43 protein-coding genes, 1 pseudogene and 2 riboswitches (2 of these 46 only partly in view) are annotated in these 57,671 nt (G+C 43.3%); of the genes and pseudogenes, 29 read left to right on the forward strand and 15 right to left on the reverse strand.

All coding sequences use genetic code 11. From position 1 onward, the window contains the following. The 7 genes from LX73_RS01295 to LX73_RS01325 all read left to right on the forward strand — a co-directional run. Positions 1–859, forward strand: the 3' portion of a protein-coding gene (locus tag LX73_RS01295; protein ID WP_246138142.1) for a M48 family metalloprotease. 635 nt of this gene lie to the left of the window's left edge; 859 of the gene's 1,494 nt are visible here — the last part of the coding sequence; the start codon falls outside the window, past its left edge; the stop codon is at positions 857–859. Positions 860–984: 125 nt separating this feature from the next. Continuing rightward, complete coding sequence (gene purB / locus LX73_RS01300) at positions 985–2,283, forward strand: adenylosuccinate lyase (RefSeq protein ID WP_148897658.1); 1,299 nt, start codon at positions 985–987, stop codon at positions 2,281–2,283. An 87-nt stretch (positions 2,284–2,370) separates the two neighbouring features. Then, positions 2,371–3,423 carry a LuxE/PaaK family acyltransferase gene (locus tag LX73_RS01305; protein WP_246138143.1) on the forward strand — a complete coding sequence of 351 codons (1,053 nt, stop codon included), beginning with the start codon at positions 2,371–2,373 and terminating at the stop codon, positions 3,421–3,423. 36 nt (positions 3,424–3,459) lie between these two features. Further along, positions 3,460–4,533, forward strand: a complete 1,074-nt coding sequence (locus LX73_RS01310; protein WP_148897659.1) for an acyl-CoA reductase — start codon at positions 3,460–3,462, stop codon at positions 4,531–4,533. Positions 4,534–4,666: 133 nt separating this feature from the next. Further along, positions 4,667–7,102 carry a phosphoenolpyruvate synthase gene (ppsA, locus tag LX73_RS01315; RefSeq protein ID WP_148897660.1) on the forward strand — a complete coding sequence of 812 codons (2,436 nt, stop codon included), beginning with the start codon at positions 4,667–4,669 and terminating at the stop codon, positions 7,100–7,102. A 290-nt stretch (positions 7,103–7,392) separates the two neighbouring features. Then, entirely contained in the window at positions 7,393–9,978 is a 2,586-nt protein-coding gene (gene leuS, locus LX73_RS01320) for a leucine--tRNA ligase (protein WP_148897661.1), read from the forward strand. A gap of 132 nt (positions 9,979–10,110) precedes the next feature. Then, positions 10,111–11,061 (forward strand): sodium:calcium antiporter, encoded by a 951-nt coding sequence (locus LX73_RS01325; RefSeq protein WP_148897662.1) that lies wholly within the window; start codon positions 10,111–10,113, stop codon positions 11,059–11,061. 41 nt (positions 11,062–11,102) lie between these two features. Here the strand turns inward: LX73_RS01325 and LX73_RS01330 are convergent, their stop codons facing one another. The 6 genes from LX73_RS01330 to LX73_RS01355 form a co-directional block, all read right to left on the reverse strand. Beyond that, complete coding sequence (locus LX73_RS01330) at positions 11,103–12,557, reverse strand: GH3 family acyl-acid amido synthetase (protein ID WP_170245548.1); 1,455 nt, start codon at positions 12,555–12,557, stop codon at positions 11,103–11,105. A 92-nt stretch (positions 12,558–12,649) separates the two neighbouring features. Next, on the reverse strand, positions 12,650–13,813 hold the full coding sequence (locus LX73_RS01335; RefSeq protein ID WP_148897664.1) for a citrate/2-methylcitrate synthase: 1,164 nt from the start codon (positions 13,811–13,813) through the stop codon (positions 12,650–12,652). A 179-nt stretch (positions 13,814–13,992) separates the two neighbouring features. Beyond that, on the reverse strand, positions 13,993–14,772 hold the full coding sequence (mazG, locus tag LX73_RS01340; RefSeq protein ID WP_148897665.1) for a nucleoside triphosphate pyrophosphohydrolase: 780 nt from the start codon (positions 14,770–14,772) through the stop codon (positions 13,993–13,995). 82 nt (positions 14,773–14,854) lie between these two features. Beyond that, positions 14,855–16,120 carry an asparagine synthetase B gene (locus LX73_RS01345; protein ID WP_148897666.1) on the reverse strand — a complete coding sequence of 422 codons (1,266 nt, stop codon included), beginning with the start codon at positions 16,118–16,120 and terminating at the stop codon, positions 14,855–14,857. Positions 16,121–16,124: 4 nt separating this feature from the next. Further along, positions 16,125–18,011 (reverse strand): tetratricopeptide repeat protein, encoded by a 1,887-nt coding sequence (locus tag LX73_RS01350; protein WP_148897667.1) that lies wholly within the window; start codon positions 18,009–18,011, stop codon positions 16,125–16,127. Further along, positions 18,011–18,622 (reverse strand): Maf family protein, encoded by a 612-nt coding sequence (locus LX73_RS01355; protein WP_148897668.1) that lies wholly within the window; start codon positions 18,620–18,622, stop codon positions 18,011–18,013. The genes LX73_RS01350 and LX73_RS01355 overlap by 1 nt, the downstream gene beginning before the upstream one ends. 113 nt (positions 18,623–18,735) lie before the next feature. Here LX73_RS01355 and LX73_RS01360 point away from each other — a divergent pair, with 113 nt between their 5' ends. The 6 genes from LX73_RS01360 (at position 18,736) to LX73_RS01385 (ending at position 26,488) form a co-directional block, all read left to right on the forward strand. Beyond that, positions 18,736–18,987: a hypothetical protein gene (locus tag LX73_RS01360; protein WP_211359335.1), complete on the forward strand. Its 252-nt coding sequence runs from the start codon at positions 18,736–18,738 to the stop codon at positions 18,985–18,987. Between the two features lie 10 nt (positions 18,988–18,997). Beyond that, entirely contained in the window at positions 18,998–19,801 is an 804-nt protein-coding gene (locus LX73_RS01365) for a DUF92 domain-containing protein (protein WP_148897669.1), read from the forward strand. After that, positions 19,798–21,108 carry a dicarboxylate/amino acid:cation symporter gene (locus LX73_RS01370; RefSeq protein WP_148897670.1) on the forward strand — a complete coding sequence of 437 codons (1,311 nt, stop codon included), beginning with the start codon at positions 19,798–19,800 and terminating at the stop codon, positions 21,106–21,108. Before LX73_RS01365 ends, LX73_RS01370 begins: the two co-directional genes overlap by 4 nt. A gap of 200 nt (positions 21,109–21,308) precedes the next feature. Continuing rightward, entirely contained in the window at positions 21,309–22,220 is a 912-nt protein-coding gene (locus LX73_RS01375) for a tetratricopeptide repeat protein (RefSeq protein WP_148897671.1), read from the forward strand. Positions 22,221–22,314: 94 nt separating this feature from the next. Continuing rightward, entirely contained in the window at positions 22,315–25,353 is a 3,039-nt protein-coding gene (locus tag LX73_RS01380; protein WP_148897672.1) for a lamin tail domain-containing protein, read from the forward strand. Positions 25,354–25,669: 316 nt separating this feature from the next. Then, on the forward strand, positions 25,670–26,488 hold the full coding sequence (locus tag LX73_RS01385; RefSeq protein WP_148897673.1) for an aldo/keto reductase: 819 nt from the start codon (positions 25,670–25,672) through the stop codon (positions 26,486–26,488). A gap of 154 nt (positions 26,489–26,642) precedes the next feature. Here the strand turns inward: LX73_RS01385 and LX73_RS01390 are convergent, their stop codons facing one another. The 4 genes from LX73_RS01390 to LX73_RS01405 form a co-directional block, all read right to left on the reverse strand. Further along, entirely contained in the window at positions 26,643–27,359 is a 717-nt protein-coding gene (locus LX73_RS01390; RefSeq protein ID WP_148897674.1) for an acyl-[acyl-carrier-protein] thioesterase, read from the reverse strand. Positions 27,360–27,581: 222 nt separating this feature from the next. Further along, positions 27,582–30,614, reverse strand: coding sequence for an efflux RND transporter permease subunit (locus LX73_RS01395; protein ID WP_148897675.1), 3,033 nt, complete (start codon positions 30,612–30,614; stop codon positions 27,582–27,584). Between the two features lie 28 nt (positions 30,615–30,642). Further along, positions 30,643–33,921, reverse strand: a complete 3,279-nt coding sequence (locus LX73_RS01400) for an efflux RND transporter permease subunit (RefSeq protein ID WP_148897676.1) — start codon at positions 33,919–33,921, stop codon at positions 30,643–30,645. Positions 33,922–33,942: 21 nt separating this feature from the next. Continuing rightward, positions 33,943–34,998, reverse strand: a complete 1,056-nt coding sequence (locus LX73_RS01405; RefSeq protein WP_148897677.1) for an efflux RND transporter periplasmic adaptor subunit — start codon at positions 34,996–34,998, stop codon at positions 33,943–33,945. Between the two features lie 514 nt (positions 34,999–35,512). Continuing rightward, positions 35,513–35,752: riboswitch (cobalamin riboswitch) on the forward strand. A gap of 26 nt (positions 35,753–35,778) precedes the next feature. Between LX73_RS01405 and LX73_RS01410 the strand changes: the two genes are divergently transcribed. From LX73_RS01410 to LX73_RS01435, 6 genes are all read left to right on the forward strand, one after another. Then, positions 35,779–36,966 (forward strand): ABC transporter substrate-binding protein, encoded by a 1,188-nt coding sequence (locus LX73_RS01410; RefSeq protein ID WP_170245549.1) that lies wholly within the window; start codon positions 35,779–35,781, stop codon positions 36,964–36,966. 19 nt (positions 36,967–36,985) lie between these two features. After that, positions 36,986–38,050, forward strand: a complete 1,065-nt coding sequence (locus tag LX73_RS01415) for an iron ABC transporter permease (protein ID WP_148897679.1) — start codon at positions 36,986–36,988, stop codon at positions 38,048–38,050. Further along, on the forward strand, positions 38,050–39,069 hold the full coding sequence (locus LX73_RS01420; RefSeq protein WP_148897680.1) for an ABC transporter ATP-binding protein: 1,020 nt from the start codon (positions 38,050–38,052) through the stop codon (positions 39,067–39,069). Before LX73_RS01415 ends, LX73_RS01420 begins: the two co-directional genes overlap by 1 nt. A gap of 49 nt (positions 39,070–39,118) precedes the next feature. Further along, positions 39,119–39,328, forward strand: a riboswitch (cobalamin riboswitch). A gap of 34 nt (positions 39,329–39,362) precedes the next feature. Then, positions 39,363–41,303 (forward strand): TonB-dependent receptor plug domain-containing protein, encoded by a 1,941-nt coding sequence (locus LX73_RS01425; RefSeq protein ID WP_148897681.1) that lies wholly within the window; start codon positions 39,363–39,365, stop codon positions 41,301–41,303. 10 nt (positions 41,304–41,313) lie between these two features. Beyond that, on the forward strand, positions 41,314–42,378 hold the full coding sequence (locus LX73_RS01430; protein ID WP_148897682.1) for a YncE family protein: 1,065 nt from the start codon (positions 41,314–41,316) through the stop codon (positions 42,376–42,378). A 373-nt stretch (positions 42,379–42,751) separates the two neighbouring features. Beyond that, entirely contained in the window at positions 42,752–46,363 is a 3,612-nt protein-coding gene (locus LX73_RS01435; RefSeq protein ID WP_148897683.1) for a vitamin B12-dependent ribonucleotide reductase, read from the forward strand. 358 nt (positions 46,364–46,721) lie between these two features. On the opposite strand, the gene LX73_RS01440 is transcribed toward LX73_RS01435, so the two are convergent. The 5 genes from LX73_RS01440 to LX73_RS01460 form a co-directional block, all read right to left on the reverse strand. Continuing rightward, on the reverse strand, positions 46,722–47,555 hold the full coding sequence (locus tag LX73_RS01440; protein WP_148897684.1) for a 1,4-dihydroxy-2-naphthoyl-CoA synthase: 834 nt from the start codon (positions 47,553–47,555) through the stop codon (positions 46,722–46,724). A gap of 22 nt (positions 47,556–47,577) precedes the next feature. After that, positions 47,578–48,390 (reverse strand): alpha/beta fold hydrolase, encoded by an 813-nt coding sequence (locus LX73_RS01445; protein WP_211359336.1) that lies wholly within the window; start codon positions 48,388–48,390, stop codon positions 47,578–47,580. Then, a complete protein-coding gene (gene menD / locus LX73_RS01450; RefSeq protein WP_148897686.1) occupies positions 48,387–50,087 on the reverse strand; it encodes a 2-succinyl-5-enolpyruvyl-6-hydroxy-3-cyclohexene-1-carboxylic-acid synthase in 1,701 nt (566 codons plus the stop codon). Before menD ends, LX73_RS01445 begins: the two co-directional genes overlap by 4 nt. Continuing rightward, on the reverse strand, positions 50,080–51,534 hold the full coding sequence (locus LX73_RS01455) for an isochorismate synthase (RefSeq protein WP_148897687.1): 1,455 nt from the start codon (positions 51,532–51,534) through the stop codon (positions 50,080–50,082). The genes menD and LX73_RS01455 overlap by 8 nt, the downstream gene beginning before the upstream one ends. Positions 51,535–51,686: 152 nt before the next feature. Continuing rightward, positions 51,687–51,941, reverse strand: coding sequence for a DUF4290 domain-containing protein (locus LX73_RS01460; RefSeq protein ID WP_148897688.1), 255 nt, complete (start codon positions 51,939–51,941; stop codon positions 51,687–51,689). 186 nt (positions 51,942–52,127) lie between these two features. Here LX73_RS01460 and LX73_RS01465 point away from each other — a divergent pair. The 10 genes and pseudogenes from LX73_RS01465 to atpH form a co-directional block, all read left to right on the forward strand. Then, positions 52,128–53,108 (forward strand): annotated as a pseudogene (locus LX73_RS01465) (PLP-dependent cysteine synthase family protein); the annotation flags it as partial. A 44-nt stretch (positions 53,109–53,152) separates the two neighbouring features. Continuing rightward, positions 53,153–53,473, forward strand: a complete 321-nt coding sequence (locus tag LX73_RS01470) for a DUF3467 domain-containing protein (protein WP_148897690.1) — start codon at positions 53,153–53,155, stop codon at positions 53,471–53,473. A gap of 11 nt (positions 53,474–53,484) precedes the next feature. Continuing rightward, positions 53,485–54,342, forward strand: a complete 858-nt coding sequence (locus LX73_RS01475) for a M23 family metallopeptidase (protein ID WP_148897691.1) — start codon at positions 53,485–53,487, stop codon at positions 54,340–54,342. Between the two features lie 6 nt (positions 54,343–54,348). Further along, positions 54,349–54,834: a bactofilin family protein gene (locus tag LX73_RS01480; RefSeq protein ID WP_148897692.1), complete on the forward strand. Its 486-nt coding sequence runs from the start codon at positions 54,349–54,351 to the stop codon at positions 54,832–54,834. Positions 54,835–54,845: 11 nt separating this feature from the next. Next, positions 54,846–55,058 (forward strand): AtpZ/AtpI family protein, encoded by a 213-nt coding sequence (locus LX73_RS01485; RefSeq protein ID WP_148897693.1) that lies wholly within the window; start codon positions 54,846–54,848, stop codon positions 55,056–55,058. A 4-nt stretch (positions 55,059–55,062) separates the two neighbouring features. Further along, the gene (locus tag LX73_RS01490; RefSeq protein WP_148897694.1) at positions 55,063–55,452 is read left to right on the forward strand and encodes a hypothetical protein; all 390 of its coding nucleotides are present in this window, start codon (positions 55,063–55,065) and stop codon (positions 55,450–55,452) included. Positions 55,453–55,458: 6 nt separating this feature from the next. Further along, the gene (gene atpB / locus LX73_RS01495) at positions 55,459–56,493 is read left to right on the forward strand and encodes a F0F1 ATP synthase subunit A (protein ID WP_148897695.1); all 1,035 of its coding nucleotides are present in this window, start codon (positions 55,459–55,461) and stop codon (positions 56,491–56,493) included. A gap of 54 nt (positions 56,494–56,547) precedes the next feature. Continuing rightward, entirely contained in the window at positions 56,548–56,769 is a 222-nt protein-coding gene (gene atpE / locus LX73_RS01500) for an ATP synthase F0 subunit C (RefSeq protein ID WP_148897696.1), read from the forward strand. 18 nt (positions 56,770–56,787) lie between these two features. Beyond that, positions 56,788–57,303 carry a F0F1 ATP synthase subunit B gene (atpF, locus tag LX73_RS01505; RefSeq protein ID WP_148897697.1) on the forward strand — a complete coding sequence of 172 codons (516 nt, stop codon included), beginning with the start codon at positions 56,788–56,790 and terminating at the stop codon, positions 57,301–57,303. Between the two features lie 5 nt (positions 57,304–57,308). Beyond that, a protein-coding gene (atpH, locus tag LX73_RS01510) for an ATP synthase F1 subunit delta (RefSeq protein ID WP_148897698.1) crosses the window boundary here: on the forward strand, positions 57,309–57,671 show its 5' portion. It continues 186 nt past the right edge of the window; only the first 363 of its 549 coding nucleotides appear in the window; the start codon lies at positions 57,309–57,311; the stop codon falls past the right edge of the window.

Consider the following 57,671-nt stretch of genomic DNA (forward strand, 5'->3'; position numbering starts at 1 on the left):
CGCGATGAAAAATTATGAAGCAGCCAATGGGGCGGGATTTTTTAGTGCGCTAAAACGTATTTCTGCACAATCGGGACAAAGTATTCCCGACTGGCAATCTTCGCACCCCGATCCTGCTGAACGAGCAAATACCATCCCTGATCTTGCCCGGGAATGGCGTGAGAAAGGATATAAGCAAAATATTGAGAACACTGATGAATTTATGAATACCATTGATGGGATGATTTATGGGAATAATCCGCGTAACGGATTTTCTGATGATAACATGTTTTATCATCCCGATCTTGCTTTTCAGTTTAGTGTTCCGTCCAACTGGAAGGTACAAAATCAGCCTTCGCAAGTAGCTGTTTTTAATGAACAGCAAGATGCTGTAACGGTGATGAAAATCGACGACAAAAGCAGTACACCCAAGGCATCGGTATCCAATGTTATTAACCAAGAGGAGTTTCGTATGCAGTCACAGAACGAAGTGCGGCATAACGGACTCAATGGATTTGAAGCAACAGCTACCGCCATGACTAAAGACAGTACCCAGTATAAATTTTATTTGTATGCTGTGTCGTATAATAGCGATATTTATCAGTTTACCTCGTATAGTGTGGCGGATAAATTTTCGAACTATAGCAGGTACTTTCGCCAGACTAGTAATTCTTTTGCTGAGCTTAACGACCAGCAAATTCTTGATATCAAACCGACACGCTTAGAAGTACGAAAGACTGACCGTTCAGCTCCATTTTCGTCTTTTTTACCTTCAAATTTTCCGATGGATATTACTGCAGAAGATGTGGCCATTCTTAATCAAGTACAGCTGGATGAGACCATTGAGGCCGGTAGCTGGATTAAAATTCCGAGACAGTAATTTGATGAAGTGAGGGGGCGAGCAATAAAATCAGAACATTTTCACTCATTTACTTCTTACTTTTACAGAAATATGCAATATCTTTGGGCAAATCTTCCATTTAATAAAATTATAAAAATTATTTCATGATTGAGCGATATTCCCGCAAAGAGATGGCCGATATTTGGTCACTGGAGAATCAATTTCAGGCTTGGCTTGAGGTAGAACTGGCCGCCTGCAATGCCTGGAGTAAACTGGGTAAAATTCCTAAAGAAGATGTCGAAAAATTATACAAGAAGGCTAATTTCGATGTTGATCGTATCAAAGAGATTGAAAAGCAGACACGTCACGATGTTGTAGCCTTTACACGTTCAGTTTCGGAGTCGCTCGGTGAAGAAAAGAAGTGGGTACATTATGGATTAACCTCTACTGATGTAGTGGATACAGCCAACGGCTATCGTCTGAAGCAGGCCAATAAAATTCTGCGAAAAGAAATCCAGCATATTATAGACGTCTTGGCTGAAAAAGCAAAGAAGCACAAGTTTACAGTGATGATGGGACGTACTCACGGTGTGCATGCCGAGCCTACTACTTTTGGACTAAAGTGTGCGCTATGGTATGCTGAGATGAAGCGTAATCAAGAACGTTTTGAGAAAGCGGCTGACGCTGTTGAGTTTGGCAAAATGAGTGGTTCGGTTGGAACCTTTGCCAATATACCACCGGAAGTAGAGTCCTCCGTTTGTGAAGAGCTGGGACTAACACCTGCGCCTATATCTACGCAAACTCTCCAGCGCGACCGCCATGCTGATTACCTTTCCACGTTGGCGCTGATAGGCTCCACGATGGAAAAAATGGCCGTTGAAATTCGACACTTGCAGCGTAGCGAGGTTCGCGAAGCAGAGGAATTTTTCCGTGAGGGACAAAAAGGATCCTCCTCGATGCCGCATAAGCGAAATCCGGTAAGCTCGGAAAATATTTCGGGCTGCTCGCGGTTGTTACGTGGCTACATGATGTCGGCTTACGAAAATATTCCGCTATGGCATGAACGCGATATTTCGCATTCATCGGTAGAACGGGTGATCCTGCCAGATGCTACTATCTTGTTAGATTATATGCTGAATCGCTTTTCGGGAGTTGTCGAAAAGCTGACGATCTACGAGGATAATATGGAAGAGAATATTTTTAAAACATATGGACTCACCTTTTCACAAAGGTTACTGCACATGCTTATTGACGAAGGAGGGATGTCCCGTGAAAAAGCATATGATACTGTCCAACCGTTGGCTATGCAGTCCTGGAATGAAAAGAAAATGTTCCGTGACCTTGTTGAAGCAGACGAAACGGTACAGGAATACTTGACTAAAGAAAATATTGATGAAGCCTTTGATCTGGATCACCATACGAGAAACGTCGAGCAGATTTTTGAACGCGTAGGATTAGAATAAAAGTAGAACACAGCATATTCAGTTACGAATTAACACCAATGGAGCGTTCCCCGTATATTCGTAGGAATCAGCTTTATCAGTGTTCTTATGGTTAGCGAAACAATGACAAATTGGTCCAATTTTATATTTTCTGATGATATTGTTTTCGAAGAAAAAGTCTACCGGCTCTTTAAATACCAGCTCGAGTATAATCCGGTTTATCAGCGATATTATGAGGCATTAGGTCAATTTCCGGATAAAGATTTATGTCATCCTGAATATTGTGCTGATTTTAACTCAATATCTCAGAATGACATCACAAAGATACCGCTTTTACCCATTAAGGCTTTTAAAGATACCATCGTTACTACGCAGCCCGATCAAGAAGCTGACCTGACTTTCAAAAGTAGTGGTACTTCTGGTATGCAGCGTAGTGTACACAAAGTGGTTGATGAAGAGCTATATAAGCAATCGCTCCTAGAGGGATTTAAGCAATTTTATGGCTTAGATAATACTGTCATTTGGGGCTATACGCCCGGTTATGCTGATAATTCGCACTCTTCATTGATTTATATGATTCAGCAGCTTATAAATGAGGATGACAGCGGGCTCAGTTGTTTTTTGCCGCTGGATGAGCCACTGGATAAAGATGCTGTTGAAAAGGTGAGGGAAAGTGGCAGGCAACTGATTCTCTTTGGAGCTGCTTTTGGACTGCTTGATCTGTTAGAAACCAACAAAGTCACGCTGCCGTCTAACAGTATTGTTATTGAGACCGGGGGTATGAAAACACACCGGCGCGAAATATCCAGAAAGCAGATGCATCAGAAACTGTCAGAAGGATTTGGGTTAGATGATAGCCGTATCCACTCGGAATATGGAATGGCCGAGCTGCTTAGTCAGGCATACACTACCGGCGGGCAATGGTTTCACACCGTACCCTGGATGCAGGTGCAGATCCGAAATCCCGAAAATCCTGCCGAAGTGCTGCCCCCACATAAAGAGGGACTTATCGGAATTATTGACTTGGCCAATGTATATAGCTGCCCGTTCTTATTGACGGGTGATAAAGGGTTGAGGGATAGAAAGGGACGATTCAAAGTGATGGGACGGTGGAATCCCAAAGACTTACGGGGTTGTAACTTTTTAATTTACGAGGATTAAGAAAATCCGTAGAGTTTAAAGCGAAAAGATTAGTTGATGGAGGAGCTTAAATTACGAATAAATACGCTGCTGAAGGCCACAGAAAACTGGCTTAATGGTGATAATCATTATCTGATGGATGCCATCGATCGCACGGTACGAGAAGGATACTTCAGTTTTGAGGATACGCAATATGCTATTCGAGCAATTAAGGAAGGTATCACAAAAAGCAGGATAGAGGAGTGGTGTGAACGGGCGGAGATCAATGATGGGACAGATGCATCCGGACAAAATGTATTATGTTTGCATGCGGGTAACCTGCCGCTTGTGGGGTTTCAGGATGCTTTTGCAACGCTCCTGAGCGGTGCGCGATATACGGGAAAAATTTCGAAGAAAGATCCATATTTGTTGCCTACCTTTTTAAATGAGGTAAAGAAGACAGAGTTGTGGACGGATATGGATGTGCAGTGGACCCACCGCCTTGATGATTTTGAGGGTATGCGTCACGATGCGATCTTATTTGCAGGGTCAGAATCATCAGTGCCGAGTGTTAAAAAGGCCATTGAAGAATATAATCTTGCCAAACAGGATGGGCGGTATCTTATCCGTACGGCTCATTTTTCGATAGCCTATCTGGATCAAAAAGATGATCAGACAATGCAGGATCTGGCAGAAGCAATATTAAGATATGGAGGTAAGGGATGTCGTTCTGCAGCTATTGTAGTTTCTCCTTATGGATTGGATGAGATGAAGTCTGATCTGGTCGATTTCGCCCGCTCATTTTGGCAAGAAAATCCGCAGCATCTAGAGCCTTCGCCAAAATTGAGGCAGCAGTATGCCTATAACGAAGCGGTGGGACGGACGCAGTGCTGGTTTGACTATTTTTTAGTGCAAGAGGATGGGCTGGAACTGGATCAGGACTTTGTGTGCTACTGGGTGCAGGGTGACGAGCAGACCGTGGCTGATTTGGCCGAGATGTATGGTCAGCAGTTACAAAGTATTTATGTGACACAATCTGATAATAAAATTCCGGACTGGCAAGAGCGTACAGAATTACTTGCTAATGCTCAGCAGCCGCCCATCCATTGGCAACCGGACAGCGTTGATACTCTGGCGTGGTTAAAAGATTAGAAGTTAATAATGTGATTGTTAAAAATATGCTATTATCGCATATTTGAGACTTCTGGAAAGTCGAGGCTGATGCTATTCATCTTTGGCAATTCTAAGATAGAAGACACAATAATTTAAGCTAGATTTTTTTGTCATGACTCAACAGAAAATGATTCTGGATCTCTCAGAGATCAGTTTGGATATGGTAGGAGAAGTCGGTGGAAAAAATGCTTCACTCGGTGAAATGATCGGAAATTTATCGGATCGTGGTATTAACGTGCCTGACGGTTTTGCGGTTACAGTGCATGCCTATGATCGCTACATGGAAGCCAACGATCTCACTGAGCGAATTCAGTCATTAATTGATGATCTGAACGTGGATGATCTCGTCCAGTTGCGGAAAACAGGTACTGAAATCCGGCAAATAATTATGGACGGGAATTTCCCCGACGACCTGTTGCAGACGATTGAAGATCGTTATGAAGAACTTTCGCTAGAATATGGCAAGGAGGCTACGGATGTAGCAGTTCGTTCGTCGGCTACCACCGAAGATTTACCTGATGCCTCTTTTGCCGGTCAGCAGGATTCTTTCCTTAATGTCCGCGGACATAATAATGTCATAAACTCTATTAAGGCATGTTTTGCATCACTCTTTACCGATCGTGCCATATCTTATCGGGAGTCGGCAGGGTTTAATCACATGGAGGCCAAACTTTCAGTGGCGGTCCAAAAAATGGCACGCTCTGATCTGGGCGCCTCCGGCGTTTCTTTTTCTATTGATCCTGAGAGTGGCTTCGACAATGCGGTAATTATTAATGGTACATTTGGATTAGGGGAACTGTTGGTGCAGGGAGAAATATCGCCCGACGAATTTATTGTGTTTAAACCTACCTTGGCCGAAGGAAAAGATGCCATTATTGAGAAAAAGCTGGGTAACAAAACACACAAGCTGGCTTATGGACATAAACCTAATGAGCTTACGAAGAAACTGAGCCTTGAAGAATCACAGCAAAAATCATTTTGTCTGACGGATGAGCAAGCCCTGCAGCTTGCCCGTTGGGTAGTCGAAATAGAGGAGTACTATTCTGAGCGAAATGGTCGCTGGACTCCTGTAGATGTGGAATGGGCTTATGATGGTCTTTCGGAAGAATTGTTCATTGTTCAGGCTAGGCCAGAGACCGTTCACGCGAATCAAAGTCCAGATACCCTAAAAGAATTTAATATAGCGGATGACAATCGCCACGAGCGTCTTATCTTCGAAGGTATTGCCGTGGGAGACCGTATTGGGCTGGGTAAGGTTAATCTGATCCACACCCTGGACGGACGCGACGGCTCTGCTGATGAAGCTGATTTTGAAGAAGGACAAGTACTTGTTACCGAGATGACGGATCCCGACTGGGAGCCACTAATGAAAAAAGCATCAGCTATTATCACTAACAAGGGAGGACGCACTTGCCACGCTGCTATTGTGGCACGTGAACTGGGCATTCCCGCCATTGTGGGCTCCGAACAGGCTACACATATTCTTAGTGACGAGCAAGAAGTTACTGTTTCATGTGCAGAGGGGAGTACCGGTAAAATTTATGAGGGACTCGTACAATATGAGGAAGTTGACCATCAGATTTCACAGTTGCCTCAAACAGAGACGCCCATCATGCTGAATGTAGCTTCCCCAGATATGGCCTTTAAATTTAGCAAGGTGCCTAATTCTGGTGTAGGATTGGCACGCGAAGAGTTTATCATCAATAATTATATTCACGCGCACCCGCTGGCCCTGTTGCATCACCGAGAAATTGGCGACGAAGAGCTGACGGAGCAGATTAATGAGATTACCTATGCTTATGATGATGAAGCTGATTTCTTTATTAAAAAACTATCGTATGGTATTGCCCATATTGGTGCAGCTTTTTATCCCAACCGGGTAATTGTGCGCTTTTCAGATTTTAAATCCAATGAATATAGAAATCTCGTCGGCGGAAAATACTACGAGCCGGAAGAAGAAAACCCTATGATAGGTTGGCGGGGTGCTTCGCGCTACTACTCGGATAAATACAAAGAGGCCTTTGGTCTTGAGTGCGAAGCTATTAAGCGTGTACGCGATGTGTATGGGCTGACGAACGTTACTGTGATGATCCCATTTTGTCGTACAGTCGAAGAGCTACAGAAGGTACTGGCAACTATGGAAGAGTTTGGTCTTAAACGTGGCGAGAATGGGTTGGAAGTGTATCTGATGGCCGAAACGCCCTCAAATATTATGTTGGCTGATCAATTTGCCAAATACATTGACGGATTTTCGATAGGATCCAATGATCTTACGCAGCTTACACTCGGTCTCGATCGGGATTCGTCGCTCGTTTCACACATATATGATGAGCGCAATGATGCAGTTAAACGAATGATTTTATTGTTACTGGAAAAAGCAAAGGCCGCAGGCGTCAAAGTGGGAATCTGTGGTCAGGGGCCATCTGACTTTCCCGATTTTGCCGAGTTCTTGGTAGCCAACGGCATTGATACTATTTCTGTTACTCCGGATTCTATGTTTAAAACGCTACATTCTATTAGTGAGCTGGAAGCATCGATGAAAGAATAATTATGGGAATGTCTGCGATCGTTAGTATTTAGTCTCAGTTCTCCTCAATAGGCGATACTGGCAGTCATAAGTTTTTTGCTGGGGGTGATTTATATTTCAGATTTGTTTCAATCCCATTACAATCATCCTACAAACGACCCTAAATTTTACTTATCTTTGGCAACTTAAATAGAACGCAGATAATGAGGAATAAGCTGATGGTCGCAGAAAAAATCTTCTGTGAAGTTTTTTTCAGTTTCATTCGTGTTCTATTATCAGAGTTAACAATAACTAAGTTTAGCAGTAACTGAATGAGCTCGTATAATCCCGATAAAATAGAATCAAAATGGCAGCAGTACTGGCAAAACAATAAGACATTTAAAACGCCGGAAAATCACGACAAGCCCAAATATTACGCCCTCGATATGTTTCCGTATCCCAGCGGTTCGGGGCTGCATGTGGGGCATCCGGAAGGATACACAGCTACTGATATTCTGGCTCGCTACAAACGGATGAATGGGTTTAATGTGCTACATCCCATCGGATGGGACGCCTTTGGACTGCCGGCAGAAAATTATGCCGTTAAAACGGGTACACATCCGCGGGAGACAACCAAAGAAAATATTAATCGATTTCGGGAACAGCTACAGTCGCTGGGCTTCAGTTACGACTGGGATCGCGAAGTTAATACTACCGATCCGGATTATTATAAATGGACACAATGGATCTTTCTCAAACTCTATGACAAAGGATTGGCCTACGAAGATGACGTACCCGTAAACTGGTGTCCCGAGCTCGGCACCGTATTGGCCAACGAAGAAGTGATCGACGGCAAAAGCGAAGTAGGAGGACATCCTGTCGTCAAGAAGCCGATGCGTCAGTGGGTATTGAAGATTACTGAATATGCGGATCGCCTTCTCGAAGGGCTTGAGGACCTCGATTGGCCCGAATCTACCAAGAAAATGCAGCGAGACTGGATTGGAAAGTCCATTGGGGCTGATATCGATTTTGAGGTTGCTGGTTATGACCAAGATGTCCGCGTTTTTACCACGCGTCCCGATACTATTTTCGGAGCTACCTATATGGTGCTGGCGCCCGAGCACGATCTTGTGGATACCATCACAACTGAAGATCAGAAAGAAGCCGTAGAGGAGTATCAGGAAGAAGCAGCACGAAAGTCTGATCTCGAGCGTACTGAACTCAGTGATGAAAAGAGTGGGGTATTTACCGGCGCCTATGCTATTAATCCGGTGAATGGCAAAGAAATTCCCATTTGGGTTGCGGATTATGTGTTGGCAACCTACGGTACGGGGGCGATTATGGCAGTGCCGGGGCAGGACGAGCGCGACTGGGAGTTTGCCGAAAAGTTTGACCTGGATATTATCCGTACGGTGCAGCCACCCGAAGATTTTGAGGGCAAGGCCTATACCGGCGAAGGGCAGGTGATAAACAGTGATTTTTTGAATGAATTGAATATAGAAGAAGCCAAAGAAACTATTATCGATTGGCTGGAAGAACATGATGCCGGTAAGGAAGCGGTTAATTACAAGCTCCGGGACTGGTTGTTTTCTCGTCAGCGGTATTGGGGCGAACCGTTCCCGATTATTCATGTGGATGGTGAACCCAAGCCACTGAGCGAAGATGATTTACCGCTCACACTACCTGAAATGGATGATTTTGAACCCACTGATGATGGAAGTCCGCCATTAGCTAAAGCAACTGATTGGGTGAAGACGACTGATCCTGAAACAGGAAAGGAAGCTCGTCGTGAAACCAATACTATGCCGCAGTGGGCGGGCTCGTGCTGGTATTACCTGCGTTATTGTAGTCCTAATTTTGAGAATGGACCCGTGGATCCCGAAGAAGATGATTACTGGATGCCGGTGGATATGTACGTAGGCGGGGCCGAGCACAGCGTGTTGCACCTGTTATATGCACGATTTTGGCATAAGGTGTTGTACGATTGTGGCGTAGTTTCTACGAAAGAGCCCTTCCAGCGACTGGTACACCAAGGCATGATCTTAGGTGAGATGGAATATACCGGCTATAAAAAAGACGGGGAATGGATTTCATCAGACAAAGTTGATGATACTGATGGTTTGAGCCGGCAGAAACTGTCTAAGGATCAGGTAGAAAAGCAGGATGATTATTTTGTGTTACAGGGTACCGATATTCGCGTGGATGCCAAGGCACATAAGATGTCTAAGTCGCGTGGAAATGTCGTAAATCCGGATGATATTATTGATGAGTATGGCGCTGATTCCATGCGCTTGTACGAAATGTTTATGGGACCCTTAGAACAGGTGAAACCGTGGAGTACTGATGATGTAGATGGCGTATATCGCTTTTTAGGACGTGTTTGGCGGCTTATTGTAGATAAAGAAAGTGGTGAACTTAATAATTCTGTGACTGAGGCGGAGCCAACCAGCGAGCAGTTAAAAACACTGCATGAGTGCATCAAAAAGGTGACGAATGATGTAGAAGGGCTCGATTTTAACACTGCCATTTCGGCTATGATGATTTTCGTGAATGAAGCAAACAAATGGGAGGAACATCCCAAAGTAGTTCTCAACGACTTTGTGAAATTGCTGTCGCCTTTTGCTCCGCATATTGCGGAAGAACTTTGGCAAAGGCTGGGTCATGATGATAGTATTGCCTATGCCGATTGGCCGGAGTTTAACGAAGAATTTTTGATTTCTGACACTCAGTTGTATCCCATACAAGTGAATGGTAAAGTGCGAGGAGAAATTCATGTCCCGCGGGACAAAGCTACTGATAAGGAGCATGTTCTTGCCGAGGCCAAATCCGAAGAAAACGTACAAAAGTATCTGGAAAAAGGGGAGTTGGTAAAAGAAATCTTTGTACCCGAACGCATTGTAAATCTTGTGGTTAAATAAATAATCATTAAACAATGTCATTCTGAATCTCCCAAAATTAGAGCCTTGTTCAAGTGTTAGAGGGTACTTTATTTTCCTCTTTAATGCAGAATTGCTTTTTTCAAGAAAATAAACTGTAACAATTTTTTGCCCATGGTGTATTCCATATTAATTTTATTCATCGGGTTGCTGCTTGTAGTTTATTTTTCCGAAAAGCTGGTTGAATCAACAGTTGGCACTTCTATGGGGTTTGGTATATCCGCTTTTCTCATCAGCGTGATATTTATTGGGTTTGATCCCGAGAATTTGGGTCTGGGTGCTGTGGCATCATACCATGATGTTACCGGTATTGCGATTGGTACTATTATCGGTTCTGCAATGGTTGCTATTGCACTGGCGCTGGGTATTACAGCTATTATTGTGCCGCTAAAATTTGATGAAGTTCCTGCGCAGATTCCCATTGTACAAGTAGGGGCGGTCATTTTATTCGGGATTCTCAGCTTTGATGGAATGGTATCACGCATCGACGGTGCACTATTGCTGGCGGCCTACGGTGGTATTGTTTGGTATCTGATTGATCTCAGTAAAAGAGGATTAGATATCAGGGCAGCAGGAGAAGTAGCTGAGGAGCTGGAAGAGGGTAGGGGATTTAGCCGTTGGCAGGCACTGGCACTATTGGTTGTATCGCTGGTCGCCATCCTGATTGGCAGTGAGATGATTATATCCTCATCTAAGGAAATAATGGCAGGTCTGGGGATTTCGGATACGGTGTTTGGGATTACGATTTTGGCCCTGTTAGTAAGTATAGAAGAACTGGCCCGCGAGCTGCCGGCAGCTTTAAAGGGACGTCCCGATATAACAGTGGGCAATGTAGTAGGATCAGTACTGGCTTTTTTTCTTTTCAATACCGGGATCATTGCTCTTGTCAATCCCATCCCCATTAGTGCAGAAGTGTTTAACTTTTACCTGCCCATAAGTTTAGCTGCGGTATTGTTTATTACTTCACTGATGATTCGCAAATCTATTCCACGGTGGGCGGGTGCACTGTTAGTATTAACCTACATAGGATTTTTTAGCTGGGGATTTTGGGATATGATACTTTGATTTTTTACCACACTCTTTTAATCGTTCGCGGTTGAAATTTTTTAAAGCATATCCTTACTAGATACAATTTCTTGAAAGAAATTGATGTCTTCTTTATTATCTAGGATAGATGGCAATTTTCCCTGAGCATTGAGCTTGCCGTTTTGCTTTAGCCACTGATTGATCTGCTGTTGAGATATTTGATGCACTTCCGGCATATCTAGTGCATCACTTTCTCTGCGGATGGCATAGTGCCGATTCATCGATTGTAGCTTCTTATCAATGTGTTTAGCCAATTGTGTCAGTCTCTTCGAAGCGTTGTTGCCCTTTACCTGTACAAACCATTGGTGTTTAGGGATTGACTGTGCATCAACTAACAATGAACCTACAGTAAAAGTACCTGCCTCGATATTGAGATGAGACGAGGCTTGTTGCAGGGCGCGATCTAATTCATAGGCGTGTATCGCTTCCCCATAATCATCAAGAATGCTGCTTACTCGGCCCATTACCTGAATACGTGGAGGATTTGTTTGAGTGAAGCGGATAATATCATTCAATGGGTAGCGCCACAATCCGGCACTGGTGGTAACGAGCATAGCATAAGGCGTGTCGATTTCAACTTGCCAAAGGGGTACTGCCTTTTGAATAAAGGCTGAATCTTCATCGGGTAGTGGATTAGGAATAAACTCATAGAAGATGTTATTGTCGATGACCAGCTTCATGTCAGAGCGTTGCAGATCATCGGTAAAAGCAAAATAACCCTCTGAAGCACCGTATGTTTCAATAAAATCGACGTCGGTATCTCCAATTAAAAGCTGCAGCTGATTGTGATAGTGAGCCAGTTTAACGCCTCCACAAACAAGCAGCTGTAAGTTTGGCCAGACCTGCCGGATATCTTGAGCTCCGGTTTGTTCAAGTACCCGCTGAAAGATGGTTAGTATCCAGCTTGGTGCGGCCGTTATGACCCTAAGATCACTGTTTATAGATTTTTGTACGGCATAATCAATCTTTTTGTCGAAGGAGAGGCCAATTAATTCATCAACAGAAATAAGCTGAAACGCCGAAAGCCACCACGGTGTTTTTCGGGCAGTGAAGGAGCTTATCTCTCCGATTTCCATATCTCCCTTTTGTTCATTATTGCCCGGCAGGCTCAGATGTTTACCCCAGAGATTAAAAATATTGGGTCGCTGTTTGAGATAGCTTTGCACCACATTCCGCATAAACTGTTGATCTGCGTCCAGCCGTTTGTTAGTGAGGGGTAGATGTTTACCGGCTCCAGAAGTACCCGCAGAGACAGCAAATTTATTGACAGCGCCGGGCCAGAGCAGGTCTTTGGCGCCTTTCTTAAGTCGGGTAATCTGGTCAGTGATATTATTATACGAAGAGATAGGTACTTCCCGACGAAACTCCTCGTACTGCTTTAGCTGTTCAAAGTTGTGGTTTTTGCCGAACTCAGTTACAGCGGCGTCATGTATAAGTTTAAGGAGTTCATTCTCTTGTTTGGTACGAATACTCAATGGCAAGTAATATTAGAATCAAAAGTTATGACCCAAATATAAAAAAGCCCCGAAATAATTCGGGGCTTGGACAAAAATGAATAACAAAAATATTATCGTTCCTCAAGAGGTACCCAATCGCGGTGTTTGTCACCAATAAACAGGGCACGGGGACGAACAAGGCGGTTATTTTCAGCCTGTTCAATGTAGTGGCCCGTCCATCCGGAAACGCGACTCATTGAGAATATACAGGTAAATAAATCAGGTTTAATACCCATGGAGTAATAAACAGTAGCCGAGAAGAAATCTACATTGGGATCAATATCCTTCTCATCTTTCATAGTTCTTAAGATAGCCTCTGACCATTTATTGAGCTCTTTATGGCCTGTTTCTTCGGAAAGCTTTTTGGACATGCTGCGCAAGATACGTGCCCGTGGGTCCATGGTTTTATATACCCGGTGACCAAATCCCATAACTTTTTCTTTGCGTTCCAGCCGTCCTTTGACGTATTCAACAGGGTCAGCATCTTTCTCATCAATATCCAGCAGCATATTCATAACCTGCTGATTGGCTCCGCCATGTAACGGACCTTTGAGAGCGCCGATAGCTCCAGTAACGGAAGAATACATATCAGATTCAGTAGAGCAAATCGCGCGGTTGGTGAAGGTAGAGGCATTCATGCCGTGCTCTGCGTGTAAGATCAGGCAAAGATCCATGGTTTTTTCAGCCTGCTCTCCGGGTTCCTCATCATTGAGCATATATAAAAAGTTGTAAGCTGTACTTTTTTCATCAAGAGGCTCAACAATATTTTTATCATTACGGCTACGATCAAAGGCGGCAATGATAGTAGGCATTTTTGCAGTGATGGAAATGGCTTTATTAATGCGAAACTCCTCACTGCTATCTGCTTGTACTTCATGAAAATCACCAAGCATAGAAATAGCCGTTCTGAGAACAGCCATGGGTTCGGCATTTTTGGAGGTGCTTTTTAAGTAGGTAAGTACCGGTTCTGGCAGTGAACGGCTATTCTGCAGTTTTGTATTAAGCTCATCCAGTTCTGATTGGTTAGGCAGCCGATCATTCCAGAGTAAAAAACATACCTCCTCGAAGCTGGCTTTTTCAGCCAGTGTATCAATGTCGTATCCGGCATAGATTAGTTCGCCCTTTTGTCCGTCGATAAAACTTTTATTGGTAGTAAAGGCTACAATGCCAGCGAGTCCCTTGTTGATATGTGGATATTCATCTAAGTTAATATCTGTATTTACATTCTCAGCCATTCTGTACTCCGAAATTTAGATTGGATAAAACAATTCATGGGTTTAAATATAATCTATAGCGATAAAAAAATCAGCTTTTGATTTAAAGTTATTTCCCTTTCACTGATTGTGAAACTATGTAACGTAGATTAGGTTAACAGCGTTTACTTTAATTAAAAAAAGTTCTGTTGTGTTGTTGATTATTTGGAGTGATTTTTGGCAGTATTCCAGTGGTCGTCCATCTCTTCGAGGGTAGCGTCAGAAATGCTTTTCCCTTGGTCATTAAGCTGTTCTTCAATAAATTGGAATCGCTGAATAAATTTTCTATTAGTTTGGCGTAGGCTGTCTTCGGCATTTAGGTCAAAAAAGCGTCCCGCATTAACCAGTGAAAAAAGTAGGTCTCCAAATTCTTTTTGGGTTTGCTTTTGATCTCCTTCTTCAAGGGCATCGCGGAGTTCTTGCAGTTCTTCTTCCAGCTTATCCCATACTTGGTTAAACTCAGGCCAATCAAAACCTACATTAGCGGCTTTTTCCTGCATCCGCTGGGCGCGAATAAGGCCAGGCAGTTGCTTGGGAATACCGTCAAGAATCGACTCTTTCCCTTCCTTAAGTTTGATATTTTCCCAGTTTTCTGCCACCTGTTCTTCGTCTTCGGCTTCTTTATCACCAAATACATGCGGGTGTCGCCGGATCAATTTTTCCTGGATAGAATAGATAACATCATCAATTGTGAAAGTGTCCGACTCATCAGCCATCCGGCTGTGGAAGACCACGTGCAGTAGTACATCACCGAGCTCTTTTTTGAGGTCATTAAAATCGCCGGTGTCAATAGCCTCAACGGCCTCATATGCTTCTTCAATCAGATTATCCTTAATACTTTCGTGAGTTTGTTTGCGATCCCATGGACATTCTTTGCGCAGGATCTGTACTATATCAACTAGATCTTTAAATTCTTTTGTCGGTGTTCTGCTCTTAGCCATATTGAATTAAAGATGAAAATTAGGAATTGAGAGTTTTGCTCACTGTTTATTTTAGACTGTTATTGCTAACTGAGAATCACTTTTAAGTTTTTCGTTTTTTCTTTTTTGCAGCAGGAAAGAGAATGTTGTTAAGGATAAGCCGATATCCGGGACTGCTGGGATGGAGACTTAAATCCGTAGGAGGGTCATTAACGCGATGTGTATAGTCCTCGGGATCATGACCGGCGTAAAAGGTAAAAGTACCGCGCCCGTAGTTGCCGTGGACATATTTGACCATATCACGACCCGGACTTTCACCCAGAATAACAACCGACTCTTTAACTTTGTCCTTTTGAAAAGCAGTAGTCTGACCGTAGAATCCGCGAATGCTGCTTACGTGATTTTGGGTAAGCATTGTCGGTACCGGATCCCACTTAGCCGAGAATTCAAAGAGCGTAAAAAAGTCTAGCGATCGGTCCACTTTATCAAGTTGTATTGGTACATCAATATTTGCGTGTTCATATTCCGATGGATTTTTACTGATGGTAAAGTCTGTGAATGCCAGGGTATTATCAAAGTTGAGCTTTTGCTGAGCATTTGGATCCATCGGGTCGCCGTCAAAGGGTTGGGGAGCGATATCTACATCTTGTGCAGCAAGGGCTATATCGAAGGTATCGGTGCCCGAACACATTGAGAACATAAAGCCGCCGTTGGAAATATATTTTTTGATGTTAGCTGCCACAGCTTTCTTTTCATTGCTCACCTTTTGATATCCTAGTTCATGGGCCAGTGATTTTGCTTGTTTTACTTGATTAATATACCACGGCTGATTGCGCGATGATCCCCAGAACTTGCCGTATTGACCGGTAAAATCCTCGTGATGCAGATGCAGCCAGTCGTACTTTGAGAGTTCACCATTAAGTACCTCCGGATCCCAAACTTTGTTATATTCTATCCCGGCATAGTTGAGAACCAGTGTGACTGCATCATCCCAGGGCATAGCCTGCTTAGGAGTATAGACGGCAATTTTAGGTGCTTTATCTAAATTAATGACCGAAGTATTAGCATCCTGCTGTTGGACATCTGCAATAATATCAGCTGCCTGTGAAGCTGATATCGCCTTTGCTTTCACGTTTTTGAGTCGGCACTTTCGCATCAGCTCATCAGAATATGCCGTCATAAAGCTACCTCCTTGGTAGTTTAATAGCCATTTCGATGAGTTACCGTCCTGTAAATTATTAAAGATGATGCCGTATGCCTTCAAATGGTCGGTTTGGGAGGCATTCATTGGAATAAGCAGTTGCTTTTGAGCTACTGCACCAGTGCTAAGTATCAAAGAGAGAAAAAGTAACGTAAGAGTGCGAAACATTATATCAGGTTTGAATATTTTGCAATTCGTTAATTCGCTGGCGTACAAAAGAAGCGTAAAATCCATCGGGATAATTCAGGATAATATCTTCATAAATATTGATTACTGCATCCACTGACTGTGGTAGTTGGGAGGAATCATTTTTTGGTACTTCCGGAGATATTGATTCAGTATTGACAAACTGATCTGCAATGCGTGCCTTTTCCCAAAGCAATCGTTCATGAAGAGGAGAAGCCGCTCCGCGCTGCTTAAGATACGAGGTTAGCTCCTTATAAATAGCTGTGACATTATTACCATTTTTGTGTTTACTCCAAATTAGTAAAGCATTATCGGCCAGTGGATTTGGGGTCTCAGTGTGAAATACCTCCTGAAGTTTATTTTTGCCAAGCTGATCTTTGCCCTGCGAAAAATATTCCACGGCCTTGGCAAGAGGCGCCAGTTGTTGACCGGTGCTGTCAGCTTGCAGTCCATCTTGTATCCACATGCGAAGCTGCACGGCATCATTTGCAAAATAGGAAGTATGTTGGCGTTCCAGGGCGTTAAGCTGAATTTTAGCAAATTCATAATCCCCGGAATAAAAATCAGCTAGTGCGGTATAATAACGACTTTTTTCAGCCAGGGCACCAGTTTCTGTTTCTTTGGTACTTTGGGTAAAAGCAATGCGTGCCCGCGTGTGTTCATTGTTATAAAGATGCAGGCGTCCTTTTATAAAATATATTTGAGCCTGTACCTTTTTACTGGACTGTTTACGCAATTCTTTGAGATATTTCGAAGCTTCTTTTGGCTGATGGAAGACATCTAAAGCCATCTCGGAGAGGGCGATTAAGACCTCATTAAGTTGACGATAATTAGGATTCTGTTGCCTAATTTGCAGGAGTTTTTCTCGTGCTTTCTGATAGAGCTCATCTTTTTTAGGAGAGAGTGAAAGATTATAGTTTTCCAGATAGCTAGCCCATCTCCGATAAACTGAAGCAAGTTCTTCCATACACTGGTACTTCAGAGAGCTATTATTATTTTCGATATAATATGAATAGGCACGTTCAGCCAGTGTAAACTCATTAGCCGCTAGCAGTCTGTCGGCTAGGTTGTATAAAATGTATGTTGTTTGGTCAGATTGTGATTCAACATTCTGCGCCGTCACCAGTGCTCGCTGATACAGCTTGCGTTCCATGAGTAGCCAAACTTCAAGCTGTTGCAAATTTATGGATTGTGGATGGGCAGGAGAGAGGTCATCCAGGAAATCAGAAATTTCGAGGATAGCCACATCATAAACTTGATTATCGCGGAACCGTAAAAGTTGCCGTTGAACATAAGAAACCGATCGATTATTCGATTTTACGAGCTGCAGGTATTCATTTATTGCTTTGGAATATTCGCCTGCTTGTAAATATGTATCGGCAAGCTGGGCAGATATAGATGAGGATGCAGAAAACTCCCGCCGAATCTTTTGATATACTGCTATTGCTTTTTGATGTTCCTGCCGGTCACTCATGGTGTTGGCCAAGCGTAACAGGGTTTGTTGCCGGTCAGTTTGTTGTTGCAATTCATTCCAGATGGCAAATGCTTGCTTGCGGTCGCCGCTGATGTGATAAATTTCTCCCAATCGTATGAGGACACGCGGACTTTCGTTAGCCTCTTGAGTTATGGTAATAGCTTTTTCATAGTCCTTAAGCTGGATGAGACATTCCGTAGCTTTTTGCAGGTAAGTATAAACAGAGGGTTTTTCTTGATGTAAGCGATAAAATATTTTATAGGCCTGTTGATATTCTTGCTGGTTAAGTAATTGCTCAGCTTTTGAATAGGCGTTCCCTGTTTGGGCAGCAGCTGACAGGGGTATTGACAGCGCTACAAAACCGATAATCAAATATGTAGTAAATGGTCGTAGGTTCATTAGGAATCTACTTCTAAGTTGGGAAGTACCCCAGGTGCAAATGACTTCATTTCAGTATAAAAGCTGTGGAGCGGAAATCCTACCACATTGTAATAGCTACCGCTAATTTTCTTTACGAATAATGCGCCAAAATCATCTTGGATTCCATATCCTCCTGCTTTGTCCAGGGGAGCACCGCTCGAAACGTAGCTATCTAGGTATGCAGAATCGATATTTCCAAATGTGACGTCGGTAATTTCGGCAAATGTGGTAGTATTTGTGATGTTATTGTTTGTTCCCGTTTGGCAGAGCGCAACGCCGGTAATAACTTGGTGAGTGTTATTACTCAGTCGGTTTAGCATGGCTGTCGCCTCGTCAGCATCTTCCGGTTTTTCCAGAATAGCATCCTCAAAGACTACAACGGTATCAGCCCCGATTATCAGTGATTCTTTAAATGAGGGAGCTACATCTTTAGCTTTGCGCATAGAAAGTAATCGAACGACATCTCGTCCGGAAAGACCGGAAGAGTATGCTTCACCTACCGAGCTTGGATGGACCTGAAACTCTAGGTTGATATGTTCAAGTAGCTGTTTACGGCGTGGACTGCCCGAAGCAAGAATAATATATTGCACTGTTAATTCTGGATGGTTGCTTTACATTAATAAATTTGATTGTTTCAATGGTATGAAGAAATCTGCAAAAAATTCATTATAATAAAGAGAAATTACTAAAAATATATTCGCATATGGCATCAAAAAAACATCGTAGTAGTGGCAAGAATAGGACAATGATTTTTAGTGCCTGGAATTATAAAATGTTGGCATTGGGTATGTTTTTGGTGCTTGCTGGCTTTTTGGCCATGTATGCTGAAAATGAGGTCGAAGGTATAATCTCATTATATATTTCACCCATCGTAATTATGGCAGGATATATCTCTGTAATTATCGCCATCCTTAAACACGACGACGGTTCATCGGCGGCCCAATCAGAATCTTAATTCTTTTCGCGTGGACCGTAAGCTGAATGCACTTTTTATTTTTCTGCTGATTGTATTATTTATTTCTGTAGCCTCTGTTTCTCAGCAGTGGAACATTATACTGGGTATAGGACTGGCTATTGTTGTCACATTTCCATCATTTATAGGCGGTAAATTGACTCTCGATGGTATGTTTGCTGCCATCGTGGTTGGTGTATTTGTGTTTGGTTTTGGGGGATGGGCAGCTGCCGTGCTCTTATTATTGTTTTTTCTAAGCAGTGCAATTTTGTCTGGTCATTCAGATGTTGAAGCTTTAAAAGGGTCAAGCCGCCGCAATGGGTTACAGGTCTGGGCAAACGGATTATGGGTAGTGTTGTTCTTTGTGTTTTTCGCGATTTTTGAATCACCTGTGTTAGTGGTTGGGGCCATAGGTGCTCTTGCAGCTGCAGCCGCTGATACTTGGGGTACTGAAATAGGAGCTATGTTGGCCCGTACAACATACTGCATTACGAATTTTAAAGAAGTAAAGCCCGGTACTGATGGCGGGGTCAGCGTTCCCGGAACGGCAGCATCACTGGTGGGCAGCGCCCTTATTGCATTTGCCTCGCTATTTATCTTTTCATTTTCACAGCCGGTAGCAATTTGCATATTTTCTGCCGGATTTTTAGGCTCTGTACTTGATTCTTATTTTGGAGCGATTTTTCAACGGAATAACGGCACAGTACCACTCCCTTTTACAGAACGGTCATTTTCTTTTGACAATAATGCTGTCAATGTCATTTCCACCGGAATGGGAGCCATGCTGGCTATAACACTTAAACTGATATTTGTATGAAGAAGTGGTATCAAAAGTTACACTGGCAAATTCTTATTGGTTTAGTTCTGGGGCTCATTTGGGGGCTGGTTGCAAGCGTGGCCGGTTTTACCTCATTTACAGTTGATTACGTTAAGCCCATAGGTACTATTTTTATTAATCTGCTTAAGCTTATTGCTGTACCACTGGTGCTTGCTTCGCTGATTGTAGGGGTAACCAGCCTGAATGATATGGCCAAGCTTTCGCGGATGGGCGGTAAAACGGTGGCTATATATGTTGTAACCACTATTTGTGCTATTACTATTGGATTGACAGTGGTAAACCTCATTCAACCCGGTGACTTTTTACCTGAAGCTACCCAGCAAGAGCTGATGAGTAGTTACCAGCAAAATATCGAAGGTTCATCGCAGTCGGCCAAGGAAGTGATGGATCGTTCACCGCTTGCTTTTTTAGTAAATATAGTGCCACAAAACTTTTTCTCTTCTGCATCCGATAATGGAAATATGCTACAGGTAGTTTTTGTTGCCATCCTTCTGGGTATCGGTATTATTCAGATCCCGAAAGAAAAAGGAGAGCCGCTTATTGCCTTTTTTGATTCTCTTAACGATGTGATTATTAAGATTGTGGACTTTGTGATGCTTATTGCTCCCTATGGGGTCTTTGCCCTTATGGCCGGTGTTATTGTGGATTTAGCTGGGGATGACCTGGGCCGTGCCCTCGATCTTTTAGGGGCCTTGGGATGGTATAGTTTAGCTGTAATTATTGGACTGCTTTTACACGTTTTGATTGTGTACTCCAGCCTATTTCGGTTGTTCAGCAATATGAAATTCAGTGATTTCTTTAAGGCCATTCGCCCCGCGGTACTGGTTGGATTTAGTACCAGCTCAAGCTCAGCTACCTTACCCGTCACTATGGAGCGCATGGAAAAAAATGGCGGGGTAGATGAAGAAGTGTCCAGCTTTGTGTTGCCTATCGGAGCTACTATTAATATGGATGGAACGAGTTTGTACCAAGCCGTAGCAGCGGTCTTTATTTCGCAGGCATTGGGTCTTGACCTGTCTATTGCCCAACAGATTACTATTGTACTTACCGCAACTCTGGCCTCCATCGGAACTGCAGGTGTGCCTGGCGCTGGTATTATCATGCTGGTAATTGTACTACAGGCTATCGAGGTGCCGGTACAAGGTATTGCGCTTATTTTAGGCGTCGATCGTATTCTGGATATGTGTCGTACCGCTGTTAATATTACCGGGGATGCAGCTGTTTCTGTGGCGGTGGCTCATACCGAGGGATTACTTGGTGAAATGCACCTCGAGGATGAAGAGTAGAAAACATCTAAAATATCAGTGTTATAGGAGTTGCACCTGAAATTAATTCAGGTGCATTATTCCTTTTTCTGTCTCCGGATTAAAAAGTCGGAACGGACTCTCTACCTTTACCATTGTAACCATCATAGCACTAGCTGTACATAAAATGTAGGTGGGTCTCCGAACTTGGCCAATCTTGTATTTGACTAACTTATATTAGCATGGCATCCGAAAAATATTACAATTTCCTGATAATTATCGCGGTGCTAATGTTTGCAGTACTCAATGTACGGGCAGTACCACAGAAAGTTGGTGAAGATTCCACTACCTATAATCAAAAGTTGGAAAAGGGGATTGAAGCATTCTATAAAACGAATTGGCAACGGGCAGGAAACATATTTAAAGAACTAAAGTCAGATTATCCGAATAATGCCCAAGCCTATTTTTTCCACTCTATGATTCCGTTTTGGGATTATTACTTTGGGGGACGTTCTGAACAGTCCGCTGATCTTTTTTTGAGGAGATCCCAGAAAGCCATAACCGTCAGCCGTAAACAGCTGCAGCAAAATTCTACCGACACAACAATGGTTTTGATGCTCAGTGGTCTTTATGGATACCGAAGTTTAGTGGCTGCGAGCGAAAAGCGATATCAGACGGCCGTCGAAAGTGGTATGACCGGTTTCAGATATACACGTCAGCTGTTGGCTCTCAATGCGGATGATCCCCGGGCCATGATTGGCAAAGGCATGTTTTACTATATGGCGGGCAGCGTACCCGGCAAGCTAAAATGGGTGACTAATATGATTGGTCTTTCCGGCGATACCGAAAAGGGATTCAAGGCATTGAAAAAAGCAGCAGAGTCGGATACGTATGTGCGCAACGATGCAAAAATGATACTGGCTTATCTCTATGAGCGTGAAGACCAACTTGAAAATGCTCGCAAGTACCTTCTTGAACTTGTCAAAGCATATCCCCAGAACATTATTTTTCAGTACAATTTGGCTCGTATTCAAGAGAAAAGTGGTCAACAGCAGGCTGCGCGACAGAGATATCAAAAAGTATTAGCATTAGAAAATGTTGATCTACAAATGTTAAGGCAGAAAAGTCGCAAGCAATTAGAGTTGATAGAGTAAGCTTAGTCAAATTTTAGTGCTTATATAATTGAAATTAGTTCAAAAAAAAGATTAATTGTATTCTACTTGGGAGTAATAACTCCAATACTAGTGTATGGGAACAAGGATACGAATTAAACTTTTAATTTCAGCCATCTGTTGTACGCTTCTTGCTTTAGGCCTAACCGTACAACCTGCTTTAAGCCAGCTCTCTGCCGGGGATGTTGTATTTACAGGGTTTAATAGTGATAGCCCGGGAGATGGTTTTGCTGTTGTATTGTTGAGTAGTGTCTCAGGAGGTCAGCAAATACATTTCACAAGCGAAGGATGGAATGGGAGCGACTTTACTGGGGCTGGCGGTAGTATAACTTGGCAAGCACCGGCTGGAGGTATTACTGCAGGTACTGTGTTGACATTTAGTGATGTCGAAGATGTACCATGGGTGAACCTAGGAACGGTTACGGACGATACAGATATGGATTTGTCTGGTTCTGGTGACGTGATCTATGCATTTCTAGGGTCCGATAAGGATACTCCTGAAACTCCTAGTAGTAGTGCATTCCTCGGTACCATATCTTCAGATCTGGCTTTATACAGCCAGCCGGATGGGACTGAGGGAACATTAGCTAATACAGGACTCACCGAAGATGGCAACGAAGTAATATTGCTCCCGGACAATGTTGATAACGCCGAATACATCGGTGACCGAAATGGCAATACCCCTGATGGTTATCGTACTTTAGTGAATGATGTCGGAACCAAGGAGGCTACAGATGATAATTGGGATATCTACAATGGCAATGACGTAGCACCCTTTCCATCTTTTAATGATGAGTCTTTTGCTATTTTTTCGCCGCCAACAATAGCGTTTACGTCATCAACGGCATCTGGTGATGAAGGAAACTCTGTAAACTTAACGGTTGAGCTTGTGCAGGCTACTAATGCAGATGTTGATGTCGATGTTGTATTTTTGGGTAGTTCAAGCTCAGCAGTCAGCAGTGATATAAATAATTTTTCTTCCCAGACGGTGCGTTTTAAGGAGGCATCTACCGGGGCTACAAAAAACATTTCTATTCCTATAGCCGAGAGTGATGGTTTTGAAAATACTGAAAAAGCTGTATTCCAGGTGCAAAACAATACAGCCGGCTCTATTATTACTCCGAAGTTACTGACGCTCACGATCAACGATAAAGATGCACCGGATGTGGTTATTAATGAGCTTTTAACAGAGCCACACACAGACGCTTCTGGAGATGTAAATGGAGATGGAAGTAGAAGTGCCAGTGATGATGAATTTATAGAGATAGTCAATAATGAATCAACGGAAATAGATATTTCAGGCTGGCAGTTGTCTGCCGATGGGGAGACAAATGTAATTCACACCTTTCCTGATGGAACAGTACTAGGGGCTGGAAAAGCAATAGTAGTTTTTGGAGGAGGAACACCTGCAAGTGGTTTTGGGAATGCAATTATTCAGACTAGCACAGAAACAGGATTAAGTTTTACCAACAGTAGTGGTAATGTAAGACTATTAGACGCATCTGGTAACGTTTTGCAAGATATTGTTTATGGTGGTACGGGCGAACCAAATGCAGGTGATGGCCAATCTGTTACTCGTGATCCTGATATTTCGGGTTCATTCGTAAAACATTCTAATGCAAAAGGTTCAAGTGGAGCAATATTTTCACCCGGCACTAAAATAGATGGTACTGCCTTTGGTTCTGCCACCTATGCCATCGGCATTCGGGGCAGTGAAGGCTGGCGAATGGTTTCTACTCCTACCTCGGGCACTTCTGTTAGCGATTTGTTTGGGGGACTATGGATGCAGGGAATAACGGGTTCTGATGATCCCTCGGGTGATGGAACTGTCTTTTCTTGGGATGAAGCAGCGGGGTCGTTTACTGCGCCGGCAGGTATTAGCTCTACGCTAACACCCGGCAAAGGTTATATCGTCTATGTTTTTGAAGATAATGAACTTAGCACTCCGGGTGTGCAGGGTGGTTTCCCCAAAATTGTAAACACTGATAATGCTGAGAATGCCAGTCCCGTGAGTATCCAGGTTACGGCAAATGACAACGATAATAATTCCACTATTGATAATAATGAAGGATGGAATCTGCTGGGAAATCCGTTTGGGACGGATATTTCTGTAGATGCTCTTATTGCTGCACTTAAAACGGTGGATCCCAACGTAAATACGAATATCTTGGTCTGGAATTCTGATACCGATAGCTACGAGACATTAAGCAGCGGTGATACTATAGCACCTTTCCAGGCCTTCTTTGTTCGATATACCATAGATGGAGTCAGTGGAACGGTGAACTTAAATAGAAGTAATTTGGCTGCCAATACTGGTGCGACATTTTATAAAAAACGAAATGAAACAGAATCTGAGTTTAGCATCAGCTTGCATGGATCGGAATATTCAGATCCTTTCCATGTATCCTTTAGTGAAGGAGGAGAGGTAGCTCTTGATCCCCATGATGCTTATAAATTGTTTTCACTGGATCCCAACGCTATTAACCTGTACGGGGTTGAGGGGGCAAACAAATTACTTAAAGACGAACTGCCCGAAAATTTAGATAAAAAAATTGAAATTCCACTCGGCTTTGTTGCCCCTGATCGCCAAGAGCTTCGTTTTAAGTGGAAAGGCTTGCGCAGTTTGCCTGCTGGATGGACAGTTACGCTTATCGACCGCGAGCTGAAACAGGAAGTAGATCTTTCAAGAATAAGTGAATATAAATTTACTGCTGATATACCGCTTAATAATGATTCCCCTACTAAAGAAGACCCCCTATATGCTAAAACCAGCGAAGGCAACAGTGATGTTCGTTTTGTGCTTGCGATAAATCCCGGTATGGCTGCTGGCGCATCAGATAATAAGTTACCTAATACAGTCAAATTGAATCCTAACTATCCGAACCCGTTTAATCCCAGAACCACGCTTTCGTTTGAACTTACGCAGGAGTCGGATGTTACCTTAACCATTTGGAATATGATTGGTCAAAAAGTGACTACGCTGGTGGATGGAGTTCGTGAGGCGGGCGAACATACCGAGTCATGGAATGCATCAAATTTGCCCAGTGGCATTTATATTGCCCGTTTTGAAGTTGGAACTCAAGTATTTACTCGAAAAATGACATTGATAAAATAGTAGCTTTAAACTTTCATATGTTGTAGGACGTTTTATCTTTTTATGTACGTTGGTTTTTATAATATATTGACAATCCTTTTATTGGCTCAGCCCGGTTTATCGGGTGATACTTCTCAAACACTCGTCGATATTGATGATGGTTTGAGGGTTTGAGTTGGCTTTAGGGATGTTTATGCCATTAAAAAGTTACTTAACAAAGAATAAGTCTTTTAGATTGGTGTTACTTTCCATATTTTTGGATGAATTATTCATTTCTTTAGCGTGTTGTTTATCTTCTTATTAATCTTAACTAAAGTGGAGTTTATTTTTACCATCAATGCAATATAAAAATATACAGGGTTTGGATGTGCCCGAAATAGGTCTCGGAACCTATAAGTTACACGATCGGCAGTGCGAACAAACAGTTCGAACTGCACTAGACATAGGATATCGTCATATTGATACTGCACAAATGTATAAAAATGAGCAGGCCATTGGCGAAGCACTTAATGTATCTAACGTTCCCAGGGAAGATATTTTTCTAAGCACTAAAATCTGGCATACAAATCTCGAGGCCGATGATGTACTACAGACAACCGAAGAGAGCCTCCGTCAGATGGACACCCCCTATGTGGACTTGTTAATGATTCACTGGCCTAACGAGCAGTATGATTTACGTGCTACCATTGAATCAATGTTAGTACTGCGGGATCAGGGTAAGGCCATGAACATTGGAGTCAGCAACTTTCCTCTTCCTTTACTTAAAAAAGTAAATGAGGAAATTCGTGCTCCCATTTTCTGTAATCAGGTCGAATTTCATCCCTTTATTGATCAGCTTGATCTGCTGGACTATGCTATCGAAAATGATATTATGGTCACCGCTTACAGTCCGCTGGCACAAGGCAAGGTTACTGAGAATGAACAGATGAAGCAGATTGCTGAAAAGTATGATAAAACGCCGGCCCAATTGTCGCTACGCTGGCTGATAGAGCAGGAAAATGTAGTAGCTATTCCCAAAGCATCGAGCGAAGAGCATCTGCAGGAGAATTTCGAAGTTTTCGATTTTTATCTCGAAGATGAGGATTTCGAAGCTATTGACCAGTTCGAAAAAAATACGCGTTTGGTTAATCCAAGCTTTGCTCCCGATTGGGGATAATTGTTTTGACCATTTCTAAACATTGAGATGTTATGCTGGATTGATTTCAGCATCTATTGAATGCCGCAAGTTTTGAACTTGTGGCATTTCTATTTTGATCTTTTTTACACCCACTACTCGGCAACGAATACTATCTAAGACGTTAGCTTAACGTTTAGGTCGCATGGGCCAAGGCCAGTACGGCTTCATCAGAGCGGCGCTTGATTTGAAACCGCTCTTTGGGGGTTGAGGTATATTCGGCAATTATATTATCTCCAAGTACGGCTTCTGCTATAAATTTGATATCTATTTTGGATAGCTTTTTATCCTCAGGCATAGAAGAAAGCGCCCATTCAATATATCGCACGTTATTGACGTGCTCATTGAGGTCCAGATCGGTCTTTCGTACTTCAAACGAGTTAGAATGTTCACTATTTCCAATCTCCTCGAATGCAGGATCGGTAACTGGCAGAACGTGCTCCGTATCCCGAGGCACATTTTGCAATATATCTTTTGGGATTCGTATGGGACGCCGTTTATCCATATCTAAGATGAGCCAATAGCTCAGGGATTTGCCGACAGTATGGCCACTTTCATCAAGCAATAAAAAATCGCGGTGGGCACGGAGTCCGTCTCCCCCTGACGGCCAGGTTTTAATAGTAATCGTTTCTCTCCAGTCGGGGAAACGATGGATCTGTATGTTGAGACGGTGCAACACCCATGTCATTTTTTGTTGCTGCAGATCGGTAATATCAAATTCAAGCTGCAGGGCATGATTACCGGCTACTTCTTGCAGTAGGCTACAGATGGCCGCCAGTGTAGCTTTTTTATCTGCCCCGATTTCGGATGCACGAATCTTGAATTCCTCTTCATAAATGAATTGTTGCGGCATAGTGTTATATTAAACTCCAAAAACAAGAAAGTAAGAGTTTCGTATCCCTTTGTGAAATAACTGCAGACATCTTGGCCCGGATTATTCACTACAGCATGAGATAGAGGTAAGCTCTTTCACTCATTCACGCTCGCAAAGTTCATTTTCATGCATTTTCTGTTTTGCTATGAATAGCTACTAATCGGGAGGTTTTAAGTTACACATCTGAGAGGTATTTATAATCTAATCACTAGTACCGCTGCGCCACACTCTGATGCCCCAGCATTTTATATCATCCAGAATTAGATATACAGCGGGGAGAATAAAAAGGGTTACGACTGTTGAAAAGGTGAGTCCCCCGACAATAGCTCGTGCCATGGGAAAGTAGGGCGGACCGTCACCGCCAATTTGTGTATTGCCAAAGCAAAGTGGAAGTAGTCCCAAGACGGTAGTGGCGGCCGTCATCAGAATGGGACGCATGCGGTCTCGTCCGCCAGTAATGATTGCCTCGAAGCGTTCCAAGCCAGATTGGCGGAGCTGATGAATATGATCGATCAGCACAATGCCATTGTTGACGACAATACCCATCAAAATAAGGATACCTATCATAGCCATGAATGAAAAGGTGGTGCCTGTCATCATAAAGAACCAGAAGACCCCAACAACGCCAAAAATGATGGAAGTGATAATGCTGGATGGGAATAATACAGATTCAAACAGGGAGGCCATCACCAGATAAATTAAAAAGATAGCCAATAGCATATTAAGCATCATCTCATTCATGGCATTTTGGTCCTGCTCAAAACTACGTCCCTTGTTCCACCCATAGCCTGCGGGATAGTTAATCTGATTTAGAACAGGGAAGATACGTTGTTCAGCTTCGCTCTTAGTGATATCATCCAGGTTAATTGTGATACCAAGCGATGTTTGACGATTTTCTCGCTGGATGCTTCGGGGACCCGAACTCATTTGATAGTCTGCGAGGGAGGAAAGAGTCACCGTATTTGTATCCGGAGTATTTACCGGCAGAGCCATCAGGTCTTGTATCGTTTGTCGATCGGATTCCTGCATGCTTAACACTACGTCGGTTTCGCCGTAATCCCCGCGGACTCTCCGCAGGTTGATACCTCGCATGGAATTAGAGACAATACTTGCCACCTGTTGAGTGGAAACTCCCACATTACGTGCTCGTTGTCGATCAACCTGTAGTTGTACTTCTTCGGTACCGGTTTCGGCTTCTGAGCGTACATCAGCCAGTCCGGGCACATCCTGCAGGCGGCGGACAACCTCATCAGCCAGTTGTGTAAGCACTTTTGAGGATTCACCGATCACAAAAACACGCAGTTCGTTTCCGCCCGTGCGATCGCGGTATTCAAATGAAGGCTTGCCGATAGCAAGTTTTGGAAGCTCATCCCCAATAGCCTTTTTAATGGTAGTCACATCTTTTTCAGCCTCATCGTCGCCAGTCAATAAAATGGTAGAAGTGGCACTGTTGGGCTCGAAATAGGAATAGACAGCATCAATTTCCAGCTCTTTCTTATGTGCATAAAGATACTCCTCAATTTTTGTTACCGACTCTTCGACGCGCTCAAGTGTGTAGCTATCGTTGATATTATAGTGTAGATACAATTCCCGTGATTCGGAAGAGGGAAACATATCGATATTAGTAATATTCATTGGGATAATGACGCTCAAAAGTGTTCCGAGAATAATGAATGAGGAAGTATATCGCCGTTTGAGCAGCCAAGAGAGCGCACCGGAATACCAATCCTGTAATTTGTTAATGATATGTAATTCATCAGTTTGCTCTGGTGGAGCACTGCGTAGTGTTAGCAACGGAATAACAGTCAGCGAAATAAGGAGGGAAGCGGTAAGAGCCAAAATGATAGTTACAGCAACGTGGTACAGCTGGACGGCAATCATAGATTCTTCACTAATAATATTCGGCAGGAATACGATTATCGTAGTTAAGGTACCTGCCGTAACAGCCATGCCTACCTGCTTGACGCCCTGTTTGACAGCCTCTTTTTTATTATCAATTAGGTGCTGGTTTCGATGGATATTTTCGGTTACTACAACAGCGTTATCTACAAGCATACCTACCGCCAGCATTAGCCCCATCATTGATAAAATGTTGAGAGATAAGTCCAAGAAATATAGTAGTCCCAGCGCAACAATTAGTGAAAAAGGCACGGCTAGGGCTACTATAAGGGTTGTGCTGATGCGGCGGAGGAATAGGTATAGAATAAGAATAGAGAACAAGGCGCCCAGCAGACCTGCTTTAAAAAGTTCCCAAAGTGAACTGACAATCCCTTCAGCCTGATTGTTCATTTCAAAAATTTTAATACCGCGCATCTCAGGGAGTTTGTTAACGGCATCAATTTCGGAAAGTACGCGTTCGCCTACAGCCACCGTATTGGCTCCCGATTCTTTAAAGATATCCAGACCGATAGCATATTTTTGATCAAGATGACGTCCGTAATTTCGATCAGGTTTCCCGTAACTGACAGTAGCAATGTCGCTGAGTTTCAGCTGGTTAGGTCCCACCACCAAGCGGGCAAAATCTGCAGGAGTTGTCAGCTCTCCGGTAGGACGAACTAGATATCGCTTACCGGCTTCTTCTATGTTACCTGCTGTTACCGAAAAGTTTACTTCCCGAAGGTTTTGGCTTAAGGAATTAAGATCAACATTATGTGCTTTAAGCCGCCCGGGGATAAGTTCAATGCGGATTTGTTTTTTTTCTACGCCATATAGATCAACCTGCGCCACCCCGGAGAGGCGTTCAATGCGCTGTTTTAAATTACGATCAAGCAGATCATAGGCGTTAGAAAGATCCCGCTTACTGGAGATCCGAAGCGTCATCATTGGTTCATCTTGTGCCGAAAATTTATTGATGGTAAAACGTTCCAGATCATCGGGAAGCTGGTTGCGAATACCGTCAATTTTTTCTTTTACCTCCATCGCTTTCAGGCTGATGTTAGAGCCCATCTTAAACTCTACAAAAATGCCGGCTTGGTTTTCACTTGATGTAGAATTAATCCGCTCGATACCGCTAATCGTAGCGATGGCCTCCTCAATGGGACGCGCAATATTTTCTTCAATTTCTTGAGGTGTTGAGTTGGGATAGGGCACGGTAACATAGGCTCCGGGGAAGGAAATATCGGGGAAATATTCTAGCGGCACCATGCGGCTGGCAATGATACCTATCACCACAAAACTGATAAATATCATAATGGTGGTTACCGGCCGACGAATTGAGATATCAGTGATCTTCATAGTTTTGGCAAGTTTCTAATCAGATAGATTAAACTTCTGATTTTGGTTCTATATCATTATACACCTTGCGATCCATGATAGCGTACATCGTTGGGATGACCACTAGCGTTAGTAGTGTGGCGACAATAAGACCTGCAATTACGGTAATAGCCATAGGTGCACGCAGCTCTGCACCGTCTCCAAATCCCAGTGCAAGCGGCAACAGCCCCAGCGCTGTGGTAAGCGTTGTCATCAAAATGGGACGTAGTCTCGACTTGCCGCCTTCCAGGATGGCTTTAATTTTGCTCATACCTTGTTCGCGAAGCTGGTTAATCAGATCAACAAGTACAATAGCGTTGTTTACGACAATACCGGTAAGCAATATGAGACCAATAAATACGACTACGCTGATGGTAGAGCCGGTAATCCAAAGCCCCAGTATGGCACCTACTAGCGCCAACGGAATCGTAAAAAGGATGATAAACGGGTGTAAAAGCGATTCGAACTGTGAGGCCATCACCAAATAGACCAGAAATACTGCTAGTGATAATGCAAATAGCAGTGACTGAAATGAATCAGACATTTCTTCGTTTTGTCCGCTTATACTGGCTTGCAGACCGCTGGGGATCGTCGTATTGTCAATAATAGATTGAATTTCTTGCGCCGCTGATCCCAAATCACCATACTGCAAATTGGCTGTAACCAGTGCCACTCGCTGCTGCGCAACTCTCCGGATTTCACTAGGTCCGTTAGCGATTTTGATATCTGCAATACTTGAGAGTGGTATCGGAGATCGACTGTCTGGATTAACAATAAGATTTTTGATATCAGCAAAGGAGGAACGATCCTGTTTTTTCGCGCGGACGAGCACATCAATTTTTTCGTTTCGCCACGAATATCGAGTGGCTACATCACCGCGTACTTTACTAACAACAAGATCAGCTACCTCGTGAACCTGCAGGCCCAAAGATGCTGCTTTTGAACGATTAAAATTGATTTGTATTTCGGGATTTCCCTGTTTCATTGTTGATTTTACATCCGTGAAGCGGTCTTTGCCCTCGATTTTATGCAAAATTTTATTACTGACAGTGGTAAGTTTATCCAGGTTATATCCGGTTATTTCTACTTCAACTGGTGTCTCAAAGGTAAAGAGTGATGGACGCGAAAAGTTATATTCCAGCCCGGGGATACGCTGCAGGTCAGCCCGTAGCTTATGCATAGTTTCCTCCTCAAGTGGGCGGTCCGCAGCGCCAGCCAGTGTTACATTAAGCTCTCCCCAGTTTTCGCCGCCCTGGCTGGGACTGGCGTCCAACTGGTTACCTGTTCCTGCTACTGCAAAAGTCGTGTTGATAACTGATATATCTTGAGCTACATGCTGTACTTTTTGGAGAGCGCGGTCGGTTTGTTCAATAGGTGTACCGGGCGGAAGCTGAAATTCTACATTAAATTCTCCCTGCGAAAGCGAGGGGATTAACTCCATCCCAAGTTGTGGGACCAGCATTAGCGTACCGAGCAGTGATAAGAATGCAAAAGAAATAACGGCAAACCGATGGCGCAGCGACCACCTGAGCAGGTTCGGATATCGTTCTTCAATAGAAGAGAATGCGTCGTCAAAGCCGTTGAGTAGGGGAGTAATTAACACCGATATCCATTTGCTGATCGTATGTATTATCTTTTTGCCAACACCGATACAAAATGCGGGTATAGTTTCGAATACAAAGAGACGTGTTTTGCGCAACCATCCGCCTACTTTTGTTTTGGGCTCACGAAGTTCAGGTTTTTTAACTTCAGGCTTTTCTCGGCCCGCCAGTGACGACATCATGGGGATGAGCGTGATTGCTACAACTAGTGAGGCCAGCAGTGAAAAGGTAACTGTAAGTGCCTGGTCACGGAATAGCTGACCCGCAATGCCGTGAACAAAAACGAGGGGAAAGAATACGGCAATAGTTGTGAGGGTAGAGGCAACAACCGCCATTCCCACTTCCCCCGCGCCGTCTTTGGCAGCCTGTAGCGGACCTTTACCCATCTCGCGATGCCTCGATATATTTTCGAGCACTACAATAGAGTTATCTACCAGCAGGCCAATTCCCAGGGCAATACCACCCAGCGACATAATGTTGAGAGTGATATCATTGCCGTACATCAGGTTAAAAGTGGCAATGACCGAAACAGGAATAGAAAGCGAAATGATAACAGTAGCCCACAAATTGCGAAGGAACAGGTACAGGATGATGACAGCTAAAATACCGCCGATAATACCTGCGTCCACAACTTCGCCCACAGCTGATGAAATAAAGGTAGATTGGTCATAAATTTTTGTTACCGCCATGCCTTCGGGCAATCGTTCGGCGATATTGTCTATTTGGGATTCTACATTTGACGCTACATTTACCGTATTGGCATCGCCCTCTTTATAGATTGCAATTTCAACTGCCTCTTGTCCGTTTAGGCGTGTAATAGCTTTGCGCTCCTTGTATCCCTGAGTAATGTCAGCAAGATCTTTTAAATAAACGGGTGAACCGTTATTGCTGGTCACTACCACGTTCTTAATATCATCAATATTTTGGAACTGGTTGAGCGTACGAACCAGATATTGTTGGGTCCCTTCTTCCAGACGTCCACCGGAAAGATTGACATTTTCTGCTTCAAGTACCCTTGTAATTTGTTGTATAGGGATATTCAAGTGAGCCAACCGCTGTTGATCAACAGATACTTGTATTTCTTCCTTGAGTCCCCCGCTTATTTTTGTTGATGCGACTCCCAGTGCCGACTGCAAATCTTTTTTTATTTGTTCATCAGCAAATCGGCGTAGCTTTTTAAGTTGAGTTATGTTCTGCCGAGATGAATCCTGCTTTGCGGCAACTGATGCAATGATATCATTTTCGGATTCATCATCTTCCAGGTAAAAGGCGTACCTCATAATAGGGTCAAGGGTGGGATCAAACCGTAAAATGACCGGTTGCTCTACCTCCAGTGGTAATTGCAATGCATCAAGTTTTTCGCGTACGTCGATACTGGCAAAATCCATATCGGTACCCCATGCAAACTCCAGCGTTACATCAGACTGGCCCGATCTTGAAATAGAGCGTACCTGCTGTACATTTTTTACAACACCCAGTGCTTCTTCAATAGGTTTGGAAACCAAGTTTTCAACTTCTGCAGGCGCCGCTCCTTCAAATTCAGTGCGGACAGTTAAAGTAGGATAACTGAGCTCAGGAAGTAGGTTAATATTTAGTCGGCTGAGGGCAACGAACCCAAAGAGGATAATGCCGATAGTGAACATTGCAATCGTCACTTTTCGCCGGATGGAAAAATCAATCACTTTCATAACTTGCGGATACTTATCTTATTAATCTTCTACAATTTTAACCAGTGCACTGTCTTGCAGGCTGCTTTGTCCCACAGTTACGACAGTATCAGCAGGCTGCAATCCGTCTGAAATTTCAACAGCGTTGCCATTTTCATATCCTACCTGTACCTGTTTGCGAAATGCCATGTTATTTCGGATGACAAATACATTACTCGTTTCGTCTTCGTTAATGATGGCATTTTTAGGGATAGTTGGCGTATTAAGATGTGTGTCATACACAATCTGCACTTGTCCAAACATGCCCGGTTTTAACCGACGAGATTCATCTTTGACTGATACGGTAACCTCAAATGTTCCAGTCTCGGAATCTACCGTGGGACTAATACGCAACACTTTGCCTTCAAAAGTCTTGTTGGCTACGGCATCAACTTGTATCAGTGCCTGTTGGCCTTTTTGCAATTTTTCCATTTCATGCTCTGGAACGTTGAGGACGGCCAGGAGAGGGTCAAAATCAGTAATCTGAAAAACTTCCTGATCAGCATTGATCATATTGCCTTTTTTGATCAGGCGCTCTGAGATGACACCCGCGATGGGCGCTCGAATGTGAGTATATTTAACCTGCAGCTTGGCTAGCTCATAATCTGATTGTTGGGCCTGATATTCATACTTGGCATTTTCATATTCTTGAGCGCTGATGAGCTCTTTCTTATATAATTCTTTCTTTCGGTTAAGGTCATTTTCAAGCCGATCCATTGTTGCCTTGGCGCGCTTGGCTTCGAGCTGTAGTTGCTCATCCTCAAGTTCTGCTAATACGGTTCCTTGTTGTACAACATCTCCCTCTTCAACGTGGAGCTTGTTAACAATTCCCCGAACTTTGGATACTACCATTGCTTCTTCATCGGCTTCAAGGGTAACGGTATTGGAGTAATAAGCCGAAATATCATCGGTTTTTACGGTAGCGACTTCTACGGGTACGGTAGCTGTGGAATCTTCGTCAGCAATATTTTTGGATGATGATGTAGAACTGCACGAAGAAATGACAACTACCGAAAGCCCGACCACACTAACTACTGCCCATTGCAAAAAATATTTCATAATATTCTACGCATTTGAATTGTCAATTATTTGCAATCTAATACGCTGGCAGATTTAAAAATGTTACAAAAAATTATTTTTATGGGCGTTTAAAGCTTTAAAAGTGTGATTTTGAGTGGATTCTAAGTATTTAGGGAAGGGATAGAAAAACGCTTCTGTAAGGTATTGTTGAGGAGTGTCTCTACTGTATGAATGGCAGCCAAGAGATTTTCAGTGATATTGATAGGCGTGAACTTTTACTGGGTAATGATCCGTTCCCATGTTTTAAGTTAGCCGAATTTACAGCAAGTATTTTGAACGAATCGGTGTGCTGATCGAAATGCTACAAGCATCAACAAGTTGCTAAAGATAATAGCAAAAAATTATGTAAGGGCAAGATTATATTCGCTTTGACATCACATACAAGCATATTATTGGGGAGATTATCCTTAGGTTCACTGGTCTATCAACGGGATATCGAAATTAGCTTATCAGCGTTAATACCGTTATTATCAGAGTCACAAAAATAAATCCTAATGTACTGATTTGATACGGTTCTGAAGATCTTGTATCTGAGATTCAGTTAAAATGGGAATCCGGTGATCTATTCCGACAGCTGTCGGAATCAAGAGTCCGGAGCAGTCCCCGCTGCTGTAAGCTCTCCGCACAATTCGGTGCGCATTGAGGTTAATAAATCCACTCCTGTTTTTTAGACAGGGGGAAGGTGCTCAAAAGTAGAGTAAGCCAGAAGACCTGCCGTTGTCAATGAAGGAAAATGCTTTCGGGAGAAAAGCTGTATCCATGATTCAACGATTATCATCTTTCCTGCACGTTCGTTCATTTCTACTGGTTCTGTTTGTTGTAATAGTAGGTTGGGGATGCCAATCTGCTGATCCCCCCCAAGATAGCCAGCAATCTGCTACTGTTGATTCGGTTCGATTTAGCCATCAGGTGCACGCAAAGTATGCCGATGGATTCCAGATCAGCTACCACCAAAACTATAAGTTGCTTGAAATTCTGAAGCCGTTTCAAGATCAAGTGGACACTCTGCGTTACTCATTGGTTCCCAGAGAGATAGCTGATCAAATACAGGTCAAAAATACCGAGGAAATTGCTATCCCTGTCAGAAGTCTTATTGCCACTTCTACCACTCATCTGGGTCTTACAGAAATGCTTAACATCAATGGAATTATTACCGGCATGGTAGGTGCTGAATATGTGTACAACCGGCAAATAAGAAACAGATTTAAAGAAGGAAAAATCACCCGGTTTACCTCTGGAGAATTCAATAAAGAACAGGCTATGGCCATGCAGCCTGATTTGCTAATGATCTCAGGCGGAGAGTCTTCACAGTTCGATAATTATCGTGTGCTTATGGAATCCGGTATCGACGTAATGGTAAACTCCGAGTGGCTGGAGACTACGCCCCTGGGCAAGGCTGAATGGGTAAAAGTAATGGCTGCACTGGTTAACAAAGAAAAATTAGCAAATCAAAAATTTGGAGCGGTTGCAAAAGAGTATAACCGTTTGAAGGCCGCCACAGATACAGTAGGTCAGAAACCATTGGTCATAAATAATATGCCCTATAAAGGAGCCTGGTTTGTTTCAGGCGGAGATAGCTTTACAGCCCGATATCTGAAAGATGCCGGTGCTGACTATCCTTGGTATTCATCTAGTGAAACTGGTGGATTGCGGAAAGATTTTGAAGCCGTTTATGAAAAGGGGTTGCAGGCAGACGTTTGGTTGAATCCCGGTGCGACAACATCAAAAGAAGAAGTTCTGGCCAAAGATGCTCGGTTTAAGGATTTTAAATCCTACCAAACGGGCAGAATTTATAACAATAACCGTCGCCTGAATGAGTCGGGCGGCAATGATTTTTGGGAATCTGGCGTGGTGCATCCCGAAATACTTTTGGCCGACCTGATCAAGATTCTTCACCCTGAGTTAGTGCCCGATCACGAGTTGTATTATTATCAACAATTGGATTAACCTTTTAACTGAATAATTGATGAACGAAGACCCCATACATAACCGAAGGGGAGGTTATTCGCTATATTTTGTACTGCTAGCCACTGCGGTTGTAGTACTCTTTGTGCTTAATCTGGCACTTGGTTCGGTAGACATCCCCATCGGAGATATTGTGGCAATATTAGGTGGTGGAGAGGTAGGTAACGGGGCATGGCATAAGATTGTAATCAATATTCGTATTCCCCGGGCTGTAACAGCTATTTTGGCAGGGAGTGCGCTCTCGGTGGGAGGATTGCAGATGCAAACATTGTTTCGCAACCCGCTGGCGGGTCCTTCGGTATTGGGAATTACCGCAGGTGCCAGTTTGGGAGTAGCTATCGTAATGCTTGCTGCCGGTACAATCACCAGTATTTTTGCCATCCAACAGTTCTCGGCGCTTGGCAGCTGGTTAATCGTAGGTGCTGCCAGTGCCGGTGCCGCAGGGGTGTTGCTTCTGATCTTATTGATATCCATAAAGGTACGGGATAATGTAACCTTACTTATCATTGGACTTATGATTGGCAATATTACCATCGCCGTGGTAAGTGTTTGGCAGTATTTTAGTAGTCCGGAGCAAATTCAGGATTACCTGATTTGGACCTTTGGAAGTCTTGGCGGTGTGCCGCTCAATCAGCTGTGGATTCTAGGAGCTGTAACAATTGTGGGCGGTGGACTAGCACTGGCTTTATCAAAACCGTTAAACGGTTTGCTGCTGGGTGAAAACTACGCTCGCAGCATGGGCCTGTCGGTTACCGCTTCGCGCATCTGGATTATTGTAAGTACCAGTCTGCTGGCTGGTGGAATTACAGCCTTTTGTGGTCCCATTGGGTTTGTAGGTATAGCAGTGCCGCATCTAACGCGTTCGTTGCTGGGTACTAATGATCACCGCGTGCTTATTCCAGCAACTTTGCTGATGGGTGCACTGTTGCTGTTGGCCTGTGATATCATTGCACAAGTGCCCGGCTCATCAACTACGCTGCCCATTAGTGCAGTCACTTCAATGGTAGGTTCTCCTGTCGTTATTTGGGTCATTATTCAGCGAAAAAATCTAAAGGCCTCATTTTGATGGATAACCAAGAAATCATATCGACCCGTGATTTATCTATTGGATTTCCACCTGCCGGGTCACAAACTTCGGCTACAGTTGTAGGATCAGATATCAATGTAAACTTACAAGGGGGCGAAATTGTGTGCTTGCTGGGGCCCAACGGATCGGGTAAGTCCACACTTATTCGCACACTAGCTGGCCTGCACAGGCCGCTGGATGGAAGAGTACAGCTGAGCGGACACAATATTGACGAGCTGGCCAACCGGGAAAAAGCGCAGCAAATAAGTACGGTATTGACCGATCGACTGACGATTGGAAACCTGAGTGTCTACGAGCTGGTTGCCTTTGGTCGTTCTCCCTATACCGGCTGGTTTGGATCGCTTACCGAGCAGGACGAAGAAATTGTAAGCTGGGCCATTCGATCCACCGGCATTGAGCATTTTGTAGATCGCGATGTCCTACGAATCAGCGACGGGGAGCGCCAGAAAGTTATGATTGCCCGAGCGCTGGCGCAGGATACAGAGGGCATCTTGTTGGATGAACCTACGGCCCATCTGGATTTGCCTAACAGGGTAGAAGTGATGCGACTTCTGCGGAAGTTGGCTCATCAAACACAAAAGGCCATTTTGCTTTCTACACATGAACTGGATTTAGCTCTGAAGGCAGCGGATACCCTTTGGCTTATAAACCGCAAGGGACAGGTAATAACCGGTACACCTGAAGATTTAGTGCTCGACGGTACCTTCGAGGCAGTTTTTGAGCGCGACAGTTTTGATTTCGATCGCAGTACGGGTTCTTTTACGCTTCATCATCCCCAAAAGGAGCCAGTGCATCTGACGGGCGATACGGTTGGCGTATTTTGGACGCGCAGAGCTCTTGAGCGAGAAGGGCATCGAGTAACTGAGTCTAACGGAACTGAATTGCAGGTTAAAGTGCAACAGGATAGCAATACATTTAGCTGGCAGTTTATAAAGGGAAATACGACCACTCGTTGCGAATCCATGAAAGCACTACTCGATGAGCTGAATGACAGATGATTTTATTTTTTTAGTTTCAATTGATCCATAAAGCTGCTAAGTTTACACGCTCTTTGAAATAGCAATTGGTTCCCTATGAAAATAGGGTGAAAAGGGAATTTCGTGCCTTCGAGTATTCGGAGAAGTCGAAAGCTGTACCCGCAACTGTGATTCCATCATTATGTTGCCTCTTATCTTGTTACCACTATCCGTCGGTTGGCGGATGGGAAGGTAAGGCAACAGGAAAAGCCAGGAGACCTGCCTATTGATACTATTTCGAAAAACTTTCGGGAGTTAAAGTTTGAGAAGTTACCATGTTTTCTAGACCTATTTTACGTATCTCACGTGTATTTTATGTAGCCATTGCTTTGGCATTGCTGCCGGTCGGCTTTACTCATGCCCAATCTGTACTTGCCGATACGCTCCAGCTGGATGAAATTACGGTCGTTGCCACTCGTATCCAGCAGCCGCTTGAATATCAGCCAATCAATATTGAACTGATTGATTCGGCGCGCATTGGCATGTTGGAAAATCGGGATATTGGAGAGATATTAGCGGCCGAATCATCATTGTTTATTAAACAAAACGGCCCGGGTTCATTTTCAAATGCATCTCAACGTGGACTCTCGTCCGAACAAATTCAAGTACTTTGGGAAGGAATACCCATTAATAATCCCATGTTGGGTCAGAATGATCTGTCGTTGCTACCGGCTAGTTTCTTTTCGGACATCCAGGTCAGCTCGGGTGTGCCAAGTACTGCTTTTGGTGGTGGCAGTCTTTCAGGTGCACTATATTTGTCTTCGGATTGGGAGCAAGGCAGCCGCATCTCGCTGCAGCAGAGCGCAGGTTCATATGGGCAGCGGCAGACTTCTTTAAATGCTCGGTACAATACAGGACTCTGGCAAGTAGGAGTGCGCAGTATGTTGTCGCGATCAGAAAATGACTTTAGCTATTACAATCGTGCTTATAATCGAGAGGAACAAAGAAGTCACAATCGCACTGAACGAGAGAATTTGATGACCTCGGTAAAACGTAAACTGGACAAAGGGTCGTTGGAATCGACCTTTTGGATTACAGACAGTAAAAATCAAATTCCCGGAAGTGTTATTAGTCCATCGCCCAAGGCTCGGCAAGAAGATCAATCATTGCGTTGGTTAAGTAGTTACAATAGCCGGTGGGGCAAAGCCAAAATATCCCTCACAAATTATCTAGAGCGTGTAGAGTTAAACTACTTTGATCCTGAAATTGATACGCACAGTTTGAGTACGAACCGACGCTGGCTAATGAGTGCAGATATAAAATTTCAGCCCTCGACGTTTGTACAGTGGAAGGGAGAAGTCAGCGGTGGAATAACGGGGGTACAAACCAATAATTATACATCTGATAAACAGCGGCAACAGCTGAGTGTGCTGGCCAATCCAGTGATAGTTGCTTTGGATAGTAAATTACGGTTATATCCGGCGCTCCGCTTTGATGCTTACAGCGATTTTGGGAGTGTTGTGAGTCCGTCGCTGGGCATCAACTATGAACTGATAGAAGAAACAGTATTTTTAAGAGGACAGCTGAGCCGCGATTTTAACCCACCCACATTTAATGCTTTATACTGGGCTCAGAGCGGTAATCCTAATCTTGAGGCCGAGCGCAGTAATTCTTTTGAAGCAGGCCTTGCTGTCATGCCATCAAAGACCAGCTTTAGTTTCGCTTCTGCTCAGCTTACTGCTTTTTACAGCCGCATTTCGGATGGCATACGCTGGTTCCCCGGTAATAATGGAGTGTATTCACCTTCAAATGTTGAGCAGATTACTTCGCAAGGACTGGAGGCTCAACTTAAAAACATTCTTTCTTTTCCGGCGGGTTTGCAAATTAGCCTGCGTCAATCAGGATCTTTTACAAGTACTGAAATCACCGAGCCTCGTTTCTCGGGTGATGGTGCCGTAGGACACCAACTGCGCTATGTACCCAAATGGAAGTACAAGGCATCGCTGAGCATCAAAAAAGGTATGGCTAAAGCGTTGTTGCAATACCAATGGATAGGCCGCCGCTATACGACCGATACTGAAAGTATCAGCAATTCACTTGATCCCTACCAGGTTACTGATGCGACTTTGCAGCTACAAAAGTCTGTGGGCGGATTTCGATTTACAGCACGAGCAGGAATCAATAATATTTTTGGAACGAATTATGAGATTGTCCAATGGTATGCCATGCCGCAGAGAAACTACAATTTTTCACTCACTACAACTTATCAATTCTAAAATTTAAGTTATGTCCAAACGATACTTTTTATTCTTTTTACTCATCTCTTTTGTAATTACAGCCTGCAGCGACAACGGTAACGAACCTGATCCGTTGGAAACAGCATCCGTATATTTGATGAATCAGGGCAATTTTTCTGATGGTAATGGATCGGTTACAAATTATGATCCCCAAGACGGTAGCGTATCCAAACAGTCTTTTAAAAATACCAACGGACGTCCTATGGCAGGTATCATTCAGTCGGCCCATGTCAAAGATGGACAAATGTATATCGTGCTAAACGCTGCTGATAAGATAGAAGTAGCGAATAGTCAGAATATGCAGAGTACTGTGACCATGGAAACGACTCTTCCCCCCACAGCTATTGAGGTTCTTGATAATGGACTGGCATATGTAACGACTCTGGATTTCCAGGCCAGCACTGATAGTGTATTGGTTATGGATTTAAATTCGATGGAGCAAACCGACCAGCGTATTGCCGTTGGTACTTCACCGCGTGATATTGTAGAAGTTGGTGATCGTGTGTATGTGACAAATAGCGGCAGTAATTCGATTTCAGTCATTAATCCAAAAACACAAACGGTAGAGCAGACTATGAATGATGTTTGCACAACGCCCAGCGAAATGGCTGTTGATAGTGAAGATCGTATTTGGGTGGCCTGTAACGGGCAAGTTTCATACGATTCAAATACTGATGACACTCCGGGCAGTATATATGTACTGGATGGACAAACAGGACAACGTATAAATACGATAGAATCGCCGGATATTGCGGCTACTTCCGGTTTTGTATATCGACTAGAACTAGACAGTGAAAATGCGACTGCCTATTTACTTAATGATGGCATATCCACGATAGATATGAACAATTTTACGCTTTCTGATCAAAAACTTATTGATCGATCGTTTAGTGCCATCGGATTTTTTGGTCCGCAGCAACGCCTATATCTGGGCCAAAGCAATGGTTTTAGTCAGCCAGGCAAAACCGTACTTTATGATACTAAAGGGGCAGCAGTAGATTCATTTTCAGCGGGAATTGCTCCACAGGAATTTAAGTTTATAACTGGTAGGTAAAACCGATCTCGCACAACGATATTTTTTGATTTTAAAGGTCCGCTATTAGAATTATCAAAATAGCGGACCTTTTTTATTGATGAATTCGATTGTTAAATCATTTAAAAGCGGACTACAATATCCCCCCTCATTCAAAGCCTTGAAGTTATCCACATTTTGTTAATAATAAGCTAAAAAACAATGCTTATTTTGCTTGGGATTCTATCCTCGATTGTGGATAACTCATCCTTTTTGTGGAAAAGTAATTGCTGTTTTTCCTTGCCGTAAAGCACCAATCTTTTATATTAATTATTGCGTCAGGCAATAGATATAGTGCTTTTGAAAAGCCTTCCAAATAGTCAAAATATTAGTCAAGTAAACTGGAGATAAATATATGGAATTCACACGTTTTTATACTCAGGAAGAGTGGGATAGCCCGTTTGGGGATATGGAATTTGAGAGTCGAAAATCGGAGATCAAAAATCCTGACGGCTCTGTTGTCTTTAAACAAGAGAATGTTATTGTACCCGAAGATTGGTCACAGGTATCGACCGATGTAATGGCACAAAAATATTTTCGAAAGGCTGGGGTGCCAAAAGAAACCAAAAAGGTAAAAGAGAAGGGAGTACCGAAATGGATTCAGCGGTCCGAGCCTGATGAAGAAGCGATGAAAGATATTGATGAAGATGATCGATTTGGCGGTGAGCAAGACAGCCGTCAGGTGTTTCGTCGTCTGGCCGGTTGCTGGACGTACTGGGGCTGGAAACATGATTATTTTGATTCGGAAGAAGAAGCAAAGATTTTTCATGATGAGCTCTGTTATATGCTGGCTAATCAGATGGCTGCTCCGAACAGTCCGCAGTGGTTTAATACGGGCTTGCACTGGTCTTATGGCATTAATGGTCCGTCGCAGGGTCATTATTATGTAGATGGCAAAACCGGCGAACTCACTAAGTCAGATGATGCCTATTCGCATCCTCAGCCGCATGCTTGCTTTATTCAAAGTATTGATGATAATCTCGTCAATGAAGGCGGTATTATGGATCTTTGGGTTCGCGAGGCCCGTCTGTTCAAGTACGGCTCTGGAACGGGCAGTAATTTTTCCAAAATCCGCGGTGAAGGAGAGCCGTTGAGTGGCGGTGGTCATTCATCAGGTTTGATGAGCTTCTTGAAAATTGGTGATAAGGCAGCGGGTGCTATCAAGTCGGGCGGTACGACCCGACGCGCAGCTAAGATGGTGACACTGGATCTTGACCATCCGGATATTGAAGAGTATGTCAACTGGAAGGTACGCGAAGAGCGAAAAGTGGCTTCCATGGTAACCGGATCCAAAGTGCTGGAAAGTCATCTCAAGAAAATTATTAAGCTGTGTAACAAGCCGGTGGAGATTGACGGTCGCACCTTCAACGGAGCGGTAAGTCGTGATCCTTCAAAGAATGAAGAGTTGGGTAAGGCTATTAAAGAAGCTAAAGAAGATGAAGTGCCGCTTAACTATATTGAACGTGTGGTACAGCTGGCGGCCCAAGGATTCACAGATCTGGAATTTGAAACCTATAACACCGACTGGGATTCAGAAGCATATCGCACGGTGAGTGGACAGAATTCCAACAACTCTGTGCGTATTCCCAATAAGTTTATGAAGGCCGTCCAAAATGATGAGGACTGGAATTTGTATTGGAGAACGGAAAAACGGAAGGCCGCCGAAGAGGGTCGGGAGCCGGAACCAAGCAAGACGCTCCGCGCCCGTGAGCTGTGGGATGATATTTCTCAGGCAGCTTGGGCTTCTGCCGATCCGGGAGCGCAGTATCATGATACGATTAATGAGTGGCATACTTGTCCCGAAGATGGACCGATTAACGGCAGTAATCCGTGTTCAGAGTATATGTTCCTCGACAATACGGCTTGCAACCTGGCATCACTGAATTTAATGAAGTATTTCAAGACGGAAGAGTGCCAGGAGTTTGATGTAGAAGCTCTCCGCAATGCATCGCGGTTGTGGACGGTCGTGCTGGAGATTTCGGTACTGATGGCCCAATTCCCATCCAAAGAAATTGCTGATCTCTCATACAAGTATCGTACGCTGGGTCTTGGGTTTGCTAATATTGGTGCCGCGCTGATGGTTCAGGGTGTTCCATATGACAGTCCCAAGGGATGTGCCATTGCCGGTGGACTGATGAGCATTATCCACATGAATGCCTATGCAACCAGTGCCGAAATGGCTGATGAGTTGGGTACGTTTGAACGGTACGAAGCCAACAAAGAGCACATGTTGCGCGTAGTTCGCAATCACAAACGTGCAGCATATAATGTGGATCCCGATGAGTACGAAGGATTGACGGTGAAGCCGATGGGTATTGATGCCAATGAATGTCCCGATAATCTGCTGGAAGCGGCGCGCGAAGATTCTGATAAAGCCGTAGAAATGGGAGAGAAGTACGGTTACCGCAATGCGCAGGTAACGGTGATTGCTCCAACGGGCACTATTGGATTGATAATGGATTGTGATACTACCGGCATTGAACCTGATTTTGCACTGGTTAAGTTTAAGAAACTAGCCGGTGGCGGACACTTTAAAATTATCAATCAGGCTGTGCCCAGAGCGCTAGAGAACTTGGGATACAGCCCTAAAGAACGGCAGGACATCATTAATTATGCCAAAGGGCATGGTACGCTTGATGGTTGTCCCCATATCAATGAAGAAAGCCTTCGTGAAAAAGGCTTTGGCGACAAGCAGATAGAGGCAGTCGAAGAAGCTCTGCCAAGCAGTTTCGAAGTGAAGTTTGCCTTTAATCAGTGGACATTGGGTGAAGATTTCTGCAAAGAAGAACTTGGTCTAACGGATGAAGAGCTTGCTAATCCCAAATATGATATTCTCAAGCATCTCGGATTTTCTAAAGAGGAAATTCAGGAAGCCAATAAATACGTTTGCGGTACGATGACGGTAGAGGGTGCTCCGCATTTGAAAGATGAGCACTTGCCGGTCTTTGACTGTGCTAATCGCTGTGGACGTATTGGTACCCGATATATTAAACCCGGTGGACACATCCGAATGATGGCGGCTGCGCAACCGTTTGTTTCGGGCGCGATTTCCAAGACTATTAACCTGCCAAACGAGGCTACGGTTGAGGATTTCAAGGATGCCTACATGCAGTCTTGGCAGCTAATGCTCAAGGCTAACGCCCTTTATCGCGACGGTTCGAAACTCAGTCAGCCGCTGAACAGTCTCAGTGATGTCTTTGAAGACTTCGACGAGCAAGAACTGGATGAAAATTCTGCTGAAGGGCAAGACAAGGTGGTAGAGACGGCCGAGAAGATTATCCATAAATATGTGGCCGATCGCCAGCGGCTGCCAAGTCGTAGAAGCGGTTATACGCAAAAAGTTAAAATTGGCGGACAGAGCGTGTACTTGCGAACCGGCGAATATGAAAACGGCCAGCTCGGTGAAATATTTATTGATATGCACCGCGAAGGTGCGGCATTCCGCAGCCTTACGAACTGCTTTGCTATTGCCATTTCGCTTGGCTTACAGCACGGTGTTCCGCTTGAAGAGTTTGTGGATGCCTTTACGTTCACCAAGTTTGAGCCCAGCGGAACGGTCACCGGTAGTCCGCATGTGAAGATGACCACTTCGGTTATTGATTATATTTTCCGAGAGCTGGCAGTGACCTATCTCGGTCGTGATGACCTGGCGCATGTTCCTGCAGAAGATGTAATGTCACGCAAAATGCGTCCGTCTGAAGAGGCTGAGCAGGCGCGGGAAAAAGCGAATCGGATAGATCCGGAGCAGTCCGGAACCCAACAGCAATCAGATGCTGTAGCACAGCCTGAGCCGGCGAAAGAAACGCAGGCTGCAGGTGATGATGACAGTTATCAAAGTGATTATGAGCAGGCCAAAGAGCTGGGATATACCGGCGACTCATGTCCCGAATGCGGAAGTATGACGATGGTCCGTAATGGAACTTGTCAGAAGTGCATTACCTGTGGTTCAACCACTGGCTGTTCGTAAGATGAGATAATTTAGAAGTTTTAAATATGGCAAGTCTCAAAGACTTGCCATATTTCTTTTATAAAATAAAACTTTAACCCTGGCAGGACCCAAGTCCTGTCAGGGTTTTTATAATGCGATGAAAAATGTTTAAGTCCTAAATTAACCTAAATTAGATTTGTGATGAGGTTATTTGGATTTGGAGAAATAGCAGTACTCTTTTTCTATACTAATCCTATCTTTTGGGCTGGAATAAAAATTAATGACATTGCAAATGCCTAAGATAGGCAGAGCGGTTTTTTAAAAAGGATTTCGGAAAGTCTCGAAAGATCACCCGATTAGCTTCAGAAAACTTTTGAAGTTACCTGAAGCTTTATGACTATCCAATCCAGGGATAATCATCCCAGTTGGGCTTGCGTTTTTCGAGAAAAGCATCACGTCCCTCAGCTGCCTCATCCGTCATATAGGCCAAGCGGGTGGCTTCGCCAGAAAATATCTGTTGACCCACCATACCGTCGTCCACTAAATTAAAAGCATATTTTATCATGCGAATAGCCGTAGGACTTTTCTCCAGGATTTCTTGTGCCCACTGATAAGCGGTTTCTTCTAGCTCATCATGTGGAACTACTTTATTCACCATCCCCATATCGTAAGCCTCTTGGGCAGAGTAGTCACGGCCGAGGAAAAAGATTTCACGTGCTTTCTTCTGTCCCACCTGACGTGCCAGCAGTGCTGAGCCGAACCCGCCGTCAAAGCTGGCCACATCGGCATCGGTTTGTTTGAAGATAGCATGCTCTTCACTGGCAATTGTCAGATCACAGACTACATGCAGGCTGTGCCCACCTCCGACAGCCCAGCCGGGCACCACGGCAATAACGACCTTGCCCATAAAGCGGATCATACGCTGCAGGTCAAGTACATTGAGCCTTGGCGTTCCGGCATCATCTTTATAGCCGGCTTTGCCGCGAACGTTCTGATCGCCACCGGAGCAAAATGCCCAGCCTCCATCTTTGGGTGATGGACCTTCACCGGTCAGCAGTACAACGCCAATGTTGGAATCTTCGCGGACATCCAAAAAAGCATCCTGTAGTTCAAACAGTGTTTTGGGACGAAATGCATTGCGGATTTCCGGTCTGTTAATGGCAATACGCGCTACGCCGTTGGATTTTTTGAAAGTGATATCTTGATATTCGTTGACGGTTTTCCATTCCATAGCAAGTAATGGTTTTGAGTAGTTATAATGTTACAAAATGTTCAATTTCTTGTATCAATACTGATGGATTATCTAGGTGTACGCGATGGCCTGCCGGGATAGATGAAAATGTAGCATCGGGTAATTTATCAACAATTGACATATTAATCTGCTGATATTTTTCATCCGCCGATCCGGCTATCAATAGTGTTGGCAGATCTAACTGGTTAAGCTCATTGCAAACTGGTGTCATGGCCCCGCTGCCAAATCCACCCAGCGAAGCGGCTAGGGCAGGAGGTGATTGTTCTGACTGAATGCGTTGATAGTTGTCAATGAGAGACGTATTTGTTGGTAATGGAGATTGAAACAGCTTTAGTTTTTTCCAACTGTTGAGGAAGGCTTCAAAATCGTCCTTTATTGCTTTGCCTCTTTCAGCATCTACTGCTCTTCGTTCTTTCCGATTGTTGCTGTCGGGGATTCCACAAGTAGTACTTTCCAGAATTAATCCACGAAAAAGATTTGGATGAGTTAAGGCTATTTTTAGTGCCAGTCGGCCGCCCATGCTGTATCCATAGAGCCAAAGTGGGGAATAATTCAGATTGGAAATAAGTGAAGTGATATCGCTAATTTGTTGCTCTTCCCGATAATGTTTGGGATGCTCAGGAGTGGCGGATTTTCCGTGCCCCAATAGATCTACAGTTATGGGATTACAAAAAGTACATAATGGTTCAATAAGATGATCATATACCCGGTGATCGCCCATAAAGCCGTGTAGCATAAGTAGATAAGGCACTTCATCATTTTGTTTATGGACCTTATACGCGTAACGGGAACCAGCAATATTTGTTGATTTCATATCCGGATATTCCATAGTCTATTGCGCAATTTCATAGAGGCGTCGGTATTAGTCGTGCATTCAACAACCGAGCATCCCGGATGCTGGGCTATCCAGTCAGAAACATCAAAGTTTAAAAGTTTGGAACGGGAGTCGATCTTTTGATAAGGTATATTATGGGAGGTAGTCAGGGATGAAATATCAGCTGCTTGTGGTGTCTCAAAGTAGGGTTCAAAATATTCTTCCTGATCAGCAATGGGTAGCATCCGAAAAATAGAACCGCCGCTGTTATTAATCACGATAATGACCAGTGGTTGGTCGACCAATTGATGGTTGAGCAAGGCATTGGAGTCGTGCAGAAAGGCAAGATCACCCGTAAATAACACCAACGGTTTCTGACTGCCAATAGTTGCCCCGATGGCAGTGGAAGTGACGCCGTCGATGCCACTCACACCACGATTTGTTACTATGGATTGACGGCCAAAGCGTGCAAATAGGGACTGATCCCGGGCGGGAAAGGAATTGGAAATTGCGATGGTGTGCTCATCCGGAATGTCGGGCAGAATCTGTTGGTAAATATGTCCGTCTGTAAGGGGCTCAATGTCATCAGCCATGGATTGAGCCTGTTCAAAAAATGACTGTTCTGCTTGTTTCCATTTTTCCAGCCATTGATCTGGCTTTTGGGAGGTATTGCTGGTATCAAATGTCTTGCCATCCCATTGAATTCGTTTCGTAGTAGTATTAAAGATATCGATATTTCGGTCCGTATCGGCAAAGTAAATATGGTGATTCGCGTGCCATTGTCGTACAGCCTGTAGCACACTTTTGCTGGCCGGTTGAAGCCCAAAGCGTAAAATTAAATCAGGTTTTAGCTCCTCAATATTTTCTGAGGATCGTAAAAAACCGTCGAATCCCTGAATATCGCAATCAGACTCGGGATGTCCATACTCAGAAATAACCGGTGCCTGTAGCTTTTCAGCAAGAGCGAAGATAGGTTCTGACGAAGAAGAAGCCGAGAGTTGTCCAACAATTATCAGCGGTCGTTCAGCTGTTTGTATGATATTCTGTGAGAGGCTATCTGTCAGATCAATATTAATTTCTTTTGATGAATTGGAAACAGAACTTTGCGGTGTCAGCTTTCTGTTTTCTGATGTTATTTTCTGCAGGAAATCAGGATCAGGCTGGAGTGGTTTTCGGAATGGAAAGTTTAAATGTGCTGTCCCTTGGTTCTGCCGGGAGGCTTGAAAAGCTTGTTTTGTCAGTTCTTTCAGGGTTCCTATACTTCCATTGGCAGGTTCACCTATATCCTTATAAAATACCGGGTAGTTTCCATAAATATGCTGCTGATTGATGGCCTGGTTGGCACCTTTAGCAACTAACTCTTCCGGTCGGTCAGCGGTAGCTACAATCATGGGAATGCCGGATTGCTTAGCTTCAATAACTGCAGGATAATAGTTGGCAACAGCAGTGCCGGAGGTACAAACTAAGACCGCTGGAATGTTAGTTGCCTTGCCGATCCCCAGAGCTGTAAAAGCCGCTGACCTTTCATCTAAAATAACGTGTTTCTTTAAGTAGTTGTTGGCAGCGGCAGCGAGGGTAAGGGGAGTAGAACGTGAACCAGGAGAAATAATGACATTCTGTACACCAAAAGATTGAAGCTGTCTAAAAAAAACGGTACTCCAGTAAAAAGAATTATTCCCGGGTTTTAGATCAGTCATACGGCAGGGCAGAAAGCATTGGCTTTAATTTAAGATTGGTTTCTTCCCATTCTGTTTTGGGATTAGAATCAGCGACAATACCACAACCAGCGAAAAATGAGATGTTGTTCTCCGTCAATAAGCCACTGCGGATACCTACGGCGAACGTAGCTGTGCCACTGCTGTTAAACCATCCTACCGGACCTGCATACCAGCCGCGGTCAAATGTTTCCAGTTTATTAATGTAAGGAGCTGCTTTTTCCCATGGATAACCGCCCACAGCAGAGGTGGGATGTAGTTGTTCAATGACGTCTAGAATATGGACGTCTTTTTTAAGTTCTGCCCGGATGGGTGTGGAAAGATGTTGAACATTCGACAACTTTTTAATTTCTGGGCGCCCATTTAAATTAATTGATCGTGTAAGAGGGCGAAGTCGCTCTTTAATATCTTTAACTACAAAATTGTGCTCGCTGATATTTTTGGAACTTTCGGCAAGGTGTTCTTCTAAAAGAGAATCTTCGGTAGCAGTTTGTCCCCGTCGCATGCTGCCAGCCAGGGCCTCAGTTTGTAGTCGCTGTTGGCTAATGGAGCCAAGCCGTTCAGGTGTGGTGCCCAAAAAGGTAGCATTTTCCGGCTGGTGGACTAAAAAATTATAACAGTTGGTATATTGTTTCCGAAAATTATTTAACAGTTCGGTGGGTATTATTGATTTGCTAGCCGGAATGCTAACTTGTCTTGCTAGTACAATTTTATCGAATTCATTGTCGGCGATAAGCTGCTTGGCTTCTCGTATAGAAGATTCCCATCTATGATATTCTCCATTATTTAAGCTAGCCGTGCCAAGTTCAGAAAGGTTCGATGAACTTATTTGGGTTTTTTTAGTATCGATGGTACCGATATGATCACCATTTTGAATCTTTTTGAGTTGTGCTAAAAGATATCGGTACAATTGCTCTCTGTCATCCCAGTGAGATAGCTCAACTCCGAGAGTTACAATGCTGTATTTTCCATCTTTAATGATGGCCCATTTGGGAATAGTAAATGATGCCGGCTCAAATGATTTCCAGTTGTTGTTAGCTATGACATCAAAAAAAGAAAACCCGCCCAGAAATATTGTACCGTCATATCGATGATTAACCGCCGAAAATTCTTTTATTGAATTTTCGATGGTGTCAACAGCAGTCTGTATTTGCTGGAAACGCTCTGGGCCATTGCCGGTAATTGTTTGTACCGTTCCTTGAGCAGCAATAGCAAAGGTGTCAGCCGGATGTTCCCAATAATATTGAAACTGATCATTTTGCCAATTTATTTCCAAATAGGCCAGGGGATCAATGGTTTCAACTGTGAAGCTAAAAGTGGCGAATTTGGGCAGGGTGCCTGAAAAAAGCTCGTCCAAAAAGTCTTCTAGCAAATTATTTTGCTTATCCCCGATAATTTGATCGGCCGACAATGAAACTTGTGGGCTCATAAGTATATAAGCACGTTATTAATGGATTTTCATAACTTTCAATATAAATTGAAAATTCGACTTTCCATAATTTGGTGGCAATAAATAGTTTGGGGGACAGATGTTTTCGCTGAGCTAGATATTTTAGCCAGGTAGAGAGTTCTAGCTAACTACTACTCATTAAATGGATTGGTAATGCCATATTCAGTGGGATCATAGTCGGCAAGATGGAAAAAATGATTCCAGGCTTCCTTGCTGTCACCGTTTTCATCAACCCATCCTGGGTGACTTTGTTTAATAAGTCCTACGGCACGCTCAGCATATTCAATACGTTCGTCTTCATCTTCAATACGGGGCAGGGAGTCAATCATTCTGTCAAGATTGTACCCGCAATCAAAGTCTTTTGGCTTTTTTTGTTCTACAAACATTGAAATATTGTTATGTTAATTAATTGGAGTCAGAAGATAACAGAGTTCACGGCCCGAATAAAGTACTTCTCAAAGATATATATTTTTTTGCTTTTTCATAGCTGAACTTTTTTCGGGTTGATAGCTCAAAATTCCTATATTTGATCACTTTCAAATCAGAAACAATAGGTAAGCACGCAATAGTAAATGTATTATAATTCGATTCTAGAAACGATTGGTAACACTCCGCTGGTAAAGCTTAATGATCTTGCTGATGATTTACCGGGAACAATTCTTGTAAAAGTTGAATATTTTAATCCCGGTCAGAGTGTAAAAGATCGTATTGGTCTTAAAATGATTGAAGATGCTGAAGAGCAGGGACTCATTGAGCCTGGTGGTACGATTATTGAAGGTACATCCGGCAATACCGGCATGGGGTTAGCACTGGCAGCTGTTATCAAAGGTTATGACTGTATTTTCACCACGACAGATAAACAGAGTAAATCTAAGATTGATTTATTGCGTGCATTGGGAGCCGAAGTAAAAGTTTGCCCCACAGATGTTGAGCCCGATGATCCGAACAGTTATTATTCTGTGGCCCAGCGGCTGAGCGAAGAGATTCCGAATTCTTATTATCCTAATCAGTATGATAACCCCAGTAACACCCAGGCCCACTATGAAACGACCGGACCTGAAATTTGGGAGCAGACTGAAGGCAATGTTACCCATTATGTAGCTGGTATGGGAACAGGGGGTACAGTATCGGGCACCTCCAAGTATCTAAAAGAACAGAATGATGATATTAAGACTATTGGTATTGACAGTGACGGCTCGGTGTACAAAAAGTATTTCGATACAGGAGAATTCGATAAAGATGAGATTCATCCTTATCTAACCGAAGGTATCGGCGAAGATATTATTCCGGATAATATTGACATGGATTTGCTGGACGAGGTTATACAAGTAAATGATAAAGACGCCTTTTTGACCACGCGGGCTTTGGCCAGCCAGGAAGGGTTGTTTGTAGGCGGTTCATGTGGAGCAGCCGTTCACGGAGCTCTTGAGTATGCCCGAAATAACTCATTCGATGAAGATGATGTTATGGTTATCATTTTACCGGATAGTGGTACGCGATATGTTTCAAAGATTTTTAACGATGAATGGATGGAAGAGCACGGCTTTTTAGACTCCTAATATCAGTAATTATAATAATTTGGAATTAAATTTTTGTTATGCCAGATCAAACACAAGATTTAAATCAGGGACAAATTCAAATTGAATTGCCCGAAGATGAAGCTACCGGCACCTATTCTAATTTGGTAATGATTTCACATTCCGATTCAGAATTCATCCTCGATTTTATTTCGGTGATGCCCGGTGCACCTAAGGCCAAGGTTGTTAAGCGAATGGTCCTTACACCTGATCATGCCAAGCGACTTGCAGGTGCATTGACCGAGAATATTGAGCAGTACGAAAAAGAGAACGGCACTATTACCGAAGATGATCAAATTGATGTACCCTTTAACTACCGTGGACCTACACCGGAAGCTTAAAACAGCATCGAATGCTCGATTTTCTTAAAGAGATATTTAAAAACAAAGACCGGGATATTACCTTTGTCTTATTTGACGATGAGATGCCTGAGTCTTCGACCTCGTACCAGTTTAAACCTTCGGGCTTATGGAAGCTTTTTTACAGTGCTTTAATTGCAGTAGTATTGATAACGCTGGTACTGGTCATGTTTACCCCACTCAGTACCTTTCTATACAATACCGAAGATGCACAGTTGCGCCAACGTGTAATTACAGTATCCCAAAAAGTACAGTCGCTGCAAGATTCACTGAGGGCTCGTGACAGCCAGCTGTCAGATATGAAAAAAGTAATTTCAGAGGGCTCAGATACCTCCTTTGCAGTCAGTCAACAATTTGAGGAATCTTCCAGCAATAAAACTGCAAGTAATGCGGAACCTAATAGCGTTAATCAGGTATCAGTAAGTGAGATGTTATCTCAAAACGAGGTAATATTTTCAGAAATATTTAAACAGCGGCCTGATTTTCCCACAGGATACCCAATTGAAGGTACATTTACGCGCGGATACGAACCCCAGAATGGACATTACGGTATAGATATTGCTACCCAGCAGGGGACATCCTTTAAGGCTATTGCCGACGGAGCAGTTATCAATCAAAACTGGACTTTTAATTTTGGATTTGTACTACATGTGCAGCATAACGATGGTATTATTACTGTTTATAAGCATGCTGCAAGCCTTTCCAAATCTATCGGTGATATTGTTACCAAAGGAGATATCTTAGGTACGGCCGGAGACGTGGGCGTATTAAGTTCAGGACCGCATTTACACATAGAAATTTGGAAAAACGGCATTCCTCAGAATCCGAATGCCTACTTAATAAAATCATAGTTTGATATGTTTAATAATAACAAGAAGAAAAAATCCACAAATATGAATGCCAAGAAATCTGAAAACAACTTGCCTTCTATAAATATGATTAGTGAAGGCACGCAATTGGATGGAACAATACAGACGAAGAATGATGTCCGTATTGCCGGTACTGTCGATGGGAAAGCCAAGGCTGACGGAAAAGTGATTGTTTCTTCATCGGGAAAAGTAAAAGGTAATATTGAGGCTGATGATGCTGATATTGCCGGGAATATTAACGGCGAAGTGCGGGTGACCAATAAGCTGGTATTGCGTAAGTCAGCTGTTGTGGAAGGAGATATTTATACGAAGTCTGTATTGGCTGAAGAAGGAGCTCAGATTAACGGGGCTTTCCATATGAGTGATAATATCAAAAAGGATACCTCTGCAAACGGATTGAGTTCTAAGAAATCAAAGGGCACAAAGGATAAAAAAGGATCATCCAAGAAGGCTTCTAAGAAAAAAGATAGTTAAACTCATATTTCTTGAATGATCAAAAATCGTCTACCGATTATCTAAAATATCTCTCCCTGGGATTGGAAATTGCCGTAGGGCTTACCTTGCCTATATTTGTTGGCTATTTTTTAGATTTATATTTCGAAAGTAGTCCATGGTTGCTTCTTGTGGGATGTATGGTAGGTATTGTCAATATTTTTCTACTCATTTTTCGGATTAACAATCGGTTAAACAGTGAATAGTTTTTTGGGAGACCAGCAAACATATAAAACTGTAGTAATACAATTTTTGATCTATTCGGGGATAGCATTTTTTATTTTGCTGGTGTGTGTGTATGGATTTATTGGCGCACAGTTATGGGCACCAGTCGCAGCATATGTACTTAGCTTTTTATTTGTGGCAAGTAATTTCTTTATAGTTCGAAAAGTAAAGAAAGGTAGCGGTAACGGCTTTTATAGGCAGTTTTTTGTTACTCTTTCGCTTCGATTTATTCTTGTTATTATTGCATTAGTGGTCATATTAAAAGCCACAGAATTCCATAAAATTAACTTTACAGTTAGCTTCATAATTTCTTATATTTTCCACTCCGCAATTGAGGTACATTCTATCAATAAAATCATAGAAATATATAATTAAAAGTTAATGATACGGGCCTTCCGCCGACTGTTAGTTACACTCTTACTTTTTTTATTTATCGCACCTATTACTCATGCTTCTGGTGATGATGAGAAGTCATCAGATGATTCCCCCATAGATGTTGTAGGGAAGGTTGTTGATCACCATGAACTTGCTGTTTTAGGGATGCATCTTCCGCTTCCGCGTATCATGCTGGTTGAGGGAGAATGGTATTTTTACAGTAGTACAGAAAGTGCGGTAGGATCTGGTGAGTTTGTTAAAAAGGATGGGTCGTTAGTGCCAGCAGGTGATGCGCAAATTACGCTCGATATGTCCATAACTTCGCATCTTATGTATGTATGGTTTGGACTCATTTTGACTCTTTGGTTGACGATTGCGATGGGGAGACGTTATAAAAAAGGCATAGGCAGGAAAACCGAACCTCAAGGTTGGTTTCAGAACTTTTTTGAGATTGTTTTTGAATTTGTTCGGGATGATATTGCAAAGACTAATATTCCCGATAAGAAGTACAAAAAGTTTGTTCCTTATTTATTTACTGTTTTCGTTAGTATTTCATTTATGAATCTCTTTGGGTTGTTGCCGTGGGGTGCAACAGCAACGGCTGATGTTACGGTGACAGCAGTTTTAGCGGCATTTACCTTCTTTATTACGCAGTGGAATGGAAGCAAAGATCATTGGGAGCATGTATTTTGGTTTCCCGGTGTCCCAGGATGGATGCGCATTATCTTAACCCCTATTGAAATTATTGGATTATTTACAAAACCCTTTGCGTTGGCTGTGCGTCTTTTCGCAAATATGCTGTCCGGAAAAATAATGATTATCTGTATTCTCGGGCTTATATTTATCTTTGCAGATATTTTTGGAAATATAGCGGGTATCGGGATGAGTTTATTTGCTGTTCCGCTAACCGTTGCACTCTATGTATTAAAAGCTTTTGTAGGAATTTTGCAGGCATATATTTTTACGCTGCTCTCAGCAGTATTTATTGGGATGGCAGCAGAAGAGCATGCGCATGAAGAAGGAGTTGAAGCGCACGCCTAAGACTTTTTAAATAACCTTAAACCTAAACTTTAAAAACAAAACAGGTAACATAATATGGGTTTATTAGCAGCAGGAATCGGAGCAGGAATTGTAGCAGTTGGTGCTGGAATTGGTATCGGTATGATCGGTAGAAGTTCTGTAGAAAGCATCGCTCGTCAACCTGAAGCTTCCGGAGATATTCGTGGCGCTATGATTTTGACCGCAGCTCTCATTGAGGGTGTGGCACTAATTGGTGCTATTGTTTGTATTCTTCTCGCTCTCGGAATCGGTCAATAATAACATACATTAAAAACCATGATGCTATTTTTAGCAGGCGGAGGAGGCATCCTCTCATTTAACGGGGGGTTTGCTCTCTGGGTAGCTCTTACATTAGTTATCTTTCTTGCCGTTATGGGTAAGTATGCGGTTCCTTTAATTATGGATGCTCTGCAAGAGCGGGAAACGCGTATCAAGGAATCATTAGAATCGGCCGAGCAGGCACTTGAACGGGCCGAAAAGATTTCCAAAGATAACGAAAAAGCTTTGCGGGAAGCTGAGAAGAAAGCTCAAAAAATCCGCAAAGAAGCTATCGATGAAGCAGAAATGCTCCGTGCAGAACGCATAGAGAAATCCAAGGAAGAAGCTGAGCAAATTATTGAAGATGCTCGGCAAACGATAGAGCAGGAGAAAAAACGTGCCATGCAGGAGCTTCGCGACGAAGTAGCCAGCTTGGCCATTCAGTCTGCATCAAAGATTATCGATTCTGAATTGGATGAGCAGAAAAATCATAAGTTGGTAGATCGTTTCATTAACGACCTCTCTAAAAACTAAGGTAGATGCCTACATCAAAAGCAGCCCGACGATATGCAACAGCTCTCCTGGAACTCGCTGAGGAGCGAAATGAGGTAGAGCAAATATTAGAGGATGTTCAGTTCGTACATAATACGATCGAAGGATCACGTGATCTGGTACTATTTCTGAAGAGTCCCATTGTCAACTTTGATGACAAAATAGAAGCTCTTAAGAAACTCTTTTTTGATGATCTTAATGAAGCTACCAAGCTTTTTGTAAAGCTGTTAGCTAAAAAGGATCGGATCAATTTGTTGTATCAGGTTACAGAGGCATTTGTCGAAAAGTATAAAGAGTTTGCTGGCATAATTACTGTTGATGTGTTTGTAGCTCGTGAATTGAGTAACGAG

Source organism: Fodinibius salinus (assembly GCF_008124865.1).
GTDB lineage: Bacteria > Bacteroidota > Rhodothermia > Balneolales > Balneolaceae > Fodinibius > Fodinibius salinus.

Bases quoted from the DNA above. Each gene is read 5' to 3' on its own strand.
- LX73_RS01345 (WP_148897666.1), bottom strand. From the start codon at position 16,120: ATGTTTCGCACTCTTACGTTACTTTTTCTCTCTTTGATACTTAGCACT.
- LX73_RS01370 (WP_148897670.1), top strand. From the start codon at position 19,798: ATGAAGAAGTGGTATCAAAAGTTACACTGGCAAATTCTTATTGGTTTA.
- LX73_RS01375 (WP_148897671.1), top strand. From the start codon at position 21,309: ATGGCATCCGAAAAATATTACAATTTCCTGATAATTATCGCGGTGCTA.
- atpF (WP_148897697.1), top strand. From the start codon at position 56,788: ATGATGCTATTTTTAGCAGGCGGAGGAGGCATCCTCTCATTTAACGGG.
- mazG (WP_148897665.1), bottom strand. From the start codon at position 14,772: ATGGCTAAGAGCAGAACACCGACAAAAGAATTTAAAGATCTAGTTGAT.
- LX73_RS01445 (WP_211359336.1), bottom strand. From the start codon at position 48,390: ATGAAATCAACAAATATTGCTGGTTCCCGTTACGCGTATAAGGTCCAT.
- LX73_RS01415 (WP_148897679.1), top strand. From the start codon at position 36,986: ATGAACGAAGACCCCATACATAACCGAAGGGGAGGTTATTCGCTATAT.
- LX73_RS01475 (WP_148897691.1), top strand. From the start codon at position 53,485: ATGCTCGATTTTCTTAAAGAGATATTTAAAAACAAAGACCGGGATATT.
- LX73_RS01480 (WP_148897692.1), top strand. From the start codon at position 54,349: ATGTTTAATAATAACAAGAAGAAAAAATCCACAAATATGAATGCCAAG.
- LX73_RS01310 (WP_148897659.1), top strand. From the start codon at position 3,460: ATGGAGGAGCTTAAATTACGAATAAATACGCTGCTGAAGGCCACAGAA.
- atpB (WP_148897695.1), top strand. From the start codon at position 55,459: ATGATACGGGCCTTCCGCCGACTGTTAGTTACACTCTTACTTTTTTTA.
- LX73_RS01325 (WP_148897662.1), top strand. From the start codon at position 10,111: ATGGTGTATTCCATATTAATTTTATTCATCGGGTTGCTGCTTGTAGTT.
- menD (WP_148897686.1), bottom strand. From the start codon at position 50,087: ATGACTGATCTAAAACCCGGGAATAATTCTTTTTACTGGAGTACCGTT.
- LX73_RS01440 (WP_148897684.1), bottom strand. From the start codon at position 47,555: ATGGAATGGAAAACCGTCAACGAATATCAAGATATCACTTTCAAAAAA.
- LX73_RS01410 (WP_170245549.1), top strand. From the start codon at position 35,779: ATGATTCAACGATTATCATCTTTCCTGCACGTTCGTTCATTTCTACTG.
- LX73_RS01305 (WP_246138143.1), top strand. From the start codon at position 2,371: ATGGTTAGCGAAACAATGACAAATTGGTCCAATTTTATATTTTCTGAT.
- LX73_RS01400 (WP_148897676.1), bottom strand. From the start codon at position 33,921: ATGAAAGTGATTGATTTTTCCATCCGGCGAAAAGTGACGATTGCAATG.
- atpE (WP_148897696.1), top strand. From the start codon at position 56,548: ATGGGTTTATTAGCAGCAGGAATCGGAGCAGGAATTGTAGCAGTTGGT.
- purB (WP_148897658.1), top strand. From the start codon at position 985: ATGATTGAGCGATATTCCCGCAAAGAGATGGCCGATATTTGGTCACTG.
- LX73_RS01470 (WP_148897690.1), top strand. From the start codon at position 53,153: ATGCCAGATCAAACACAAGATTTAAATCAGGGACAAATTCAAATTGAA.
- LX73_RS01360 (WP_211359335.1), top strand. From the start codon at position 18,736: ATGGCATCAAAAAAACATCGTAGTAGTGGCAAGAATAGGACAATGATT.
- LX73_RS01420 (WP_148897680.1), top strand. From the start codon at position 38,050: ATGGATAACCAAGAAATCATATCGACCCGTGATTTATCTATTGGATTT.
- LX73_RS01405 (WP_148897677.1), bottom strand. From the start codon at position 34,998: ATGAAATATTTTTTGCAATGGGCAGTAGTTAGTGTGGTCGGGCTTTCG.
- LX73_RS01395 (WP_148897675.1), bottom strand. From the start codon at position 30,614: ATGAAGATCACTGATATCTCAATTCGTCGGCCGGTAACCACCATTATG.
- LX73_RS01460 (WP_148897688.1), bottom strand. From the start codon at position 51,941: ATGTTTGTAGAACAAAAAAAGCCAAAAGACTTTGATTGCGGGTACAAT.
- LX73_RS01350 (WP_148897667.1), bottom strand. From the start codon at position 18,011: ATGAACCTACGACCATTTACTACATATTTGATTATCGGTTTTGTAGCG.
- LX73_RS01455 (WP_148897687.1), bottom strand. From the start codon at position 51,534: ATGAGCCCACAAGTTTCATTGTCGGCCGATCAAATTATCGGGGATAAG.
- LX73_RS01335 (WP_148897664.1), bottom strand. From the start codon at position 13,813: ATGGCTGAGAATGTAAATACAGATATTAACTTAGATGAATATCCACAT.
- ppsA (WP_148897660.1), top strand. From the start codon at position 4,667: ATGACTCAACAGAAAATGATTCTGGATCTCTCAGAGATCAGTTTGGAT.
- LX73_RS01380 (WP_148897672.1), top strand. From the start codon at position 22,315: ATGGGAACAAGGATACGAATTAAACTTTTAATTTCAGCCATCTGTTGT.
- LX73_RS01430 (WP_148897682.1), top strand. From the start codon at position 41,314: ATGTCCAAACGATACTTTTTATTCTTTTTACTCATCTCTTTTGTAATT.
- leuS (WP_148897661.1), top strand. From the start codon at position 7,393: ATGAGCTCGTATAATCCCGATAAAATAGAATCAAAATGGCAGCAGTAC.
- LX73_RS01390 (WP_148897674.1), bottom strand. From the start codon at position 27,359: ATGCCGCAACAATTCATTTATGAAGAGGAATTCAAGATTCGTGCATCC.
- LX73_RS01435 (WP_148897683.1), top strand. From the start codon at position 42,752: ATGGAATTCACACGTTTTTATACTCAGGAAGAGTGGGATAGCCCGTTT.
- LX73_RS01385 (WP_148897673.1), top strand. From the start codon at position 25,670: ATGCAATATAAAAATATACAGGGTTTGGATGTGCCCGAAATAGGTCTC.
- LX73_RS01425 (WP_148897681.1), top strand. From the start codon at position 39,363: ATGTTTTCTAGACCTATTTTACGTATCTCACGTGTATTTTATGTAGCC.